The 54,918-nt window shown below is 54.4% G+C and carries 62 protein-coding genes and 1 riboswitch (2 of these 63 only partly in view); of the genes, 44 read left to right on the plus strand and 18 right to left on the minus strand.

The window, feature by feature from the left end; all coding sequences use genetic code 11:
* The 5 genes in view from cyoA to cyoE are tightly spaced (at most 3 nt apart) and all read left to right on the plus strand, a layout consistent with a single transcriptional unit that may run on beyond the window.
* Positions 1–314, plus strand: partial view of a ubiquinol oxidase subunit II gene (gene cyoA, locus JI62_RS15125; RefSeq protein WP_088700933.1) — the 3' portion only. Its footprint begins 712 nt before the window's first position; only the last 314 of its 1,026 coding nucleotides appear in the window; the start codon falls outside the window, past its left edge; its stop codon occupies positions 312–314.
* Positions 315–317: 3 nt separating this feature from the next.
* Positions 318–2,312, plus strand: coding sequence for a cytochrome o ubiquinol oxidase subunit I (cyoB, locus tag JI62_RS15130; RefSeq protein ID WP_088700934.1), 1,995 nt, complete (start codon positions 318–320; stop codon positions 2,310–2,312).
* A complete protein-coding gene (gene cyoC / locus JI62_RS15135) occupies positions 2,312–2,932 on the plus strand; it encodes a cytochrome o ubiquinol oxidase subunit III (RefSeq protein WP_088700935.1) in 621 nt (206 codons plus the stop codon). The genes cyoB and cyoC overlap by 1 nt, the downstream gene beginning before the upstream one ends.
* 1 nt (position 2,933) lies before the next feature.
* Entirely contained in the window at positions 2,934–3,254 is a 321-nt protein-coding gene (gene cyoD / locus JI62_RS15140) for a cytochrome o ubiquinol oxidase subunit IV (protein ID WP_022520636.1), read from the plus strand.
* Positions 3,212–4,135: a heme o synthase gene (gene cyoE / locus JI62_RS15145; RefSeq protein ID WP_088700936.1), complete on the plus strand. Its 924-nt coding sequence runs from the start codon at positions 3,212–3,214 to the stop codon at positions 4,133–4,135. The genes cyoD and cyoE overlap by 43 nt, the downstream gene beginning before the upstream one ends.
* Before the next feature lie 89 nt (positions 4,136–4,224).
* On the opposite strand, the gene pta is transcribed toward cyoE, so the two are convergent.
* The gene (gene pta / locus JI62_RS15150; RefSeq protein ID WP_088700937.1) at positions 4,225–6,408 is read right to left on the minus strand and encodes a phosphate acetyltransferase; all 2,184 of its coding nucleotides are present in this window, start codon (positions 6,406–6,408) and stop codon (positions 4,225–4,227) included.
* A complete protein-coding gene (locus JI62_RS15155) occupies positions 6,405–7,589 on the minus strand; it encodes an acetate/propionate family kinase (RefSeq protein ID WP_088700938.1) in 1,185 nt (394 codons plus the stop codon). Before JI62_RS15155 ends, pta begins: the two co-directional genes overlap by 4 nt.
* Before the next feature lie 190 nt (positions 7,590–7,779).
* Between JI62_RS15155 and JI62_RS15160 the strand changes: the two genes are divergently transcribed.
* The 5 genes from JI62_RS15160 (at position 7,780) to JI62_RS15180 (ending at position 11,997) form a co-directional block, all read left to right on the plus strand.
* Positions 7,780–8,700 carry an EamA family transporter gene (locus JI62_RS15160; RefSeq protein ID WP_088700939.1) on the plus strand — a complete coding sequence of 307 codons (921 nt, stop codon included), beginning with the start codon at positions 7,780–7,782 and terminating at the stop codon, positions 8,698–8,700.
* 77 nt (positions 8,701–8,777) lie between these two features.
* Positions 8,778–9,287, plus strand: a complete 510-nt coding sequence (locus tag JI62_RS15165; protein WP_088700940.1) for a porin family protein — start codon at positions 8,778–8,780, stop codon at positions 9,285–9,287.
* Positions 9,288–9,534: 247 nt separating this feature from the next.
* Positions 9,535–10,596 (plus strand): HlyD family secretion protein, encoded by a 1,062-nt coding sequence (locus JI62_RS15170; RefSeq protein WP_088700941.1) that lies wholly within the window; start codon positions 9,535–9,537, stop codon positions 10,594–10,596.
* A gap of 31 nt (positions 10,597–10,627) precedes the next feature.
* Complete coding sequence (locus JI62_RS15175) at positions 10,628–11,674, plus strand: DUF2955 domain-containing protein (protein WP_088700942.1); 1,047 nt, start codon at positions 10,628–10,630, stop codon at positions 11,672–11,674.
* A gap of 137 nt (positions 11,675–11,811) precedes the next feature.
* Positions 11,812–11,997 carry a CsbD family protein gene (locus tag JI62_RS15180; protein WP_088700943.1) on the plus strand — a complete coding sequence of 62 codons (186 nt, stop codon included), beginning with the start codon at positions 11,812–11,814 and terminating at the stop codon, positions 11,995–11,997.
* A 128-nt stretch (positions 11,998–12,125) separates the two neighbouring features.
* Here JI62_RS15180 and JI62_RS15185 read toward each other — a convergent pair whose 3' ends face one another.
* The 3 genes from JI62_RS15185 to tenA form a co-directional block, all read right to left on the minus strand.
* Positions 12,126–13,838 carry a hypothetical protein gene (locus tag JI62_RS15185; RefSeq protein WP_088700944.1) on the minus strand — a complete coding sequence of 571 codons (1,713 nt, stop codon included), beginning with the start codon at positions 13,836–13,838 and terminating at the stop codon, positions 12,126–12,128.
* A 236-nt stretch (positions 13,839–14,074) separates the two neighbouring features.
* On the minus strand, positions 14,075–15,964 hold the full coding sequence (thiC, locus tag JI62_RS15190; protein ID WP_088700945.1) for a phosphomethylpyrimidine synthase ThiC: 1,890 nt from the start codon (positions 15,962–15,964) through the stop codon (positions 14,075–14,077).
* 35 nt (positions 15,965–15,999) lie between these two features.
* Positions 16,000–16,683, minus strand: coding sequence for a thiaminase II (tenA, locus tag JI62_RS15195; protein WP_088700946.1), 684 nt, complete (start codon positions 16,681–16,683; stop codon positions 16,000–16,002).
* Positions 16,684–16,764: 81 nt separating this feature from the next.
* A riboswitch (TPP riboswitch) is annotated at positions 16,765–16,896 on the minus strand.
* Positions 16,897–17,025: 129 nt separating this feature from the next.
* Here tenA and JI62_RS15200 point away from each other — a divergent pair.
* Positions 17,026–17,628, plus strand: a complete 603-nt coding sequence (locus JI62_RS15200) for a class I SAM-dependent methyltransferase (RefSeq protein WP_088700947.1) — start codon at positions 17,026–17,028, stop codon at positions 17,626–17,628.
* On the opposite strand, the gene JI62_RS23230 is transcribed toward JI62_RS15200, so the two are convergent.
* A complete protein-coding gene (locus tag JI62_RS23230) occupies positions 17,603–17,839 on the minus strand; it encodes a phage integrase N-terminal SAM-like domain-containing protein (protein WP_205737535.1) in 237 nt (78 codons plus the stop codon). The genes JI62_RS15200 and JI62_RS23230 overlap by 26 nt on opposite strands.
* Positions 17,840–18,563: 724 nt before the next feature.
* Between JI62_RS23230 and JI62_RS15215 the strand changes: the two genes are divergently transcribed.
* The 3 genes from JI62_RS15215 (at position 18,564) to JI62_RS15225 (ending at position 20,390) form a co-directional block, all read left to right on the plus strand.
* A complete protein-coding gene (locus JI62_RS15215) occupies positions 18,564–19,091 on the plus strand; it encodes a hypothetical protein (RefSeq protein ID WP_088700949.1) in 528 nt (175 codons plus the stop codon).
* A gap of 32 nt (positions 19,092–19,123) precedes the next feature.
* Positions 19,124–19,840: an SDR family NAD(P)-dependent oxidoreductase gene (locus JI62_RS15220; protein WP_088701350.1), complete on the plus strand. Its 717-nt coding sequence runs from the start codon at positions 19,124–19,126 to the stop codon at positions 19,838–19,840.
* Between the two features lie 118 nt (positions 19,841–19,958).
* Entirely contained in the window at positions 19,959–20,390 is a 432-nt protein-coding gene (locus JI62_RS15225) for an acetyltransferase (protein ID WP_088700950.1), read from the plus strand.
* A gap of 87 nt (positions 20,391–20,477) precedes the next feature.
* Here the strand turns inward: JI62_RS15225 and JI62_RS15230 are convergent, their stop codons facing one another.
* Together JI62_RS15230 and JI62_RS15235 are read right to left on the minus strand one after the other, a co-directional pair.
* Positions 20,478–20,774 (minus strand): type II toxin-antitoxin system RelE/ParE family toxin, encoded by a 297-nt coding sequence (locus JI62_RS15230; protein ID WP_088700951.1) that lies wholly within the window; start codon positions 20,772–20,774, stop codon positions 20,478–20,480.
* Positions 20,774–21,013: a type II toxin-antitoxin system ParD family antitoxin gene (locus tag JI62_RS15235; protein ID WP_088700952.1), complete on the minus strand. Its 240-nt coding sequence runs from the start codon at positions 21,011–21,013 to the stop codon at positions 20,774–20,776. Before JI62_RS15235 ends, JI62_RS15230 begins: the two co-directional genes overlap by 1 nt.
* Before the next feature lie 663 nt (positions 21,014–21,676).
* Between JI62_RS15235 and JI62_RS15240 the strand changes: the two genes are divergently transcribed.
* The 9 genes from JI62_RS15240 to JI62_RS15280 all read left to right on the plus strand — a co-directional run bounded on the left by JI62_RS15240 (position 21,677) and on the right by JI62_RS15280 (position 27,316).
* Positions 21,677–22,261 carry a hypothetical protein gene (locus JI62_RS15240; protein ID WP_088700953.1) on the plus strand — a complete coding sequence of 195 codons (585 nt, stop codon included), beginning with the start codon at positions 21,677–21,679 and terminating at the stop codon, positions 22,259–22,261.
* Positions 22,262–22,450: 189 nt separating this feature from the next.
* Positions 22,451–23,098, plus strand: coding sequence for an alanyl-tRNA editing protein (locus JI62_RS15245; RefSeq protein WP_088700954.1), 648 nt, complete (start codon positions 22,451–22,453; stop codon positions 23,096–23,098).
* 250 nt (positions 23,099–23,348) lie between these two features.
* Complete coding sequence (locus JI62_RS15250; protein ID WP_088700955.1) at positions 23,349–24,080, plus strand: helix-turn-helix domain-containing protein; 732 nt, start codon at positions 23,349–23,351, stop codon at positions 24,078–24,080.
* Positions 24,081–24,168: 88 nt separating this feature from the next.
* A complete protein-coding gene (gene yddG, locus JI62_RS15255; protein WP_088700956.1) occupies positions 24,169–25,056 on the plus strand; it encodes an aromatic amino acid exporter YddG in 888 nt (295 codons plus the stop codon).
* Positions 25,053–25,547 (plus strand): GNAT family N-acetyltransferase, encoded by a 495-nt coding sequence (locus JI62_RS15260; protein WP_088700957.1) that lies wholly within the window; start codon positions 25,053–25,055, stop codon positions 25,545–25,547. Before yddG ends, JI62_RS15260 begins: the two co-directional genes overlap by 4 nt.
* Positions 25,548–25,585: 38 nt before the next feature.
* A complete protein-coding gene (locus JI62_RS15265) occupies positions 25,586–26,014 on the plus strand; it encodes a GNAT family N-acetyltransferase (RefSeq protein WP_088700958.1) in 429 nt (142 codons plus the stop codon).
* 2 nt (positions 26,015–26,016) lie between these two features.
* The gene (locus JI62_RS15270; protein ID WP_088700959.1) at positions 26,017–26,544 is read left to right on the plus strand and encodes a GNAT family N-acetyltransferase; all 528 of its coding nucleotides are present in this window, start codon (positions 26,017–26,019) and stop codon (positions 26,542–26,544) included.
* A gap of 227 nt (positions 26,545–26,771) precedes the next feature.
* Entirely contained in the window at positions 26,772–27,017 is a 246-nt protein-coding gene (locus tag JI62_RS15275; protein ID WP_088700960.1) for a type II toxin-antitoxin system CcdA family antitoxin, read from the plus strand.
* The gene (locus JI62_RS15280) at positions 27,017–27,316 is read left to right on the plus strand and encodes a CcdB family protein (protein WP_088700961.1); all 300 of its coding nucleotides are present in this window, start codon (positions 27,017–27,019) and stop codon (positions 27,314–27,316) included. Before JI62_RS15275 ends, JI62_RS15280 begins: the two co-directional genes overlap by 1 nt.
* Positions 27,317–27,577: 261 nt before the next feature.
* Here the strand turns inward: JI62_RS15280 and JI62_RS15285 are convergent, their stop codons facing one another.
* Positions 27,578–28,459, minus strand: a complete 882-nt coding sequence (locus tag JI62_RS15285) for a helix-turn-helix domain-containing protein (RefSeq protein WP_088700962.1) — start codon at positions 28,457–28,459, stop codon at positions 27,578–27,580.
* A gap of 168 nt (positions 28,460–28,627) precedes the next feature.
* On the opposite strand from JI62_RS15285, the gene JI62_RS15290 reads away from it, so the two are divergent.
* Positions 28,628–29,524 (plus strand): DMT family transporter, encoded by an 897-nt coding sequence (locus JI62_RS15290; protein ID WP_088700963.1) that lies wholly within the window; start codon positions 28,628–28,630, stop codon positions 29,522–29,524.
* A 169-nt stretch (positions 29,525–29,693) separates the two neighbouring features.
* Here JI62_RS15290 and JI62_RS15295 read toward each other — a convergent pair whose 3' ends face one another.
* The 4 genes from JI62_RS15295 to JI62_RS15310 are packed head-to-tail and all read right to left on the minus strand — an operon-like array spanning position 29,694 to position 32,581.
* Entirely contained in the window at positions 29,694–30,371 is a 678-nt protein-coding gene (locus JI62_RS15295; protein WP_088700964.1) for a DUF6064 family protein, read from the minus strand.
* Positions 30,368–31,315: an aldo/keto reductase gene (locus JI62_RS15300; RefSeq protein WP_088700965.1), complete on the minus strand. Its 948-nt coding sequence runs from the start codon at positions 31,313–31,315 to the stop codon at positions 30,368–30,370. Before JI62_RS15300 ends, JI62_RS15295 begins: the two co-directional genes overlap by 4 nt.
* Positions 31,312–31,722: a hypothetical protein gene (locus tag JI62_RS15305; RefSeq protein ID WP_088700966.1), complete on the minus strand. Its 411-nt coding sequence runs from the start codon at positions 31,720–31,722 to the stop codon at positions 31,312–31,314. Before JI62_RS15305 ends, JI62_RS15300 begins: the two co-directional genes overlap by 4 nt.
* Before the next feature lie 37 nt (positions 31,723–31,759).
* The gene (locus tag JI62_RS15310) at positions 31,760–32,581 is read right to left on the minus strand and encodes an aldo/keto reductase (RefSeq protein WP_088700967.1); all 822 of its coding nucleotides are present in this window, start codon (positions 32,579–32,581) and stop codon (positions 31,760–31,762) included.
* Between the two features lie 646 nt (positions 32,582–33,227).
* Here JI62_RS15310 and JI62_RS15320 point away from each other — a divergent pair.
* The 6 genes from JI62_RS15320 to JI62_RS15345 all read left to right on the plus strand — a co-directional run bounded on the left by JI62_RS15320 (position 33,228) and on the right by JI62_RS15345 (position 39,466).
* The gene (locus JI62_RS15320) at positions 33,228–34,223 is read left to right on the plus strand and encodes a 3-oxoacyl-[acyl-carrier-protein] synthase III C-terminal domain-containing protein (RefSeq protein ID WP_088700969.1); all 996 of its coding nucleotides are present in this window, start codon (positions 33,228–33,230) and stop codon (positions 34,221–34,223) included.
* On the plus strand, positions 34,220–35,230 hold the full coding sequence (locus tag JI62_RS15325; RefSeq protein ID WP_088700970.1) for an NAD-dependent epimerase/dehydratase family protein: 1,011 nt from the start codon (positions 34,220–34,222) through the stop codon (positions 35,228–35,230). The genes JI62_RS15320 and JI62_RS15325 overlap by 4 nt, the downstream gene beginning before the upstream one ends.
* Positions 35,227–36,075, plus strand: a complete 849-nt coding sequence (locus tag JI62_RS15330; protein WP_088700971.1) for an MBL fold metallo-hydrolase — start codon at positions 35,227–35,229, stop codon at positions 36,073–36,075. The genes JI62_RS15325 and JI62_RS15330 overlap by 4 nt, the downstream gene beginning before the upstream one ends.
* Positions 36,076–36,154: 79 nt before the next feature.
* A complete protein-coding gene (locus JI62_RS15335) occupies positions 36,155–37,300 on the plus strand; it encodes a hypothetical protein (RefSeq protein ID WP_088700972.1) in 1,146 nt (381 codons plus the stop codon).
* Complete coding sequence (locus JI62_RS15340) at positions 37,293–38,453, plus strand: ATP-grasp domain-containing protein (protein ID WP_088700973.1); 1,161 nt, start codon at positions 37,293–37,295, stop codon at positions 38,451–38,453. Before JI62_RS15335 ends, JI62_RS15340 begins: the two co-directional genes overlap by 8 nt.
* Positions 38,453–39,466 carry an aromatic ring-hydroxylating oxygenase subunit alpha gene (locus JI62_RS15345; protein ID WP_088700974.1) on the plus strand — a complete coding sequence of 338 codons (1,014 nt, stop codon included), beginning with the start codon at positions 38,453–38,455 and terminating at the stop codon, positions 39,464–39,466. Before JI62_RS15340 ends, JI62_RS15345 begins: the two co-directional genes overlap by 1 nt.
* A gap of 1 nt (position 39,467) precedes the next feature.
* Here JI62_RS15345 and JI62_RS15350 read toward each other — a convergent pair whose 3' ends face one another.
* Entirely contained in the window at positions 39,468–41,279 is a 1,812-nt protein-coding gene (locus JI62_RS15350) for a DUF4153 domain-containing protein (protein ID WP_088700975.1), read from the minus strand.
* Between the two features lie 226 nt (positions 41,280–41,505).
* Between JI62_RS15350 and JI62_RS15355 the strand changes: the two genes are divergently transcribed.
* The 8 genes from JI62_RS15355 to JI62_RS15390 all read left to right on the plus strand — a co-directional run bounded on the left by JI62_RS15355 (position 41,506) and on the right by JI62_RS15390 (position 46,491).
* Positions 41,506–41,844, plus strand: coding sequence for a low molecular weight protein tyrosine phosphatase family protein (locus tag JI62_RS15355; RefSeq protein ID WP_088701351.1), 339 nt, complete (start codon positions 41,506–41,508; stop codon positions 41,842–41,844).
* A 161-nt stretch (positions 41,845–42,005) separates the two neighbouring features.
* Complete coding sequence (locus tag JI62_RS15360) at positions 42,006–42,599, plus strand: hypothetical protein (protein ID WP_088700976.1); 594 nt, start codon at positions 42,006–42,008, stop codon at positions 42,597–42,599.
* 273 nt (positions 42,600–42,872) lie between these two features.
* Positions 42,873–43,256 carry a DUF6559 family protein gene (locus JI62_RS15365; protein ID WP_088700977.1) on the plus strand — a complete coding sequence of 128 codons (384 nt, stop codon included), beginning with the start codon at positions 42,873–42,875 and terminating at the stop codon, positions 43,254–43,256.
* A gap of 451 nt (positions 43,257–43,707) precedes the next feature.
* A complete protein-coding gene (locus JI62_RS15375; protein ID WP_088700979.1) occupies positions 43,708–44,625 on the plus strand; it encodes a LysR family transcriptional regulator in 918 nt (305 codons plus the stop codon).
* A 127-nt stretch (positions 44,626–44,752) separates the two neighbouring features.
* The gene (locus tag JI62_RS15380) at positions 44,753–45,157 is read left to right on the plus strand and encodes a VOC family protein (RefSeq protein WP_088700980.1); all 405 of its coding nucleotides are present in this window, start codon (positions 44,753–44,755) and stop codon (positions 45,155–45,157) included.
* A 111-nt stretch (positions 45,158–45,268) separates the two neighbouring features.
* A complete protein-coding gene (locus JI62_RS23140) occupies positions 45,269–45,409 on the plus strand; it encodes an aminoglycoside adenylyltransferase domain-containing protein (protein ID WP_205737537.1) in 141 nt (46 codons plus the stop codon).
* Positions 45,410–45,516: 107 nt separating this feature from the next.
* Positions 45,517–45,786, plus strand: a complete 270-nt coding sequence (locus JI62_RS23235) for a glutathione S-transferase family protein (RefSeq protein ID WP_170938568.1) — start codon at positions 45,517–45,519, stop codon at positions 45,784–45,786.
* 21 nt (positions 45,787–45,807) lie between these two features.
* A complete protein-coding gene (locus tag JI62_RS15390) occupies positions 45,808–46,491 on the plus strand; it encodes a DUF899 domain-containing protein (RefSeq protein ID WP_088700982.1) in 684 nt (227 codons plus the stop codon).
* 125 nt (positions 46,492–46,616) lie between these two features.
* Here JI62_RS15390 and JI62_RS22935 read toward each other — a convergent pair whose 3' ends face one another.
* On the minus strand, positions 46,617–46,748 hold the full coding sequence (locus tag JI62_RS22935) for a putative transporter small subunit (RefSeq protein ID WP_211593317.1): 132 nt from the start codon (positions 46,746–46,748) through the stop codon (positions 46,617–46,619).
* Positions 46,749–46,833: 85 nt separating this feature from the next.
* Positions 46,834–48,486 carry a sodium:solute symporter family protein gene (locus tag JI62_RS15395; RefSeq protein ID WP_088700983.1) on the minus strand — a complete coding sequence of 551 codons (1,653 nt, stop codon included), beginning with the start codon at positions 48,484–48,486 and terminating at the stop codon, positions 46,834–46,836.
* A 472-nt stretch (positions 48,487–48,958) separates the two neighbouring features.
* Here JI62_RS15395 and JI62_RS15400 point away from each other — a divergent pair, with 472 nt between their 5' ends.
* Complete coding sequence (locus JI62_RS15400; RefSeq protein ID WP_088700984.1) at positions 48,959–49,723, plus strand: SDR family oxidoreductase; 765 nt, start codon at positions 48,959–48,961, stop codon at positions 49,721–49,723.
* 113 nt (positions 49,724–49,836) lie between these two features.
* Here the strand turns inward: JI62_RS15400 and JI62_RS15405 are convergent, their stop codons facing one another.
* A complete protein-coding gene (locus tag JI62_RS15405; protein WP_088700985.1) occupies positions 49,837–50,505 on the minus strand; it encodes an FMN-dependent NADH-azoreductase in 669 nt (222 codons plus the stop codon).
* A gap of 146 nt (positions 50,506–50,651) precedes the next feature.
* Here JI62_RS15405 and JI62_RS15410 point away from each other — a divergent pair, with 146 nt between their 5' ends.
* The 4 genes from JI62_RS15410 to JI62_RS15420 are packed head-to-tail and all read left to right on the plus strand — an operon-like array spanning position 50,652 to position 52,746.
* The gene (locus tag JI62_RS15410) at positions 50,652–51,500 is read left to right on the plus strand and encodes a LysR family transcriptional regulator (protein ID WP_170938569.1); all 849 of its coding nucleotides are present in this window, start codon (positions 50,652–50,654) and stop codon (positions 51,498–51,500) included.
* 48 nt (positions 51,501–51,548) lie between these two features.
* A complete protein-coding gene (locus JI62_RS15415; RefSeq protein WP_240513261.1) occupies positions 51,549–51,965 on the plus strand; it encodes an SIS domain-containing protein in 417 nt (138 codons plus the stop codon).
* Positions 51,929–52,147 (plus strand): hypothetical protein, encoded by a 219-nt coding sequence (locus JI62_RS22940; RefSeq protein WP_240513262.1) that lies wholly within the window; start codon positions 51,929–51,931, stop codon positions 52,145–52,147. The genes JI62_RS15415 and JI62_RS22940 overlap by 37 nt, the downstream gene beginning before the upstream one ends.
* 32 nt (positions 52,148–52,179) lie before the next feature.
* Positions 52,180–52,746, plus strand: coding sequence for a GNAT family N-acetyltransferase (locus JI62_RS15420; protein ID WP_088700987.1), 567 nt, complete (start codon positions 52,180–52,182; stop codon positions 52,744–52,746).
* A gap of 278 nt (positions 52,747–53,024) precedes the next feature.
* Here JI62_RS15420 and JI62_RS15425 read toward each other — a convergent pair whose 3' ends face one another.
* Positions 53,025–54,242, minus strand: coding sequence for an MFS transporter (locus JI62_RS15425; RefSeq protein ID WP_088700988.1), 1,218 nt, complete (start codon positions 54,240–54,242; stop codon positions 53,025–53,027).
* Between the two features lie 112 nt (positions 54,243–54,354).
* On the opposite strand from JI62_RS15425, the gene JI62_RS15430 reads away from it, so the two are divergent.
* A protein-coding gene (locus tag JI62_RS15430; RefSeq protein WP_088700989.1) for an AraC family transcriptional regulator crosses the window boundary here: on the plus strand, positions 54,355–54,918 show its 5' portion. 372 nt of this gene lie beyond the right edge of the window; the window shows 564 of its 936 coding nt (coding positions 1–564); it begins with the start codon at positions 54,355–54,357; its stop codon lies beyond the right edge, outside the window.

The following is a 54,918-nucleotide window of genomic DNA, read 5'->3' on the forward strand; positions in this document are numbered from 1 at the left end:
GCGGCGCCCCGCAAACGCTGACTTACCCCGAAGGTTATGAGGCGTTGGCTGAGCCCAGCGAATCGAATCCGGTGGAGTACTTCTCAGCGATTTCGCCTTCGCTGTATGAAAGCATCTTGAAAAGTTTCCATACCGGCAGCGAGCACGATATGGGCGGCGGCCACCAGATGGGCAGCGACCATGCTAAGCCACACGATGGCGAAAGCGCTCACGCTACTGATCATGCGGCCGAATCAGGCCATGAAACCAATAACCATGCTAGTCAGGATAATGCCATGCGCAGCCATCCTTCTAGCTTAGAAGCGGGAGGTTAAGTCGTGTTTGGAAAACTCACGTTAGAGTCAATTCCCTACCACGAGCCGATCATCATGGTCGTCGCGGCCTTTATGGCCATTGGTGGGATCGCACTGTTTGGTTTAATCACCTATTACCGTAAGTGGGGCTGGCTGTGGAACGAGTGGTTTACCTCCGTTGACCATAAAAAGCTCGGCATTATGTATTTCATCGTCGCTCTGGTGATGCTGCTGCGTGGCTTCTCGGATGCGATAATGATGCGCACCCAGCTGGCGATGGCCGCCGGGGATGCAGCGGGCTATTTGCCGCCTCACCACTACGATCAGATCTTTACTGCCCACGGCGTGATCATGATCTTCTTTGTCGCCATGCCCATGGTCATCGGCCTGATGAACCTGGTGGTGCCGCTGCAAATTGGTGCCCGCGACGTTGCCTTCCCTTTCCTGAATAACTTAAGTTTTTGGCTGTTTGCGGTCTCCGCAATACTGGTCAATATTTCGCTGGTAGTGGGCGAATTCGCAGCTACCGGCTGGCTCGCTTACGCGCCGTTATCGGGGATCGAGTTCAGTCCCGGGGTGGGGGTCGATTACTGGATATGGGCGTTGCAGATATCCGGGATAGGTACGACGCTCACCGGTATCAACTTCTTCGTCACCATTATCAAAATGCGCACCAAAGGCATGACGATGTTCCGCATGCCGATCTTCACCTGGACCTCGCTGTGCGCCAACGTGCTCATCATTGCTTCCTTCCCAATTTTGACCGCGACCATCGCACTGCTAACGCTGGATCGCTATTTGGGTATGCACTTCTTCACCAATGATTTTGGCGGCAACATGATGATGTACGTCAACCTCATCTGGGCCTGGGGCCACCCGGAAGTTTATATCCTGATTCTGCCTGCCTTCGGCGTGTTCTCTGAAGTAATTGCGACCTTTGCCCGTAAGCGGCTGTTTGGCTACGCCACTATGGTATGGGCGACCATTTCAATCACCTTGCTCTCGTTTGTGGTTTGGTTGCACCACTTTTTCACCATGGGGGCGGGCGCCAACGTCAACGCCTTCTTCGGCATTATGACGATGATCATCGCCATCCCCACCGGGGTGAAAGTGTTCAACTGGCTGTTCACGATGTACCGCGGCAGCCTGGAGTTGACGTCGCCGGTGCTGTGGACGCTGGGCTTTATTATCACCTTTACCCTAGGCGGTATGACCGGCGTTATGCTTGCGGTGCCCGCGGCCAACTTTGTGCTGCATAACAGCCTGTTCGTTATTGCGCACTTCCACAACGTCATTATCGGCGGCGTGGTGTTCGGCATGATGGCGGGGCTTACCTACTGGTTCCCCAAAGCGTTCGGCTTTACGCTCAGCGAAAAGTGGGGCAAGCGTTCGTTCTGGTGCTGGTTTATCGGTTTCTACGTTGCCTTTATGCCGCTTTACGTGCTGGCCTTCTTTGGTGCCGTACGCCGCATGCAGTCTTATCCCAACACTGAGTGGCAGCCGTGGATGATTCTGGCCTGGGTTGGCGCGGTGATCATCATGTTGGGCATTGTCTGCACCATTATTCAGTTCTGGGTCAGCATCCGCGACCGCAAGCAAAATGCGGATGTCACTGGTGACCCCTGGGATGGCCGCACCCTGGAGTGGTCAACCTCTTCACCTGCACCGTTCTACAACTTTGCGCGCCTGCCGGAAGTGGGTGATATCGATAGCTTCTGGTCGCAAAAACAGCGTAGCAACGAGCAGTTGGAAGAAGCCCCCTACACCGATATCCATATGCCGCGTAATACCGTGGCCGGGCCGGTTATCAGCTTCTTTGCACTGGTCATTGGTTTTGCCCTGGTATGGCATATCTGGTGGTTAGCCGGCGTCGGCGCTGTGGGTGTGTTCGTCAGCTTTATGGCGCGCGTGTTTAATGACGATATCGACTACTACGTTCCTGCTGCTGAAGTTGAGCGCATCGAACGTGAGCATCAACTCAAATGTGAACAAAAACTAGGCGTGGAGGCGCAAGCGTAATGTCGACTGATACGCTAAATCATAGCTCGCACCACCCGGTAGAGCACGAAGAAGAGCATCACGATGCCTCGGGCACAAAGCTGTTTGGTTTCTGGGTCTACCTAATGAGCGATTTGGTGATCTTCGGATCACTGTTCGCCACTTACGCCGTGCTGATGAGAGGCACGGCGGGTGGGCCAACCGGCGCTGATATCTTTGAATTACCGTTGATTCTTTTCGGTACCTTTGCGCTGCTGATCAGTAGTTTTACCTTCGGCATGGGCGTTTTGGCAATGCATGCCAATCGTGTAGGCCAAGTAAAAGTGTGGCTGATCATTACCTTCCTGCTGGGCTTGTGCTTCCTGGGGATGGAAATCTATGAATTCCAGCACCTGATCCATGAAGGGTACGGTCCGGATCGTAGCGGCTTTTTGTCGGCCTTCTTTACTCTGGTAGGCACCCACGGGTTGCACGTTACGTTCGGCATGATCTGGATTCTGGTGATGCTGGTACAGCTGTCGACCAAAGGGTTGAACGATATGACCCGGCCGAGGATTTTGTGCCTAAGCCTGTTCTGGCACTTCCTCGATATTGTCTGGATCTGTGTCTTCTCATTCGTCTATCTGATGGGAGTGTTGTGAGATGAGTGCAAGTTCAACCAATGCCCATGGCAGCGTTAAGTCGTATGTGACAGGACTGGTATTGTCGCTGATACTGACCATTATCCCCTTTGCGGTGGTGATGAGTGGCGCTTTTAGCGTACTGGCTACCGTGATTGTGATAGCCGTGACCGCGGTGTTGCAGATCCTGGTGCAACTGGTCATGTTTATGCATATGAGTACCAAAGCCGACGAGGGCTGGAACCTGATGTCCTTCGTCTTCACACTGACGATTCTCGTCCTAGTGGTAGGAGGCTCGCTGTGGATCATGCAGCATCTGCATCTCAACATGATGATCGGCTGATTTCAGCACCTAGCCGCTGGCGGGATCTGCTCGAGCTGACCAAACCGGGCATTATCGGGGGCAACCTGATTGCTACGCTAGGCGGCTACTTTCTGGCCGCCCAGGGACAGTTCGAGTGGCTCAGCTTTGTGGCGGTCATGGTGGGGATTGCATTAATCATTGCGTCGGGCTGTGCGTGTAACAACGTCATTGACCGCGATATTGATGCATTGATGGCGCGTACGCGCCATCGCCCCCTGGTCAGGGGCAGCATTTCCATCACTCAAGCGCTGGGCGTTTCGGCGCTGCTGGGTGTGTCGGGGGTGGTGTGTCTGGCGCTGGGCACCAACGGGCTAACCGTTGCCTTGGCAGTCATTGGCTGGGGCGTGTATGTGGGGCTGTATAGCCTCTATATGAAACGCCGCTCAGAGTACGGCACTTTGGTAGGCAGCCTCTCCGGCGCGATGCCGCCGGTGGTGGGCTACTGCGCCGTGACGGGGCAGTTCGACAGCGGTGCCATTATGCTGCTGGTTATTTTCTGCCTGTGGCAGATGCCGCACTCCTATGCCATTGCGATTTTCCGCTACGCCGATTATCGCCGCGCCTCGATTCCGGTGCTGCCGGTGGTGCGCGGGGTCAAAATGGCCAAACACCATATTCTTGGCTATATCGTGGCGTTTATTCCCGCTTCGCTGGCTCTAGGGCTGGCGAGCCAGGCGGGTGCTGGGTATCTGTGTGTGGCGCTGACCATGGGTGGCTACTGGCTCTACTTGGCGCTACGCGGCTACCGTTTAGACGACGATGTGCGCTGGGCCAAGCAGGTGTTTGGCGTTTCCATTTTGACCATCACCGCGATGAGCTTAGTTATGGTGCTGGAATCGATGGTGCCGATGTGGGTTTAGCTCGCACCTACTGTTAAGTAGTCAAGCCAAACGCCCCAAGCAGATAACTGCTCGGGGCGTTTTTTTTGAGTAGGAGAAAGTTATGTAACTTAACTTTCCCGCTGGCTGGCCTGGATGGCGGTCAGCGCAATGGTATAAACGATATCGTCGACTAGCGCGCCGCGGGAGAGGTCGTTCACTGGCTTGTTTAAGCCTTGCAGCATGGGGCCAACGCTCACTACACGGGCACTACGCTGCACCGCTTTGTAGGTGGTATTGCCGGTGTTGAGGTCGGGGAATACAAATACGGTGGCTTTACCCGCCACCGGCGAGTCGGGGGCTTTCTGCTTGCCCACGCTTTCGATGGCGGCGGCGTCGTACTGTAGCGGGCCGTCGATGGCCAGGTGCGGTGCGCGCTGTTTAGCGATACGGGTGGCTTCGCGCACTTTATCCACATCGGCGCCGGTGCCGGAGTCGCCGGTGGAGTAGCTGATCATGGCCACTCTGGGTTCTATGCCAAAGGCTTCAGCGGAGCGGGCGCTTTGCAGGGCGATCTCCGCCAGGGTTTCAGCGTCCGGGTCGGGATTCACCGCGCAGTCGCCGTAGACCACCACCTGTTCCGGCAGCAGCATAAAGAAGATCGACGAGACTTGATTATACTCCGGTGCGGTTTTAATCAACTGGAAGGCGGGACGTACGGTGTTGGCGGTGGTGTGCACCGCGCCGGAAACCAGCCCGTCGACTTCATCCAACTGCAGCATCATGGTGCCGAGTACCACGTTGTCTTGCAGCTGCGCTTCGGCGGTTAGCTCGTTGAGTTTGCCACGCCGACGCTCGACCATGGGGCCAATATAGCGCGCACGGCTGCTCTCCGGGTCGATAATCGTCAGCGCTTTGGGCAGCGTCAGCCCGCGGTTACGCGCCACATTTTCGATATCGTCGCGCTTACCCAGCAGTACGCAGTCGGCAATGCCGCGGCGCTGGCAGATAATCGCCGCTTCGACGGTGCGCGGCTCATCGCCTTCTGGCAGCACCACGCGCTTTTTAGCCAACTGGGCGAGTTTAACCAACTGGTGGCGAAACGCTGAAGGTGAAAGGCGGCGGGTATAACCGCTGCTCAGGTGGGCTTTCAACCACTCAAGATCCATATGGGCTGCGACGTAACGGGCCACCTGTTCGGCGCGCTCGAAATCGTCCATGGGGATTTCGCTGCTTAGCTGGCTCAAGTTCTGGGCTGTGGTCAGGCTGTCGGTCTCTACTGCCAATACCGGTAGGCCCGTTTTCAGCGCGGGGCGACACATTTCAATCATGCTGTCGTTAGGCATAAAGCCGTTGGTCAGCAGTACGCCCGCTAGCTGAACACCGTTCATGGTCGCCAGTGCCGAGGCGAGCACTACATCGTCGCGGTCGCCGGAGGCCACGATTAGGCTGCCAGGAGTGAAAATATGCAGCGCGTTAGCAGCGCTGCGGGCGCAGAGGCTGGTGGAGAGTACCCGGCGGCTGGCCGCCTCGCCTTCGTTCAGCAGCTTGGCGTTAAGCGCTCGGGCCACATCCAGGGTGCGCAGGGCGCTAAGGGTTTTGCTGTAAGGCACCACGCCGATCAAGTGGAATTTATCGGTCGCCAGGGCGGGAGAGTACTGGCGTAGCTCAGTCAGCACCGACTCTTCCAGCTGTGGTTTGAAGGTGCCCGGCGCGGCAGAAAGGTCATCTTCCTGAGCATAGGGTAGGTGCTTCATGCGCATCAAAATGCCGCCTAGGGTGCGGCTGGAGCTAACCCCACCAAAGCTACGGGCGTGCATATCCAACTGTTCGGCCAGGGCCTGGGGCTCGTTTAAGTCTCCGGTGCCCACCAGGATAATCCGCGCATTCAATGCATTGGCAAGCTGGGCGTTGGTTTGGGTGGCGTAGGTGGTGTGCTGGGTAGGCACTACGCCCTCTACCACGACGAGGTCTAGGGTGCTGCCATCGCGGTGGGCCTGCTGGACAACCTGCTCATAGAGCTCGACGGCATTCTCCATCAGCTCATCGGTTTGGTCGTCGCGCAGTAGTCGCTCCAGGCGTGCCTGAGAGATCGGCGAAGGCGGGCGCTGGTTAAGCGCCCGGGAGACAAGCGCGGTGGAGCGATCCAACCCCGGGCCGTTCAGCTCGTTCTGCATAAACGGCTTTAGAAAGCCGGCTTTCAGGCCGATGGTATCCAGCGCTTGAATTAACCCCAGGCAGGCGGAGGTAAGTCCAACGCCCTCACTGGTGGGCACTAACAGAATCGCTTGTGGCTGGTCGGGGTGGGAAGTCATACACGTGTCTCTAGGCAGTGGCGGGTTTCCATGGCAATGCGGCCCTCTTCATCGGTAGGAATCACCCATACCTGCGGCCCATCATGACCAGCGCTATCCAGCTTGCCCTCTTTGCCGCGGATAGTCGCTTCGTTAGCGTCGTTATCCAACACAAAACCGAAGTGGGGCATCAGCGACAGCACATGACGGCGCACTATAGGTGAGTTTTCGCCGATGCCACCGGTAAAGATGACCCCGTCTAACTGGGGGAGTGCACAGGAGAGCGCCGCTAACGATTTGGCAATACGGTAACAGAACACCTCCATGGCTAACTGTGCGGTGGCGTGCCCTTGTTCAGCGGCCTCCTCAATTTCGCGCATGTCGTTGGTTAAGCCTGAAAGGCCCAGTAGGCCGCTCTCTTTATTGAGCACGTTGTCGATTTTGTCTAACGACCAGCCCAGTTGACGGTGCAGATGGGCGTGCAGGCCAGGGTCAACGTCGCCACTACGGGTGCCCATTACCAAGCCTTCCAGCGGGGTAAGACCCATGCTGGTATCCTGGCTTTGATTGTTCCAAACCGCGCTGGTGGAGCAGCCATTGCCCAAGTGGGCGGCCAGCCAGCCGCCTGTGCCACGGCTACTCAGCTCCCCCGCCCGTTGACTAACATAAGCGTGGCTGGTGCCGTGAAAGCCATAGCGGCGAATGCCATGCTCAGCGTAAAGGTTTTCAGGCAGCGCGTAACGGTATGCGCGGGGCGGCATGGTTTGGTGGAAAGCGGTATCAAACACGGCCACTTGGGGCAGCTCAGGAAAGACGTTTTGGGTCGCCGCAATGCCCGCTAGATTGGCTGGATTATGCAGTGGCGCTAGCGCCGCGGTAGTTTGAATAGCCGCCATAACACTATCATCGATAAGCGCGGCCTGGGTGAAGTGCTCGCCGCCATGCACGATGCGATGGCCTACCGCCGCCGGTAATCGGCCCTCCATACGCTCAAGGATGGTGCTAAGCGCCTGGGTATGGTCGGCTCCAGGAAGTGGCTGAGTAAAACGTTCACCGGCACTGTTTTTGCCCTTTAAGCGCGCCTCTTCGCTACCCAAACGTTCAGCTATGCCTTCGAGTCGCGGTGCCTGAGGGTCTGAGTCAATCAACGCGTATTTAATCGAGGAGGAACCGCAGTTAATTACCAGCACCGGTGCGTTCATAAAAACCTTTTCGCTAGGAGGTTAGTGAGCAAAGAGATAGACTTTAGTTTAACATGCTGCGCTGCGGAAAAGCAGCGCCTGAATTTCGTTAGCCTTCTATGTAAAAGAGAGGCATGCTGGGCTATTGATGGCTACACGCCTGGTATTCACCTTACACCTTCTTACTCCCTTAATGAGCCGTTCTGTTCTTATGTCAGCGTCCCCTTTGCCGAAACTACTACCGCGCCACTTGGCCATTCTGTTAATGATGACGGTGGCTACCATGTTTGCCGCCAATCATGTCTCGGCGCGGCTGGCGTTTGATAATGGCACTGGATTGTTACTGGCAGTATTGACCCGCTCAGGGGTGGCCTGCCTGATTTTGGTGGCACTCGTGATCGTGCAGAAAAAGCGGCTCTGGCTGCCTGCGGGGAGTTGGCCTTGGCAGCTTGCGGTGGGGCTGTTAATCGCGATTCAGAGCGTTAGCCTCTACTCGGCCGTGGCCAGGCTGCCGGTGGTGATTGCGCTGCTACTGGTCAATACCTTTCCGATTCAGCTGGCACTGCTTAGTTGGGCGCTGGGCGGCCCGCGGCCGACGCTGCGCAGTTGCCTGATTATGGGCACCATTCTAATCGGCTTACTGGTGGTGCTGGATATCCCTTCATGGATCGCCAGCGCCGATGGCATGGGGCCAGGGTGGATCGCGGGCATTGGGTTTGGATTGATGGCGGCCTTCGTCTTTGCCTGCGCGCTGTGGGTCACCGAACACCGCCTGGCGGGTGTGGGCAGCACGCTGCGCAGCCTATTGACCATGCAAACGGTGTTTATCGTCATGATCATTGGCGGCATCGCCGGAGTGGTACCTGGGGGAATGAGCCTGCCGGATAACAGCACTGGCTGGCTGGGGCTCACGCTGCTCGGGCTGCTCTATGGTTCGGCGTTCTCAACGCTGTTTATTTTTGTGCCACGACTCGATATGGCACGCAACGCACCAGTGATGAATATCGAACCGGTGGCCTCCTTGGTGCTGGGGTACTTCGTGTTGGGGCAAATGCTCAGCCCTGGCCAACTGGTCGGCGGGGCCGTCGTCGTTGGGGGGATTGTCGTGCTGAGTTTATCCAAGGGGCGGTAAATGTTTGCGTTCTCCATAGTTATGAACCACAATACAAACGTGTAAGGAAACACTGTTTTTTAACTGAGGTACAAGCTATGAAGATGTCTCTATTGTCACTTACATCGGCGGTACTCCTGGTGGGTGCAGGCGCATTTGCAACGAGTGCTCAAGCACAACAGTCCTTCGGTTACCCGCAAGCTTACCTGGGTGGCGATGCCATGTTCTGGAGCCTGGATCCAGACAGGGGCCCTTCCCGTGATGACGTGGGCTTACGCCTGCGTGGCGGCGCTCAATTTAATGACTACTTTGCGCTGGAAGGGCATTTAGGCACGGGCGGTTCAGATGGTGGCGCTGATCTGGATCATCTAGCTGGCGCTTATGCAAAAGGGATTTTCCCGGTGGCGCCTGAAGTGCGGTTATACGGTTTAGCGGGCTTCACAGAAGTTGAGGTTAGTAATAACCGGGAGAGTGATTTCTCCTACGGTGGCGGCGCTGAAATGGACGTAGCCCCCAATTTGTCGGTGAATGCAGATTACATGCGCTACTTGGATAAATCTGACTACACCTTTGATGCGGCCAGCGTTGGTCTACGTTATCGGTTCTAAATCGTTGGCTTGAACGTGTAGCGAATCACTAAGCACTCAGTACTCAGCCCTGTGGCCTTTATGCCATGGGGTTTTTTGTTTTTATAAGCTTGTTATAGCGCGTTGGTGCAGTGAATAAGTACATATATATTGTTAGCAAGCTAATTAATTGTTAGACTAAAGTCCCCTATGCTATTTCCTACACGATACGCGCCCGTAAAGAGGCGCTGGCCAGGCAGTTGCCTGGTGGCTAACAAGTGAGTCCTGCATGACCCCTGATCAAACATTTGCCCGCTGGGTGAAAATAGCCCTTGCTGCCTTTGTATTGCTTTTTATCTATTTTCTGGTGGCCGATAGCTTTATGCCCATGACCCCCGAAGCGCGGGTGATGCGGCCGGTAACGCGTATAGCGCCCGAACTGAGTGGCCCAGTGAGCGAAGTGTTGGTGCGTGATCACCAACATGTGGCTAAAGGTGATGTACTGTTTCAGATCGACCCGACGCCGTTTCGTTTAGCCGTTGAGCAGGCGCAACTTAATCGCGAACAGGCCGAGCGGGAGAATGCCCAGCTGGAAGCGGAGCTTACCTCTGCCCAAGCGGAGTTGGCATCCGCTGAGGCGACGGCTGCCGAGCGTCGGGGTGAGCTACATCGTGCCGAAACCCTGGTGGCGCAGCAGAGCGTATCGCGCCAACAATATGAGCAGCAGGTGGCTGCTGAGCGTACCGCACAGGCCAGTGTGGCGGCAGCCAGGGCTAAAATAGTCAGCCTGGAAGTGCAATTGGGCGATGCCGGCGAAACGAACCTGCGTTTGCGCCAAGCGGAAAACACGCTCTCCCAAGCGCAGCTGGATCTTGCCCATACTCAGGTGCGCGCCGCGCAAGCCGGGAGTGTTTCCAACCTGCAGCTAGAGGTCGGTGACTATGTTCAGGCGGGACAGCCCGCGGTAGCGGTAGTGGCGGATGCGGTCGATATCATTGCCGATTTTCGTGAAAAGAGTTTGCGCCATGTGGCGCCTGGTGATGCAGCGCGGATAGTATTTGATGCCTGGCCGGGGCAGGTATTTAATGCCCAAGTGCTCGCCATGGATGCCGGTGTCCGCGAAGGGCAGTTGGCTGCCGATGGGCAACTGGCCGATATTCCCACCACTGATCGTTGGGTGCGCGATGCCCAGCGTATGCGCGTACACTTGGCGCTCACTCAGCCCATCGCGAACTTATTACCCAGCGGCGCCCGTGCCACGGTACAGCTTCAGCCCGGTGATGCTGTGCTGGCCAAGCCTTTTGTATGGTTACAGGCACATCTCATTAGCTGGCTGCACTATGTGTATTAAAAAAAGATTGGCCAGATCGCGACCCCCTAGCATGGCGGCCACCAAGCGCAAGCCCGAACTCTCAAAGAATGGCTTGCGTCAGTGCCTTAGAGTGGCCGGGGGCGGTACGCTTGGGTTTATAGTTAGCCAACTGATGGGCTGGAACTACGGTGTGTTTTTTACCGTTTTCCCGATGTTTTTACTGGGCATGGTGCCGGTACTCAATGGGCATATCATTCGGCAGTTTTTAGCCAATGTATCGATCAACGTGCTCGAAGTCAGCCTGGTGGTGGGGCTACTCAAACATATGCCGGTAGTGATGACCCTGGTGGTGCTGGGCATCTTTCTATTTCGCTTTAACCTGATGGCGAAAGGGCCGCTGTTTCTGTTTGGCGCCAATGGCGTGCTGACACTCAGCATTCTGCTGCACTTCGCCAGTTACCCTAATGTGGACTTGAGCGACCTACTGGCCAGTAACCTCGTTGCCAGTGGTTTAGCAGTGTTTATTGCCATGTTGATGCATACGCTGTTTCCCGATGTAGAAGCTCGTCAGCCGCCACCGAGAGCCTCTAAAACTTCCTCGCAAATTCGCCACGAAACCCTCATTGGAGGATTAACCGCCACGCTCTCGTTTGTGGTGTTTCAGGTGTTCGACTTGCAAGGGTCGCTTTCTGCGCAGATGGCCACCATCCTGGTGCTGTTTACGCTGGGGTACTCTGGAGCGAAAGTATCCGCCGCCAAACGAGCCGTAGGAACGCTGCTGGGGTGCAATTTGGCGCTACTCATGCAGTTGCTGCTATATACCCAGAGCCACCATTTTTTGCTGGTGGTGTTGCTCTACTGGCTGGGGTTAATGCTTTTCGCTCGGGAACATATTCATGAAGGGGGAGGTTCGGGGATCGGCTTTGGTGGGCTGACCACCTTGGGGATTCTGTTTGGCCAGTCGCTAGGCCCGCAGCAGGATTTGGTGTACAGCGCGCTCTATCGGTTCTCGTCAATGAGTGTTGCACTGACCCTCACGCTGCTGACCATGGCTTGTTTACACGTTGTGTTAAACCGCTGGACGCCAACGCGGTTACCCGTAAGCAACCGGCCATAAAAATCCTGACATCAATAAATCAGCGCAACTTTTTTAATACAGGCTACTCTGATGAGTGTGCCGACATGTGATTAGCCGTGCTATTGGCACCTTTCACATACGGTACTTTCCCTACTAACGGATTAGAGGTGTTCGTCATGGCAACTGGTAAAGAAGATAAAGCGAAAGGAACGGCCAATAAAGCAGCAGGTAAAGTGAAAGAAGCCGCGGGCAAGGCAACGGGTAGCACCAAAACAGAAGTCAAAGGTAAGGCCCAGCAGGCGAAAGGCGAACTGCAAAAAGGCAAAGGCGATGCCAAGGAGAGCCAGAAAAAACAGCGCTAGTTATGTAATACTGATACCAACAGGGGGCTTCGGCCCCCTGTTGGCGTTTATGCGGCTTTCAAGCCCCCGCTAATATTGATCAATCGTTTATATCAGCGGGTTCTTCGTAGGGAATGAACTGTCAGGTATCAATTCAATTCCAGCGAGAAACTCATTTCAACGCCAGCGTCATCCACTCTGAACCAGTACTCTGTGTTCTGGTAAGCGTCACCATATTGCTTGAGCACTTCAATATCAGATGCCGTTATTTCTTCGGACGCTGTCTGCTCCATAACATTGGCCAGGGCCTGATAAAACTCGCCTGTCATATGACCATGAAATAGCAGATCACGCTCCGAAGTAGGGGCTTGTAGCTCTGACTGCAGTGCCGCTGAATCGCTAACACCCACGCCTAACGCAACCGCTGTGTCAGACATGGCGGCGTAGAGCGGGGGTGAGTCAGGTGGCAGCATCATGCTCTCGACCTGCCTGGCTTTTCCGCCGGGTTCAAGCCCAAGGGCCCCTAGCTCCGGCATGAAAGCGCTCACTGTAGACAGTAGCCCCAGCGGGTTTTGTGAGGCGAGAGTGAGGATGCCAATACCGTTGGGTGCACCGTTTTTCATCGTTAGACTGTCAATGCGAGCATTGAAGCCAGACAACGACGGGCCAATCATCATGGTGATCGGGTTGTTGATCGCCATGTTAATTTCATTCCAAGTGCCGTTTAGCTCCTGCAGTTCATCACAGCTGAACGGGTTTTGACGCACTTCCTGCGCATATTTTTGAACGGTTTGAAGCAGTACAGGCAGATCCAGGCCCAATCCAAAGCTGGCCATTCCATCTGTGCTGCCAAGGCCCGGAACCTGTGTGGTCAGGGCGCGTAGATCGCCGACAATCTGCTCATCGGTTTCCAGGATGAGGTTCATCTCCATACGGTCGAGGTTGTACTCACGCATGCCCATGACAAGACCAGGGAAGCGGCTGGTGATACGGTCAATATCTGCCTGGCAGGTGGAGAGATCCAGAGGTTCCCCATCGACGGCATTCATCAACGCTTGAGTACCCGAATGCGTAGGGCTGCTTAGCTCATCAAATAGCCGAGAGGAGTCAATCTGCCCAGCACCGTAAGGTGTGAAGTCATGGCGCTGTTCAAGCTCTGCCAGTGCATCGGTATCACCGATACTGCTGTCAGGCAGCGTTTTACCCAGCACCTGCGCTAGCAGCTCTTCGCTGGCATCCTGAGGCACCACCGATACCAGTAGCTGCTGGTCTTCAATGACTAGAATGGCCTGGAGAGGGCCCTCAGGTGTTAATACCCAGTAGTCTGTACCGTTAGTACTGCCCGTACGTGGGGTGATGTCTGCTTTGGTCAGGATGCGCTGCAGTGTTTCACGAAAAGCCTCTTCATCCTGCAGCTGCATACGCATAACAGGTAAGATACCCAGCCCATAGAAAGCCGCCTGAGGGCTCATCTTGAGGCCCAGCGCATGCACATCTTCCAGTGATTCAACCCCGACTAGCTCTTCACCCATGGCGATTAACAGCGTCATCATCGAATGCAGTACTTCGTCGTCTTCTATCTCGGGCAGCGTGTTGCGCAGTTCATCCAGATCCGACTCAAGGGTCGTCATGGGCTGCATACGCTGATAAAGATCAAAGGCATCTTGCTCAGGCAAGGCTTCGCGCGTTGCCAGGAAGTAGGGTGAGTTAGCCGGAACGTATTTCAGCATTGGTGCAGCGTTATTTTTCGGCGCTTCCTCTTGCGTTGCCGCTTCGGTTGGCTCGTTATCATCGCTGCAGCCGCTGAGCAGGCCAGCGCTGAATAGGGCAAGGGTAACCGCTATGGAAAGTTTGGTTTTCATCTGGAATCAGTTCTTTGAAAGGTATTGGTTTTAAATGGGCCGTGTCTGACAGAGCACTCGTAAATGGGAATCATACACGAGCAATGTATAATTAACCTCTACTTAAGCGAAAATTTATTATTACTTCAGAGCTGATTGAGCAAGGGGAAGGTCAGAAAATTATGCAGAATAAGGGTGGCCCTTGAGTTTTGCTAAGGCTCAAGAGCCACACTCCACAGCGATCCTGTTAAGTAGACCTACACTTCCTGATACAGCTCGCTGCCTTTCTGGCGAAACTTCTCTGCCTGCTCTTCCATGCCTTTCATCACCGCTTCCTGGTCGCCGTTTAGCCCGTGCTCATTGGCGTAGTCGCGAACTTCCTGGCTGATCTTCATGGAGCAGAACTTCGGCCCGCACATGGAGCAGAAGTGGGCCACCTTGGCGGAGTCTTTGGGCAGTGTTTCGTCGTGGTATTCACGGGCGGTGTCTGGGTCTAGGCCCAAGTTGAACTGGTCTTCCCAGCGGAACTCGAAGCGCGCCTTGGAGAGGGCGTTATCGCGCCGCTGAGCCGCCGGGTGACCCTTGGCCAAGTCTGCTGCGTGGGCGGCAATTTTGTAGGTGATAATGCCGGTTTTGACGTCGTCTTTATTGGGCAGGCCCAGGTGCTCCTTGGGCGTCACGTAGCAGAGCATTGCGCACCCAAACCAGCCGATCATCGCCGCCCCAATACCCGAGGTAATGTGGTCGTAGCCGGGGGCGATATCGGTGACCAGTGGGCCGAGGGTATAGAAGGGTGCTTCGTCGCAGTACTCCAACTGCTTATCCATATTCTCTTTTACCAGATGCATGGGGACATGGCCGGGGCCTTCGATCATCACCTGCACATCGTGTTTCCAGGCGATATGGGTCAGCTCGCCCAAGGTTTTTAGCTCCGCCATTTGCGCTTCATCGTTGGCATCCGCCACCGAGCCGGGGCGCAGGCCGTCGCCGAGGGAGAACGCCACATCGTACTGCTTGCAGATCTCGCAGATCTCCTCGAAGTGGGTGTACAGGAAGCTCTCCTGGTGATGGTACAAACACCACTTGGCCATGATCGAGCCGCCACGGCTGACAATGCCAGTGACGCGCTTGGCGGTGAGCGGCACATAGCGCAGCAGCACGCCCGCGTGAATGGTGAAGTAGTCCACACCCTGTTCGGCCTGCTCGATCAGCGTATCGCGAAACACTTCCCAGGTGAGGTCTTCGGCCACGCCTTTAACCTTCTCCAGCGCCTGATAAATAGGCACCGTGCCAATCGGCACCGGTGAGTTACGCAGAATCCACTCGCGGGTTTCGTGGATGTTCTGCCCAGTGGAGAGATCCATGATGGTGTCCGCGCCCCAGCGGATGCCCCAGGTCATCTTATCCACCTCTTCTTCGATAGAAGAGGTCACCGCGGAGTTGCCCAGGTTGCCGTTGATCTTAACTAGGAAGTTGCGGCCAATAATCATCGGCTCGCTTTCCGGGTGGTTGATGTTATTGGGAATAATCGCCCGCCCACGGGCTACTTCATCGCGCACAAACTCGGGTGTGATCTCTTCCGGTAGGCTGGCGCCAAAGCTCTGGCCTTTATGCTGGTGGCCCAGAATACGCTCCACTTCTGCGCTACCTAGCGCTTGGCGGCGCTGGTTTTCGCGGATGGCAATAAACTCCATTTCCGGAGTGATAATCCCCTGGCGCGCGTAGTAAAGCTGAGTGACATTCTTGCCCGGTTTAGCCCGCCGTGGTGTGCGGGTTAAATCAAAGCGCAGCTGAGCAAGGGTAGGATCGTTGGCGCGACGGTTGCCGTAATCAGACGTGGGGCCGGTCAGGAACTCGGTGTCGTCGCGCTCTTCAATCCAGGCACGGCGCAGGGCGGGTAGGCCTTTGCGTAAATCGTTGATAGCGTCAGGGTCGGTGTAGGGGCCAGAGGTGTCGTACACCAGCAGCGGCGGATTCTCTTCATCAATGCCGGTGGTTTTGGTGGGCGATAGCGAAATTTCCCGGAACGGCACGCGAATATCCGGCCGCGAGCCCTCAATGTAAACCTTACGTGAGCCGGGCAGTGGTGCAATGGCAGCGGCATCGACCTGGGCAGTTTCGGCTAAAAAGTGGCTGGTTTTGCTCATTACGGTCTCCATAGATTGATTGTTGTGGTACTGCATTAAGCCGTCAGGTCTTGGTCTATCAGCGCTAGGCCCATCTGCCAGAAGTCGATTTCCAGGCGGGTAGCATCACGGAAGATTTTGGCAAGCTCAGCAAAGCGGGCAGGGGTAACGTCAGCCAATCGGGTATTGAGCCACTCAAGTTCTGATTGCATGGCGGCTTGAAACTCTTCGCCTTCGTACATGGCAATCCAGGCATCAAAGGGGTTTTGCGTGCCGCGCAGGGTAGAAGGTTGAGCGTTTAGCCAATTGGCGATTTCGCCATAGCCCACCAGGCAGGGGGCCAACGCCACGTGCAAATCGAGCAGGTCACCGCGGTTGCCGGTATCCAATACATAGCGGGTGTAGGCCAGCGTCGCCCTGGCTTCAGGAAGCGCTTCCAACTCCTGTTCGGAAATCCCCCACGCCTGGCAGAAGCCCACGTGCAGGCCCAACTCCACATCTACAATGGCTTTCAAGCCTTCATGGGCTTGGCGAAGATCGGCAAGGGTGGGGCTTTTATAGGCAGCCAGCGCGTAGGCGCGGGCGAAGTGAATCAAAAACAGGTAGTCCTGCTTCAAGTAGTGGCGAAACGATGCTTCAGGCAGCGTGGCACTGCCCAACTGACGTACAAAATCGTGCTCAATATAGGCGCGCCAATCGTTATGGCAGGCGGTGGTGAGATCAGTAAAACAGTAGCCCATGATGCCTCCGGTGGTACAACGAACCGGCGCACGGGCGAAGGGAGAGTGAGTTGGGGCAAGCTATCAGGTGAAAACGGTGCACCCCAACCACCGCTTGATTCCTACGCCGGTACTAGCCGGATCAGGTTCAACGGGCCCCGCCGTGACGACTTGCTGTAGCAGCCAGTCGTATAGCGATCTCAGCCGGTTCCACCGGCACCCCGTCAAGCAGTATTCAGGGCAGTGTAGGAGGCGGGTGGGGGAGATGCAAGGGGGTAGTTGCCGAAGCTGTGTGTTAGTTTTAATTCGATAGTGCCATCAAGACACATCCTCACGGCGTGATGTGATACGGGAATACCGACATTGAAAAACAGACACGGGGCGGGCTGGGAAGCCTTCTACCAAGCCCATCAAACACGCGCCGCTTCCCCGCTGTTAAGGCGCGCTCTAGGTGATGAATGCTTACCCATCGGTAACGGCCACGCCGTCGATTTAGGCTGTGGCAGCGGTATCGAAACGGCCATGCTGTTGCGGGCGGGCTGGAGTGTTCTGGCAATCGACAAGGAACCCCAAGCCATTGCACGCGTCGAGGCATTGAAAGCCGAGCAGCTTTCTGCTGACCTGACGGTCATGCACTCGCCGTTCGAGGAGTTGAAAAGCCTAGCACCTTCAGCACTCATCCATGCTGGGCTAAGTCTACCGTTCTGTGAGCCAACGCACTTTACCGCGCTGTGGGACAAGATCCTATCAGCGCTGGAACAGGGAGGTGTCTTCGTTGGCCACCTCTTTGGCGACAGACACGACTGGGCTACACATTCAGCAATGAGCTTTCATTCACAGCAAGCAGTGGAGGAGCTGTGTGACGGCTTGAATATCGAGCTTTTACGTGAAAGCGAGGGCGAGGGTGGGCTGGTCCCGCACCACTGGCATCGGTTTGATCTTATCTTGAGAAAGCTGGTCGTTTGATTGAATACCAAGTGTTGGGTGGCGGCTGCCACTGCCTTTCGATGGTCAGATACTCCAAAAACTGCCGTACTTCATGACCTGCTAGGGTGGCAGGGTGCCGCAAGTTATTGAACCGAATGTAGAAGCGAATCCAGTAGCAATAGGTTTTCTCGGTACTAAGGCTGTAGCGCTTGGCCCTCATGGTGGCCTTGACACGTTCCATTAGTTTCATGGGGGAATGCCTCAATAACGCTGTTCATAAAAACAGTATTATTGAGGCGAGCAAAACGCGCAAGCCCGCGAGTTTTGGCTACATTGCCGAAATTCTCTTTGCACGCTGTAGAATCAATGAGGTAGATTCAATTTGGTGGCTATGAAACCTCAGTCATTGTGATGTCACGTTCATTGAGGTTTCATGGCAGGGCGTATAATCACTGTTAACTGAATCATGAATCCGAACGAATGGAAGCAAAATGGAAGCGTGTCGATTTGGAGCTACGAAGGAAATCCTCGTAACTATCCTGGATGGCATTTGAATTGTGATGAGGCCGGCGTGGCGTCGTTACGGAGTCTTGTTGCGTCCCTTGCTAATTCTCAGGAGCTGGCAAGAAGAACTGTTTCAGTTACAAGGCCGGCACAGGAGCAGCTTGCTGTTCCAAATTGTTCGGCTAAGCCCAGGTCTCCCGAGAAGCTAATCTTAGAGGTATCGTCTAAGTGGTTCATAAGCGAGGCCGAAGATAAGGTTGTGCTAGGTTTCTCCTTAGAAATGGCCATAGAGCTAGAAAGTGGGCTTCAGTCACTCTCGCAGGGTGATGGAGATTACTATATTGGCGAAAAAGGGAGTGAGCTGTGGTTCTGGTGGTAGCAGTTAACAAGTGGCGCCAGGCAGACCAAATTTGCGCTTCAGCGTCGCTCAATTTGCCTGCTGCGCCGGGCGTTAGCCTAAAGGGGATTTCGTGGAATCAGTCGAGACGCCGTTAGGATGCATCAAGTTTGAAGCAAAGGTGAGTGGCAGTACGAAGATCAAGATACTGGATCTGCCTTGCACGCTTTCAAACGGGATGACCTTAGATCGAGTAGTGACGTGTGTTCTGTTTGTAGAGCCAGGTGTCGATGGTGCTGCTCTTACTTTCGCAGCTCACCTTGATAATGAAAGTCTCTCTGGATCGCCTGAGTCTGGCGAGTGTCTGGATTGTGTTACCTGGGAGTCTTCGAATTGGGCGTTGTCGCTAGGAACTGAAGATGGTGACGCTCTTTCTCAAAGACTAAAGATTTTGGATTCCGAATCGGACGAATACCCAATATCTTACTCTGGCTCAGGTCTTGAACTCCGACTCGCGGGGCTGGAACGGGGTAAAGCATTGTCATTTCACTTCATTGTCGCATACAAGAGGCTTCCTGATAGTCGGGAGTGCTCCACATGGTTCGCGGTCGATGTGCCGCATGAATTGGCTAACAAGGCCATGCACGCGACAAGCGCGTGATGGCAGCGTTAGGCAAAAAAGAGAGTTGGTTCATGAAGTTAATGGTCGTTGGGGCGAGTAAAGGCCTAGGTCGAGCTTTTGTAGAAGGGTTATGCACGGCTGGTGATAATGTTGTTGGTATTTCACGCCTGCGTCCGAAAGAGCTTAAGCTGCCTGATTTCGTTAGTCTTGATTGGATCGAAGCGGACCTAGGAACCCCTCTGGAGGCAGCCTTAGAGATTGAGCGGCAAGCTCCCCCGGAGCTGGATGTGCTGATATACAATCTGGGAGTTTGGGAAGAGACGGCTTTTACGGATGAGTACAAGTTTCTTGATGATTCTGATGAGAGCATTGTTGGGATGGTGAATATCAACATCACTGGAACCATACTGCTGCTAAAAAGGCTTATTCCCAAGCTTCTCAATTCCACTAATCCTCGATTGATTCTTACTGGTTCAACATCCGGGCTTCGCCAGAGTGGACGTCCGGAAGTTACGTTTGGCGCGTCAAAGTTTGCCCTGACAGGTATTGGTGACGCATTGAGAGAGGGTTTCCGAAAGGACGGTTTAGCGGTTACTTGTTTGCAGCTTGGCTACCTCAACACAGACGATGCTCTTTCTGTGCCATTGGATGAAGCCGCTCTCCGAGGTGACGGACAACTTGTACCCGTTCACGACGTAGTCAATGTTGTAAATACCCTCATTAACATGTCTAGCGCATCTTACGTCCGTGAACTTGTGCTGCCTGCTATATATGATGAACGGTTTTGACGTCTATTCAGCAGAAGCCTAACAATCGCAGTCACAGCGACGGCTTTTCCGCTGCGGCTTTGCCTTCACTACAAAGCCGCGCGTGCTGCGGGCGTTAAATTTTCAATCGGGTTTAGTGATGAATATTGAGATCGTAGAAAAAGCAGATCACCTTCAACTGATAGAAGTTTGGGAAGCGTCGGTCATGGCAACGCATGATTTTCTGGCTGAAGATGATCTACAGGAGTTAAAGCCGTTAATTCTGGAACAGTATTTTGACGCAGTTGATTTAAGGTGCGCTAAAAACGGCAACGGCGAAATTCAGGGATTCTGCGGAGTACATGACGGTAATATTGAGATGTTGTTCATCTTACCTGAGGCGCGCGGAAAGGACATTGGGGCCATGTTAGCGGCCCATGCTATCAAAGAGCAGGGAGCTTCAAAGGTCGATGTAAACGAGCAGAATGAACAGGCGCTAGGTTTTTACCAGCATATTGGCTTTAAAGTAACAGGTCGGTCACCAGTCGATGGTCAGGGTAAGCCTTATCCGCTGTTGCATATGGCGCTATAAAAATTTAACAAGGCCAGGCACGGCGATGTCTTTTTCGTTGCGGCTTCGCCTTCACTACAAAGCCACGCGTGCTGGCGGCGCTATGCCTTAAAGTAGGTGCCCTTCTGGTAACATCCGTTTGTGCAGGATGCGGATAACTTCAACAACATCATCGGTGGCTACTCGATAAAAGATGATATGGCTTCCTTGGGGGTACTGGCGGTAGCCCGGGCTAATCTTCTCGCAAGATTGCCCCAGGTTCGGATTTTCACCCAGTCGGTGGAAGCACTGGTCGAACTGAAAAATGTAGTGGTTTCGCTGATCCCGGCCCCATTCACGCTCCGTATACAGTGCGATAGATTTAAGGTCGGCTTTGGCCTTCCTGGAAAGCTTGAAATTCAGCATTAGCGCTTTTCGTTGTCTAGTTCGCGAATGAAAGAGCCATATGAGTAGTCTTCAAAACCACTGTCCTCGCCTTCTTTAAGCAGTTTGCGGAGCGTAGTCAGGCGGGTTTCGGACTCCTCAAGCAGGCGCAATCCTGCACGAACAACTTCGCTTGTTGAACTGTATCGGCCATTTTTGAGTTGTTCAGCAATGAAGGCATCAAAATGTTGGCCTAAAGTGATGCTGGTGTTCTTTTGCATGATGTCATCTCGCTAGTACCAATAATTGGTATATTTTGGTTCAGGTGGTAGAACAATGCAATCTACGCGACAAGCGGGTGATGGCGGGCGTAAGACGGATCCCCGTCGATTTATGCCACGCGACGAATTACACGTTAGGGCATGAACAACCCCTCTGCTGACACACGAACTCAAGAGCTGTACTCCAGAATTTATAGAATAACCGCAGCCCTTTGGATGACACTGTAGAAGTAGGAGGGTAAGCGCCAGTTTTAAAAAGCTGGGTATTGCGGAGAATATCTACCCAAAAGGCATTGTCGTGACCTCCGATACTGGCTTCGCCAATGACCAATTTATCGGGAATAAATTTGAACAGCCGCAGGTTGGCCTGGAGGGTGAGTCGCATGGATGAGACGAGTAAACCCATAAGGACGGGGCTCAACTGAAGCAGGAACTGAGGAGTCGGGATTTTCCTCAACCGTAATCGATACCGGCGTGCCGATGGAAAATCCGGCTTGTGCCAGCAAGAGGCTTTTCAGAAACATGAACGCTGCTACGCGCTTCCCGCTACAGGGCGTGCGTTTCGGGGTTAGAGTCCCAGTGCCCTTTACAGACTTTCAAGGAGCGATTATTCATAGTTGTACGCGTTACTCTAAAGTAGGTTTTATTTTTCCAGGAGGCACCATGCCCTTTACCAAACGCGGTGCAAATCTCGCCGTCACTCTGTTAGCAAGTCTGCTGGCCATCACCTTGATCGCCGGCTGCTCGAACCCGTCCTCGGACGCAGAGGAAGAGGCGGCGCAATCGTCGTCGACCTCGCCGTCAGCCGAGGCGTCCAATGATTCCGACAAACAGGAAGGCGCTGCTCCTTCGGGTCAGACGCAGGGCGGTGATGGTTCCGAGATTGCGCTGAACGCTCTCACGGAGGAGGACATGAATGAGGCCAGCCTTCCTGGGGAGCTGGGTTGCCAGTTCACCACGGATGACGGGGAGGTTTTACTGATAGCCATGGGCAATGTGGGGTCGTCCGATGCGGCGCAAGGGGTGGTCAAGGTCGCCGGTTATGTGGAGCGCGTGTCGGCACCTGGTGGCTTTAATGGCATAACGGAGTCTCCAACCTTCAGTGGTAAGGGCAAGACCGTCCACATTGAGGTCACCGGTGAGCCTACTGAAGGCGGGGAGTCGCCGCCAAGGCCGGCGACGTTGACGTATGACCGGGCCGACGGCGCTCAGCGTGATTGGCAGGGCGAGTGGCGTTGCGGGCCTTAAGGCGCTGGATGTCCCAAGATTTAAGCATCGCAAGGCGTATATTAGAGCTCAGACGATCATATCTGAGCAGCTAGCGGTCACTTATCATCAGCCAGGCACGCCGATGCCTTGTTCGTTGCGGCTTTCGCCTCCACTAACAAGGCGCGCATGCTGCAGCGTTAGATGCGGGGCTTTCAACTGAGGTGTGTCATGACACAAAAAGTATTTTGGCAAAACCCATACCAAACTGACCACGATACATTCGTTGCTTCAGTTGATGGAACTCAGATTACTTTGGAATCAACCATCTTTTTTGCCTTTTCAGGGGGGCAGGAGAGCGATTACGGAACTATTGGGGGTTATCCGGTTATTTCAGCAGTGAAAAAAGGTTCCGAGATCATCTACACCTTACCTGACGATCATCAGCTTGGGCTTGGCCAATCTGTCCACATAGAAATTGACTGGGAGAGGCGCTACCGGCTTATGCGTCTCCATTTTGCTGCCGAACTTGTTCTGGAGCTGTTTTATAAAGCGGTGCCAGGGATAAAAAAAAAAGTGGGTGCCCATATCGCCCAAAATAAAGCGCGGATAGATTTTGAGTGGCCTGAAAGCATATCTCCCATGCTGCAAGGATTTGCCGATGAGGCAAACCGAATTATTGAATCAGGGTTAACGATACAGACTGGCTTTGATGACAGTAAAAACGAACGCAGATATTGGGAGATTGAGGGGTTCTCAAAAGTACCTTGCGGGGGAACCCATGTCAGAACGACCAGTGAGATCGGGCCCATCAGGTTGAAAAGAAATAACATCGGTCGAGGTAAAGAGCGAGTCGAGATTTTATTAGAGACTCAATAGTCAAGTTTTCATTTTATGAAAGCTTCTGAGACTTGCGTGATGTCACACGCGTACTCTCACCATGCGGTCACCCAGACTTTCCTAAAATGGGTACACTCGTTGAAAGGGCACCGGTGCTTCTCTCATCATGCACAGAGCCTGGAAGCCCTCCATTTTCGTCCATCCAGCGGGCGTTACCCAAAGGCCCACGGCACAGGCCCGTTGAATCAGGTCAAGGAAGTGAATATGCCCACGATTGCCGAGTAAGGTTATGAAACATCCCAATATGGGGCTGCACATACGCACTTATGACGATGAAGTGAAACGTCATTCCCACGATCATCATCAACTGGTACTGCCCTTGGTCGGTACGCTGTTTCTGTCGATAGATGCCATGGCGGGGGAGGTGGCACAGCACCGTGCGGCGATCATTCCTTCAGGAAGCGTCCATGGGTTTGCTGCAACAGAAGATAACCGTTTTTTGGTGGTCGATTTGCCGGAAGGGCTGGCGCCTGCGCTAGATAAGCTGCCTTGTTTCGCCGAGCTTGATTTGGCACTGCGCCATTACATCCAGTTCCTACATGCTCAGGCCATGAGTGGGGCGGTGGCGGATGCTACCCAGCATCACATGCTGCTATTGCTGATCCAACTGCTGCAGGAGCGCCATGGAAGTCAATTGCAGCTGGATCGCAGGATTCACGCAGCGCAACAGTTTCTGGATGATCACTTTCAGCGACCGATTTCCATGGCCGAGGTAGCCAGTGTGGCCCATCTGAGCATTCGTCAGTTGAACGAGCTTTTTCGCCATCAGGTAGGTGTGACGCCTCATCAATATCTCACAGATGTACGGATGAAAGAGGCGTGGCGGCTTCTGGAGCAGTCAGGCCTCAGCGTTCAGCGGGTGGCTGATGCGGTGGGCTACTCGTCGTTATCTGCCTTCAGCGACCGCTTTAGACGCCACTTTGGTAAACCGCCTACCCACTTCCGCCGTCTCTCGACATAATTCCGCCAGGATTCAAAAGATCCTCATCGATGCTATGGATACGCTCTCCCGTTAACGCTAACGCACGACAATTTCGGGGGAGAGAGACATGGCAACCGTGAACGCCGCTACCTGGATCGGATCCATTTCCGTGCTGCTTTGGGGCACGTTGGCTTTGCTGACCAAGCTATCCGGCGGAGAGATTCCAGAGTTCCAGCTGATGGCCATGACTTTCGGCATCGCGTTTCTGTTGATGGGTGGGCGTTGGGTCTTGGCTGGCCATACGGGCGTTCGCTATATACGCCAGCCGCCGTTTGCCTGGTGTATCGGTATCGTCGGGTTATTCGGTTATCACTTTGCCTATTTCAAGGCGATGACGCTAGCACCGGCGGTGGAGGTCAGCCTGTTGGCTTACCTCTGGCCACTACTGATCGTTCTGCTTTCTGCCCTGTTGCCGGACGAGAGGCTGCGAGCTCAGTCTATCGTTGGCGCCTTGGTGGCACTGGTAGGTTGTTGGTTGTTGATCAGCCGAAATGCTGGAGGATTTGCTTGGGAGAACCTACCCGGTTATCTGGTAGCGCTGGCGTGTGCATTGATTTGGTCTTCTTACTCTGTGCTCAGCAGGTTGGTGCGTACAGTGCCAACGGATGCCGTCGGTTGGTTTTGTGGCGTGACGGCACTGTTGGCTTTAGGGTGCCATATGCTGTGGGAAGAGACGGTGTGGCCGGATGGCTTGATGCAGTGGGTTGGCGTGGTTGGGCTGGGCCTGGGGCCGGTTGGCATCGCATTTTTTACCTGGGACTATGGCGTCAAACACGGGAACATCCAGCTACTGGGCACCCTAGCCTACAGCGCGCCACTCATTTCGGTGGTGCTACTGATCCTGGCGGGATACGGCGAGGCCACGGCGGCCGTATTGAGTGCCAGCGTGCTCATCGTCATTGGTTCTTTGATCGCAGGTCGTGCGAAGCAGCGGGGCTCGCAGCGCCAGGAATGACGGCAACTGAGGTCGCTGGTGCTGCAACAGGCGACTTGCTGGCGTTATCTCCAGCTCCGTTAAGACCGAAGTGGCCACCGAGATTCAGTGTTCAAGATAGAGGGCAAGTTACTTATTCGTTAGCAATAATAGAAAACGCTTTGTTTGGCGCTAACACGACAACTAAAGCTCTGATTTGCAACTTCAATAACGAGCCTATTGGTTTTGCCGTTTATTTTTTCAACTTTTCAACATGGCTCGGCAAGCATGGGTTATATCTTGAAGATTTATATGTTTCTCCTGAGTATCGAGGCGTTGGTGCTGGCAAGGCGCTTTTGAAGTACCTTGCTAACATTGCTGTGTCGAAAGAGTGTGGTCGTTTCGAGTGGAGCGTGCTTGACTGGAATGAGCCCGCGATTCAGTTCTATGAGTCAATAGGTGCAAAGCCACAACATGAGTGGGTGGGCTACCGTTTGGCAGGAGAAGCGCTTGAAGCGTTTGCAGGTAGCTAACAACCCATTGTGACTTTGCGAAGCGCAATAGAGTAAACATGCATACAATTTATAGAAAATACACTCACCAAGACACTCAAACGCTGATGCCGTTAATGTTTCAGCTTGGCTATGATCTTTCTGAGGAGGTGCTCTCAAGCAGTGTTAGCGCTTTGCGGAAGCAGGGTGGGGAGGTGTTTGTCGCGGAGGTGTCTGGCAACGTTCTTGGCTGCGTGTCTGCCATTGTTGATGTGCGTTTGGCCGAGGGCGTCAAGGGAGAGATCGTAAGCTTAGTGGTAAGCGAAAACGCAAGAGGACAAGGGCTTGGTAAAGGCTTGGTTCTCGAAGCGGAAAAGTGGCTGTCAGGAAAAGTGGGTGTTATCCGAGTGCGCGCTAATGTGCTTAGGGGGCAGTCCCACCTCTTCTATGAGTCTCTGGGGTACAGGAAGGATAAGGCCCAGGTTGTTCTTCTGAAGAAGAGCCCCTAGATATGATCACTGCTTCAGAACGGCTAGGATTGCGCTACTACAGGCCCGGGGATACCCCGTCGATCTTTAAGACCTATACTGGTGACCTGGGCTCAGCGAAGTACTTGGCTCGGCAGCCACACAACGATGTTGCGCAAACTGAGAGCATGCTCAAGAAGCTCTCTAATCCTAGTAGCCTGGCATCTAATGGCACGTGCGTTTGGGTGATAGAGGCAATTAGATACGTTGCTGCTGCAGGGCTGATAACCGTTGCCAAGGATGATGCGTCGATGGCTGTTCACTTCGGCATCGGCATCCCATACAGAGGTCGCGGGTTTGCAGCAGAGGCTTTGGCGCTAACCTCCCAACACTTGCTCGCAACCGGTCAGGCGGCAGGCGTTAGCTCTTTCACAGACGTAGACAACGCTGCTGCTCAAAGCGCTTTAGTTAAAGCGGGGTTCGTGCTTACTGGAAGAGCCCCGAGTTTTTATCAAGCTCCACTGCTGGGTGGAGAATACAGAGATGTTTACCGTTACCAGTACAGTATTTAATTAAAATTAGCCTCTCTCCCGAGTCGTTTTGCTCCAGCTTCGGTGCATCAAGGAGATGGGTACCTTACACAGCGAGATCAAGTCGATGTGCATCTCGCACCAGCTTCGTCAGCCGCCGTGCCTATGAGATTAAAGCGCTGTTCGAACAAAACCTGCCGCTTTGCAAACTTGATGCGCATATAATGCGCGCATATTATAAGTTTATAGTTCCGCTCGAGGATTGAACCATGCACGCTACTGAAGTGACTAAATCCACCCGAAAACCAACGAACCTATCGCTAGATAGTGCGCTTCTTAAAGAGGCAAAAAGCTTGGGAATCAATGTCTCACGATCCGCAGAGGCAGGGATTGCGGAAGCTGTGAAGCGGCATAAGCAGGAGAAGTGGCTGGAAGACAATGCCAGCGCCCTGGCAAGCTCGAACGCATACGTGGAAGCTAACGGTTTGCCTCTCGCACGGCACCGTCAGTTCTGATGGCTCGTTTCGACGTTTTTGAAAATGAGGGTGGAATTGGCTATTTGCTGGACGTTCAGTCAGACCTTCTCAGCGGCTTGAACACCCGCGTTGTCGTACCGCTGTTGCCCAAATCTACCGCGCCGGCCCCTGCCCAACGGTTGAATCCTGTATTTAGCATTGAGGGTCAGGAGCTAGTAATGGCCACTCAGTATATGGCGGCTGTACCCGAAGGCGAATTGCGCTCTGGCGTTGGTAGCCTTGCTGAGAAGCAGGATGAAATCTCTGTGGCGTTGGACATGTTGTTTTTGGGCTTTTGATGCAAGAGGCCATAATTTTCAGTAACGTGCTGCATGTGCTAGCTCTGCTCGTTAATAGTCGCAAAACAGTGTGCAACATCCAGGTCTTTGAATAACACTCCAGCCATAGAATCAATAAATACGCTTAGCTTGGGTGCCAGCTCCTTTTCGCCCGCACTGCTGGTACTGCTTACGGCAACACTGCTGGTGGTATTGGGTGCACGGCGGCATGGTTTCTCCGTTTTATAATAAGTAAACAGGACGACACTCTTCGTAAGAATCCTAGCTGCGTTGTTGCGTCCGATACGCTGTAGGGCTGACCCCTATCTCTGCACGGAAGCGGTTGCTGAAATGGCTACTGGAGCCAAAACCGCACTGCAGCGCGATCTCAGTCATATTTAGCGAAGTTTCCGCCAACAAGTGTCGCGCCCGGGTAAGGCGACGGTGCAACACATAACGATGGGGCGGGTAGCCAGTGGTCTGTTTGAACATACGGGCGAAGTGGTAGTCGCTTAGGCCAGTGATGCCCGCCATGTCTTTCAGTGTGAGCGGTTGGTTCAGGTGATGCTCGATAAACTCCACCACTCGTTTTAATTGCCAAGTAGGCAGTCCACCCGTCGGGCGTAGAGTCGGCAGACGGCGCTGGCTGTAGTGGCGTAGGGTGTGTATCAATGCCGTTTGGGTGGCGGAATCCAGCGCTAATTGATCCAGCGGGTCTTGCCAGTTGCTCTGCCCAAGGGTGGTGCAAAACAGCTGAGTGAGCAGGGCGTCCTCGGCAAAGTCGATTTCGTCCAGTTGTACACGTTGGCCATCTTTATCCCATACCTGTTCGATCAACTGGCTCAGGTGAGTGTCGCTGAAATAGAAATGCAGATGTGAGATAGGCCCGCGTACTTCCCAATTGGTGTCCAGGTTGGCGGGCATTAAACACACGCTGTTGCTGGTCGCGCTGGCAATGGTTTGTGAACCCTGCCAGCGCAGGGAGTTCTCTGCACCGTTAAGATAAACGCTCAGAGTGTGGTGGTTTGAGTGAATGTTCTCAATACGGTCTTTTAAGTTACTCCAACGTGCCAGCGCCATGCCATTTTTTAGCTGGGTGCTACTCACAAGACGCGCCTGCGTCTGCTTCATCCTGGGATAGTGGTTCAAAGTGTCGGTGAACATGGGCAGCTCCTGGAACTGCGTTAACAGTACTCAGGCTCAGTACGAAACTCAATCCAACGAACCACTCAACCGCAAGAATAGACAAACTGGCGCAATCGCGGGCAAGCCAGCCAGTCGGGGGTGAGCCGACACTATGGCTGACACTAACGACTCTGGGAATGGCGAGCCATGAATAGCTTTTTGTATATCTCAACGGTTCTGATCTGGGGCTCGACCTGGCTGGCTATTGCCTGGCAAGTGGGCGACGTGGCAGTGCCGGTCTCGGTATTCTATCGTTTTCTCATCGCCGCGCTGCTGTTGTTAGCCGGGCTTACGTTGCTTCGCCGGCGCCAGGCTCTGCAGGCCAGGGATCATCTTTTCTGCCTAGTGCAGGGTGGCTGTGTGTTTGGCCTGAATTTCTACTGCTTCTATACCGCTGCGGGTTATCTCCCCAGCGGCCTGATTGCTATCCTGTTTTCGATGTCGATACTGTTTAACGCGGCCAATGGCTACCTATTCTTTCGTACACCGGTTCCGCGGGTATTTTACCTGGCGTTGGCCCTTGGTCTGCCGGGCATGGCACTGATTTTCTGGCAGGATCTGGTCACCGTTGAAGCTACATGGGGACTACTGGGCGCCATTGGCTTGGCGTTGCTGGGTACTTACGGGTTTTCGCTGGGTAACATGGTGTCAGTCAGACACCAGCGCCGCGGTCTGCAAATCAACACCACCAACGCCTTTGCCATGCTGTATGGGGGGATGTTGATGGGGTTGATTGCCTGGGTTCAGGGGGCCAGTTTCAGCCTGCCAGCGGAACCGATATATCTAGGTGCCCTGGTTTATTTAGCCGTAATAGGATCGGTGGGAGGCTTTGGCGCCTACTTTATGCTGGTTGGCCGTATTGGGGCCGGTAAAGCGGCCTACGCTACGGTACTGTTTCCTTTGGTCGCGCTGGCACTGTCAACGGTATTCGAGGGTTACCAGTGGCATGCGGATGCACTTATAGGGTTAGCAATGATTGTGAGTGGCAACCTGCTGATGTTTAACGCCCATCGTTGGGTCTGGCGGTGGCGGCAGCCTGTTTAGTGACGAATAAAGAGGTCTCTGCATTTAAGTTACTGTGGTGGGAGGCTACGAAACTGTGCTCCAGGTATGCCTTAAAGCCGGATCCAAGGAGGAACTTTGATCCTTCTATTTATATGCAGCTAAAACAGGCCACGTAGCCCGACCCGTTAACGGCACCGGAGCTGCATTTTTATCCCTTGCCCTTGGATCTTATGTTTTTCCAAACCAACCCAACCAGCGCAATCACCAACACGGCGAACAGCGTTGTTGCGCCCGCCGAACCCAATACCTGCAGGGTCAGGCCTGACACGACCAGCCAGAGCGTGGGAATGATGGCGGCGACCCAGAGGGCGAACCCCCGTAGCAGAATAAGCACCAGGCCAAGCGTGGTCACCGCCGTGGGGTCGGCGTGGATGCCGAAGACTTCTGCCTGAAACCAGGAACCGCCGTTCAGCGGCGCCATCAGCGGCATGATGATCAGACCGAAGAGGGTGATGGCGATGCCTATAGCAACCGGTGGGTTTGTTGCGCGTGCTGCGTTATCCATTCCCCATCCCGTCAGCGCCATCACTACCAGCAGCCCGGCCTGGGTGATGAAAGCGTAGCCAACATAGCCCCCGGCCCAGTTGAGCTCTGTATAGCGCTGAAAGAAAAACGCCACGGCGACAAAGGCCCAGAGCGGGGCGGGTAGCAGGCAGGAGAGTCGCGTGCGGTGTGTCAGCGCCAGCACAAGGGGGGCGGCGCCCAGGGCGAGGGTCAGTAATTGCAGCGGCCAGAAGGTTTCGCCCATGCGTTCCATCAGGCGAAAGTACACCTCCGCCGTGAAGGGAATAAAGTCCTGTAGCCGGTAACTTGTCCAGGCGTTCATAGCGACTCGATATAGTCAGCCATCCGCTGCCGGGCATCGGCCGAGGGTATAGGGGAGTGGCCGGCGCGCATGTTTTCGTGCATGTGCTCGACCTGGGTGGTGGCGGGTATCGCGCAGGTGATCGCCGGGTGGCTGACGATGAATTTCAGCAGGAAGTCCGCCCAGGTTGTGCAGCCGCATTCCTCGTTGGCCCACTCGGGCAATGCCGCGTCACGCTGCTTGAGATGCTTGATCAGGCTGCCGCCATCGTAAGGCCGGTTGGCGATCACGCCGATGCCTCGTTCTTCCGCCAGGGGCAGCAGCCGGTTTTCGGCCTCGCGGTGGGTGATGTTGTAGGTGAGCTGAACAAAGTCGATATCCTCAGACGACATGATCTGCTCGATTTCGCTGTGGCGGCGACCGTGGGAGGTGGTAATGCCGACATGGCCGATAACGCCTTCGGCCTTCATTTCCTGCAGCGCGGCCAGGTGCTCGCGCCAGTCCGTCAGGTTGTGCACCTGCACCAGGTCGAAGTGATCCACCGTCCAGCGGTCTTTCAGCTCCGCCACCTGCTCTCGGGCGGTGCCACCGGCGGGGCTCCAGACCTTCTCGGCGGAAAACAGGCTGTCGGGCGTGCCGAGTTGTTGCAGGGCATAGCCCATCACATCTGGCGCCGAGCCATACATAGGCGAAGAGTCGATTAGGCCGCCGCCATGCTCGAAAAAGGCCTTCACTACCTTGGTGCGCGCGTCGAGCAACTTCGGATCACTGCCAACGTTGAAGGTGCGCCAGGTGCCCATGCCGATCACGGGCAGTGTTTTATCAGTACTTGCAAAAGCCTTCTGACGCATCCCACCCGTGTTGGCAAGCAGCGGCACGCTTGGCAACATCGTGGCGGCCAGCGTGGCGCCGATGAGCGTAAGGCTTTCTCGGCGCGTGATGCGATGCTTGATGAGATAGCTCATAGCGGCCGCTCCTTCCATTTTTTGGGGATCGGCACCGTGGCCGCCAACACCAGCACAAAGCAGGTCAATACAAACACCTTATTTACAAACCAGTTGGTACGCCAGATCGACCACTCGGGGTCATTGAGAAAGCGCACGAACAGGGTGCCGATAATAAGGATTTCAATGACGGACATTCCCACCGCCAATGCACGGGTATAGCTGGGCTGTTTGAGCAGCACCCAGCCTAGCCAGACGTGCGCCAGTGGCCATAGATCCCAATAGATATACCGCGCCCAGGGCTCGCCGTATGCCAGCGCATAGCCAACGGGGAAGAGGTATTTGATGAACAGCGTCCACGCCGCGAGGATAAACAGCAGGTGGGCGAGAAAGCGGATCCAGGCATTGGGTGGGGCGGGCAGTGACATGGCATCGCTCCAGTGCTGGGCCGTTGACGGCCTGGCCTTACACCATCTGTAAGGACTGCTTGCGTGTTGGCGGAGGAAAGGCGGTGTCGATCTGAGCCAGGTCATCGTCGTCGAGTCTGACGGTATCTGCCTTGGCGTTCTGTTTGAGGTGATCCAGGTTAACGGCTTTGGGAATAGCGACCACCCCGGGGTGGCGCAGAGCCCAGGCGAGGGCGACTTGCGCAGTCGTGGCGCTGTGCTTGTCGGCGATGCGTTGCAGGGTGGCGTCACGCAGTAGCGTGCCGCCTTGGCCGATCGGGCAATAGGCCATGAGCGGCATATTGTGTTGTGCTTGCCAGTGCAGCAGGTCGTATTCAATGCCGCGCGCTTCGGGGTTGTAGAGCACTTGATTGGTGGCGCAAGCGGGCGCGTCGAGCTCTGCCAAGTCGCCAATGTCGAAGTTCGACACGCCCCAGCGCAGGATCTTGCCCTGCTCGCGTAGCCGCTCAAAAGCTTCCACTGTCTCATTCAGCGGGTACTGGCCGCGCCAGTGCAGCAGGTAGAGATCGATAGTGTCGGTGCCCAATCGGCGCAGGCTGCGCTCACAGGCGGCTTGAACACCCTGGGTGCTGGCGTTGTGGGGGTAGACCTTGCTGACCAGATACACCTCATCGCGCCGGCCACGAATCGCTTGGCCAACGACCTCTTCAGCGCCGCCCTCGGCATACATCTCGGCGGTATCGATCAGCGTCATGCCCAGATTCAGGCCTTCACGCAGCGCCCTGACCTCAGCCTGCCGCTGCCCGGTATCCTCACCCATATGCCAGGTGCCCTGGCCGATACGGGGTACGCTTACGCCGCCTAGCTCAATCGTCTGCATATTGCTATCTCCTGCTATGATGCAGCTCTGACAGCCCACATCCATCGCAGTTCATAGACTTAAAAACTGCACCTTGCGCAAACCTGCTTTCTGCGTCGTACAGCTTGAGGAAGTGCGTTTTGTCATCCAGCTTATCGGTAACTTAATCACCAAAGATAAGCGGCGTTAAATACCTTTAGGAGTTCTATGATTAGGCTCGAAGTCGCGGCATTAGCTACTGGTTTAGCAAGTGTTGTAGTTGCTTTGTTCATCCCTCTTATCTGGAGTGTGTTCCCCGAAATAATGCGCACCTATTTCCTCGGTGGCGAGCCAGGGGCAGTGGTCGTTGGATTCGGTGTTTTAGTTGGGATAGTAGGAAGTATGCTGTTCGTTATAAACCTATTTCGCAGGCAGTTTACTCTGTGGTGGGTTAGGTTGTTAACGGTGTTGGCCCTCTACTTGGGTTTAGCCACCGCGGGTGCAACCGGAATTTAACAAATGTAAGCATCAGGCAGCTATCCGCCCATCACGAACCACTTTAAGGGTGTGATTAGTTCTCCTTTACGCACCCTGCCAGGTTAACCATAAATTGCGCACCGTCTAATTTCTAATTGATTGATATTAATCTTTATTAGAGTATGAGAGCGAATCGGTTTGAAATGGACATATGATTAGCAACTTCACGATTGCCGGGTGGGGCAGTTATCGCCCTCGTATCCAGCAAACTTCGCGCTCCCTGGACGAACGCCAAGGGCACCCTCCTGGCTGGACTGAACGCCAGTTCGGCATCGCCACGCGTCATGTTGCGAGTGAGGATGAGACCACCTCAATGATGGCGACCGAGGCCGCCCGCGAGGCGCTGAACCGCGCAGGCTGGGGCAACTCGCCGCCCGACGTCATCATCGGCGGTTGCGGCGTTATGGAGCAACCGATTCCGTCTACAGCCGCTTTAGTCCAGAACCGTCTCGGCTTTGGCCAGTCCGGCGTGCCTAGCTTTGACGTTAACCAGACCTGTTTATCCTTTATGGTGGCGCTGGATATCGCCGCCATGGGCATTGCTTGTGGACGCTGGCGGCGCGCGCTGGTGTTCTCTAGCGACATCGCGTCGGCAGGGCTTAACCCTGAGGAGCCGAAAACGCGCTCCATCTTTGGCGATGGTGCGGCGGCACTGGCGATTGAGGCGACGTCAGACCCAACCTGCGGAATGCGTTCAAGCGTTTCGGTCACCCATGGTGCTCACCACGCGCTAGCGCAGCTTCGCGCGGGCGGCACAAAGTTGCGCATCGCTGAAGGTTACCAGGCGCTGGTCGCCGGATCCTATTTCGAGATGGACGCCTTTGGCATCTTCAAGGCTGCTGCCAAAGCGTTGCCTGGCGTCATCGAACGTGCGCTCCAACAGGCGGAAATAAGCAAGGATGATCTCGCCTGTGTGATTTGCCACCAGGCGAGTGCGCCAGGGGTCGAGCATATCAAGCGGCTTTTCGCGCCCAATAGTGACCGAGTGGTTAATATCTTCCCGAATACCGGTAACCAGATCGCCGCCTCAATCCCGAGCGTGCTCGCCCACGCACTTACGACGGGTGTCGCCAAGCCGGGTGACTATATCCTGCTGTTGGGCACTGCCGCGGGGATCAGTGCCAGTGCCATGGTGCTCAAGCTATGAGTCAACGGCGTATCCTTATCACCGGGGCGACCGGCGGACTGGGTATAGCGCTGGTGCGCGAGGCGCTAAAGCGCGGGCATGCTGTGCGAGCCACAGGGCGTTCGCAGGCGGCGGTCGAGGCGCTTACGTCACTTGGCGCGCAGTTCGTTAGGGCGGATCTTACTCACCCAGAAGCTGATTTTCACGGGCTCTTAAAGGGTGCCGATAGCGTGATTCATGCCGCCGCCTTATCGGCCAGTTGGGGCCCACGACGAGCATTTGAGATTCACAATATTCGTATGACCGAACAACTGCTTGAAGCGGCCAGCCGCTCGGGCGTTGAGCGTTTCGTATTTGTTTCTTCGCCGTCAATTTTTGCTGCGTATCGTGACCGGATAGCCATCGGCGAGCATGACGGCCCCGCGCTCCAGCCACTTAACCACTACGCACGTACCAAGCTCGCGGCGGAACGCAGCGTGCTTGCACAGCGGGAAGACGCCCTGGCCTGCTGCGCCATTCGCCCGCGCGCACTGGTGGGGCCGGGCGATCGGGTGATCTTGCCCAAGCTGGCCGAACTGGCGGGGCGTGAGCGGATGCCGCTTCCGCGTGGCGGCAGGGGGTTGATTGAGTTGACCGATCTGCGCGACGCCGCATGGGCCATCTGCGCCGCTGAAGAGCGGGCGGTTGGGCTTGCCGGAAAGGCAATCAATATATCGGGAGGTAGCCCCATTAGGGTACGCGAAGTGGCTGGTAAGCTCGCCGATGCGTTAGGCAAAACACCGCAGCTTGTCTCACTGCCGGTTGGCTTGGCGCGTGCTATTGCTGTGCTCAGTGAAAACGCTGCGTTGCTGATGCGCTCCGCCCGCGAGCCGATGTTGACACGTTACAAGCTGGCGACGCTGGCCTACTCTCAGACCTTTGATCTCGAACCTGCTCAACGGTTACTCGGCTACCGACCCCATCATGATGCACTGGCGACCCTGCTGGCCGAAGCGCGGCAGCTTGCCACGCAGGAAAAGCAGCCATGATCCGCGTCGGATTCCGTTGGCTTGAACGCGGTTTATGCCGCCATCCAGAGATCGCCACTCTCTCAGGTGGAAGCCTATGTGCGGTTGATTTTCCCGCCATGGTGGGTGTGATTGATCACCCGACGCGGGGTATTTTGTTGTTCGATACCGGCTATGATCCTGCTTTTATTGATGCAACCGAGACGTTTCCCGAGCGGTTCTATCGCTGGATAACGCCGGTCAACATTGATGCGCAGCAGGCGTGGAGCGCCTGGCTCGCTACCCATGGGATTGAAGACAGCGCGATTGTTGGCACCATTATCTCGCATTTTCATGGCGACCACGTCGCGGGAATGACCCACCTTGCCCAGCGGCCGGTCTACTGCGCCCGTGCGGGCCTATCCGAATTGCGTCGGCCGGGTCGCTTTGGCCGCGTGCGCCAGGGCCTGCTGCCTGCGTTGGTTCCCCAGGCGGCCGATGCTAACGCTCGCTTTTTCGAAGATGCGCCATCAATGGCGCTACCCAGCGGGTTCGCGCCCTTTAGCGAAGGTCGTGACATCCTGGGTGACGGTAGTCTGATCGCCGTCGAACTGCCCGGTCATTGCGTCGGCCACTGGGGGCTGGCACTGCGCACCACCGACGATCGCCAGGTCTTGCTGGCTGCCGATGCGGTGTGGCTTGGCAAGTCAATCACGCAGCGCCGACCGCCGCCGCGGCTGACCACCGCACTTCTCGGCGATACCCGGCGTTATCGCGCTACGCTAAACCTGTTGAGCGAGGCGGCGTGCTGCAATGGCGACTTGGTCATCCTACCTTCGCATTGCGCTGCCAGTGCCAAGCGCTTTAGCGGCCATGATGCGAACTGACCGGGTCTTAGCCGCGTGGATACGAACGCGGCGTGCGCTGAGCATGTCGCCGACGCAACTGGCTGCGCGGCGAACAAGCATGTGGCGCAAGCTGCAGCCTGTCATCGCTCGTACGCCCGCACTGGCACACTATGCTGGGCGCGATCTGGCTGAGTTTCCGGTCACTGACATCGCGGATCTTCGTGCTGATTACGGTGCCTGGAACAGCCTAGGTATGAGCGATGGGGAGCTGCGCGGGTTGGCCGCCGCCGCAGAGCAAGGCACAGCCGTTGGCGAACTGTCGGCAGGCTGGTCGACCGGAACGGGAGGCGGTGCGCGAGGGCTGTTCCTCGCCAGCCCCGCAGAGCGTGCCGACTACATCGGCCAGAGCCTGGCTCGGCTGCTACCGGCGCGTGCCTTGTTCAAGCGCCAGCGGCTCGCTCTGCATTTGCGCGCCAGTAATGCGCTCTACAGCGATGTGGGGCGAGGGCGGTTTACGTTTGCCCATTTCCCCCTCGAAGCGTCGATTGAACAGAGCGTTGCAGAATTGGCGCAGTTCGAGTCGACGATCCTGATCGCACCGCCCCATCGGCTGGCAGCCTTTGCCCAAGCAGGGGCGCATTTCTCCTCGCTGCAATACCTGTTTTGCGGCAGCGAACCGGCCGGTGACGCGGAGCGCCACTTCTTTACTGAGCGGCTGGGGGTAAAGCCACGCCAAATATACCAAGCGACCGAAGGGTTTTTGGCCGCTGAGTGTGCGAACGGCCGGCTGCATCTTAATGATCATGCGATGGCTATCGAGCTTGAGCCGGTTCCCGGCACGCCCGGCTATCGACCGATCATTACCGACCTTCGCCGCACCAGCCAACCGATTGTCCGCATTCGCGGTGACGATTATCTGGAGCTCGACGCTTGTCCCTGCCCGTGCGGTTTTGCGGGTCGCGTCATCCATGCGCCGCAAGGCCGGGTGAACGACATCTGGCGTTTTGAGGGTCGCACCGTTACGCCACCTCAAGTGGTAGCCGCGCTTGAGACGGTGCTGGGGGGCGACAAGATCTGGCAGGCCGAAGCAGGGCCTGAACGCGTCGTACTGAATTTGTCACCGCTTTGCCCAGCCGCGATTTCAAACACGGCTGCACGGGCGCTGAGCCAAGCATGCGATTTACCGGTGCCGGTTGAGGTCTTTCATGATCTAAGCGCGTGGAGCGGCCCCAAGCGCCGTAAGGTAGTGTGGCGCGATGGCTAGACGCGTGCTTATTACCGGCGCCCGGGCAGTTGCCGCGCTGGATCTTGCCCGGGATTTCGCCGCGGCCGGATGGGAGCCGCATCTGGCTGACAGTGTACCGGTGCGTATGGTGGGCTGGTCGAAAGCCCCTGCGCAGGTTCACCGCTATCCCGCGCCCCGGCAGCAGGGCGCAGCCTTCCGCGCGCGTATTGTCGAGCTAGTCGATACCTTCGGTTTCGAGCGGGTGGTGCCGACCTGTGAAGAGGTTTTCCATCTTGCGGCGCCCGCCCTTCAACGCCGATTGGGTGAGCGCCTGTTTATGCCTAACCTTGCGACGTTGCGCCAACTGCACGACAAGTTCGCCTTTGCACGCCACTGCGGAGAATGGGGCCTACCTGTGCCGGAAAGCCATCCGATAGATTGCATAGAAGAGCTGGAACGCTTCGCTAGCAGAAGTCGCAAGTGGGTATTCAAACCGCGCTTCAGCCGATTTGGTGATAGAGCACTGGTCGCCCCTGACCGGCGTGCGTTGGCCGCTATTACACCCAGCCCCGACGCACCCTGGATGGCACAGGCGCGTATCCACGGCGAAGAAGTCTGCTTTCATGGCGTGGCGCATCGGGGAGAGTTGGTTGCCTTTGCAGCCTACCGTTCCAGCTGGCGCCTGGGCGGGGGAGCTGGCTATGCTTTTGATCCTGTCGCTGATCACCATCGCGAAGCGCTGCGCACAATGGCTGCTCGCCTGGCGCAGTGCGCCAATATTCACGGGCAGTTCGCCTGCGATGCAATGTTCGATGAAGCTGGCGCTGCCTACTTGCTTGAATGCAATCCGCGCGCGACCAGCGGTGTGCATCTGCTCACTGGTGCCGGTCATCTGGCCCATGCAATCGGTGACGGGATCGCCGCACCTGAAGCCGCGCCACGCACTCTTTATCTTGGCCCAGCGATGGTTGCATTTGGCCTGCCGCAGGCGTTGCGTGGTGCGCGTATGCGCGATTGGTGGCGCTGCGTTGCTACCGGGCGCGACGTGGTGTCTCGGCCTGGCGATCGCTGGCCTTTGCTTGGTGCGCTTTGCGATGCCGCCTCTTTCGCCCTGACGGGGTTCAAACACACTATCTCGACAAATGCCGCCACCACTTACGATCTCGAGTGGAATGGTGAGGAGTTGCCTTAATGACATTCCCCCAGTCAGTCCGCGATGCCTGGCACCTGGTTGCCTTATCGAAAGACCTGAAACGCGGCAAAGCGCAAAAAGTTATGTGTTGCGATACACCGGTTGCACTCTTTCACAGCGAAGAGGGGATTGGCGCCTTGGTCGATCGCTGCCCGCACCGCAATTACCCACTTTCTGAAGGGCGTGTGCACAAGGGGGCACTCGAGTGCCCTTACCACGGCTGGCGCTTCGCAAGCGATGGAACCTGTATCGAAGTGCCCGGTTGTCTGGTCGATACTACCCATGAACAACGGCTGAAGGCTGAGGCACTGCGCGTGGTTGAGCGGCACGGAGGGATCTTTGTGGCGCTTTCTGACGCGGCACCGCCCGAGCCTGTATTACCGCCTGATTTTGGCAACCCTGAACTCGATCATTTCTGGTGGCAACAAGGTACCTGGGTTGGGCGTGCCTACGATGCGGTTGAAAACGTGATGGATCCGTTCCACACCAATCACCTCCATCATGGTTTTATTCGCCGACGGGATCGACGCTTGCCAGTGGAGCTGATTGTTACCAGTCACGGCGATGGGATCGATATGGCCATCGAGCAAACCCAGCCCGATTATGGCCTGATGTCGCGCTTTTTGGAGCGCGACCGCTCGCGCAGCGTCTCGCGCTACTATCCGCCCACCACGGTGCAAGCACGGTGGGAAGGCGAGACCAAGCTAACCCTATGTGTCACCGCCATTTTTACGCCAGCGACGGGAAACAGTTTCACGCCTTTCGCGCGCTTTTCGACGCCCAAGGGGTTGGCACCAAGCTGGCTCAAACAGGCGGCCATTCGGTTGTTCCTGGCCCCAGTGGTCTCGCAGGATCGTCGCGCACTAGAGCGCCAGCACGAAGTAATGTCTCACTTCGGACAACCTAAATTCATCTCTGGGCCTGGCGATATTCTCAAAACTCGATTGCATCGCCTCTGGAACGGTGAGCAGTTAGAGCCTGGCACTGATCCAGCCGTTGAGGTAAGGCTTTAGCTTAATTAATCCGGGCACCGCTTGCCTCTGCGCGGGCTTGTATTTGTTGCCTGACGCTTTCGAGGGTGGGCCGCAGGCTGTATAGGCAGTTGCCACTCTGGTAGGCATTTAACGACCCTGGTATGGGCTGTAAATCGGTTGACGGTTTGGTATATCGACAGTCGTCAGAATTTTCATCCTGCGCTGCGCCTAGCTCTGTCAGCGTGCCTAGATGCTGCCAGCCTGCATTGTGCTCGGTATAGACCTGTCCATGCGAGCTGTAGGGCGCGTAGATAAGCCATTGGAATCCTTGTTCATTGCTTACCTGCAACGCTTGGCAGGGTTCAACTTGGCTAAGGCAGACTGAGCCCTGCTCAATTAACAAGGTGAGCAGTGGCTCGGGTAGCGTGGCGTCTTCAGGGTTCACGCTAAACTGCTGGGCGACATCATTCAGGTTGTGGGTATCCACTAGAGGATCCTGGTTCCAACGGTTGGTTTGCTTTAGCGACAGCTCAATACGCCGTGTCAGCCCAGGTCGCGATTGGGCAAACTCGCTGTCAGCGAGTGCTTGTAATGCCAAACTGCCCGGCTGGCCGAGGTGAAAGCGTAGATAGCGGTAGTCAAAAGCATCCACAGTGGTGCGTCCGTCTATCAACCGCTTGACCTGATGCTGGGCCACCCAGTGGCGCATATCCGCCAGTGGCGTATTAACTACGATCAGCGCCCCGGCCACCAGCAGGGCTAGGCCAATATTGGCGCGCTGCATACTGGGGAGCGCCGCCTGTCTCCGCCAGAGTAGAAGCAGGCTGTAGCTGAAGGTAAACGCTGCCGTCAGTGCCTGCAGCAGTGCCGCCCAGAGCCTATCCAAGCTGAGTCCATATTGGTCGATTCGTAGCCAGAGCGCCCAGGCGGCCAGCAGGCTACCTATCGGCAGCAATACGACGGCGAGCATAACGGCACTGCGTAGCCAAATAGGGTAGGGCAGCTTGTTATCGATTTGATAGAAAACGGCGTTGAAGAACAGCAGCAGGGTCAGCATCAGCGCCATAAGTATTTGCGCGGCTCTGCCGGTATCCCATATCGGCTGTAGCCCGGTCCAGGGCAGCACGGCAAAGAACATCAATACGATTAGGGCGACCAGCGGCAGTAGCGCCTTGATAAGCGCTTCGCACATCAGTCTTACGCTCGCGATAAAGCGAAAGCGATTGCGGATCATCACCAGCCCCATGCCAATCACCAGCCAGGTGACTGGATAGAAAAAAGCGGGTGTTTGGAACAATGTTTTGAAAAAGTCTAAGCCAATGGCTGAAAAGAGCGCTGCCCACAAAGATAGCAAGCTCCAAAAAACGCCAATGAACAGGCCTAGCTGGGCGATTGTCAGGGCGTGCTCCCATGAGTAATCCAGCATGGGCTGATAGGTTTTTGGCCAAGTCCTACTGGCGGCGCTGCTACGAAAGAACAGCGCAAGAATAAACAAGGCAACTCCTACGGCCATGCAAAAGGCAAAGGTAAACGGGTGACCTCCCCACTGCTGCGGCTCGGGCACCTGCTCAACCCAGCCAAGGTGCCAGCCCAGCAAAAACAGTAGGGGAGCCAGCAGCAGCGGTAGGAGGTTGATACGATCACGCAGTCGCACGATGCTGATCAGATAGAAAGCTGGCAAGGTGACTGCGACGGTGTAGAGCGCCTTAAGCCAGCGCTGGTCGGCGACCAGCCAGTACTCATGGTCGATAGCCAAATGCAGCGCATAGAGCGCACAGCCCTGTACAAAGGCGAGAAAAATCAAGCCCAGACTGGTGGCCCGGTCCAGGGTATTTAGGCGATTATCGTCCATGACAGCTCTTCTACGGTTGAGTGGCGGCGTGGGGGCCGTAATTCTTCTAAGCAGCTAACGGGCTCTAAGTAATTAGCTGGCCCTAAGTAATTAACTAGCCCTAAGCAACTATAATAACGTGAGAAAGTTACAAAGGTTGCAAAGTGCAAAGATAGATGGCTCGAAATACTGCTAATTAATTATGCTGTGCTTTAGGCACGTCGTAAAGCCGGGCCAGGGAGGAGCTTTGAATCTTCTGTTTATATGCAGCGCAAATAGACTCCGCAGTCCGACGGCTGAACGTGTCTTTTCAGCTTACCCCGGTATTCAAGCAATCGGAGCTGGGACAAGTTCGAGTGCTAAAACGCCCGTTTCTTGTCGCTTAATTGAGTGGGCTGACATCGTCCTGGTGATGGAAAAGAGCCACCGGGATGAAGTCGCCAAGACGTACGGGGAGTTACTCAAGGGGAAGAGATTCGTCTGCCTGGATATTCCCGACCACTACGAGTTAATGCAGCCTGAACTCATCACCTTGCTCAAGGAAAGGGTTCCGGAGTATGTGCGGTTGTCGGCAGTTGAAACATAGCGATGAGCTGGTGCGCCGTAGGATTGATCATAGCGATGAAGAGTCGTTCTCCTCCCATTTCAGGTTTATATGAAATTATACTTATAAAAAACCTGGTTTTTTAAAGCTCTGGTCAGGTAAAGTTTACTTCGACTGCCATGAGCCATAACCAGGAGGGAAGCATGTATCGAGTAGTGATCGTTCTATGTATTTTTTTAGCGGGCTGCACCACAAAACTATGGGAGCCTAAGCCAGAGAGATTGATGGCCGTTAACGGCTTCTACGTTAATAAAGAAACGAACGATTTAGTGGTCACCACGCGGAGTGAAGCTTTTTTGTTTCCCTCTCAGCAGCAACTTGGCCAGGCGCTGATGCTTAGCCGAGAAATTGAGTTTCTTCCCGAATTTAGCGGCTTCTCGCTCTCTAGCTCCAATGTGGTGAGTGGCAGCATTAAGCTCACACTGCATGAACAGAACCCTTCAGCCGAGCTTGTCAGTCAATTAACCGCATTGGGCTTTACGAAAAATCCTGTCACGAATGACTTCCTGTTGATACGCGAGATTAGGGGTGAGCGATATACCATTGAGGGAAGTTTGCCGCTTGAAAAGCTAGAAAACGAGTATCAAGTCAGTATGAGCATGCCCAGGGGCCCCATCGATACAGCCGGGCGTGTTATCGCAACGCCTGTTGCCATTACATTTGATGCGGCCGCAACGGTCGTGGCAATTCCTCTCTTCGCACTCTTTGTGGTGTCACAGGGTTTGCTTGGGCCATGAGTAAACATAGCGTCTTAACGAGCTCACAGGGGAAGTTTAAAAACAGCTGCCTATAGAGTCAGACTAATGCCTAGGCTTTTTTTGAACAGTCGGCGTGCGCAGGCCACGCAAGGCCACAATCTACAAAAAAGAATCGGATTCGCGTGCGAATTTACGGGTTGTAAATGAGTACTCTGATTGGACTCGTGCACGAGCTGATTCTTAATAGAGTATGGCCAAGCGTAATAGTTAACCAGAGGTTTCCTGGTATTTATTAAAGAACGGAGGTTAAGGGTGGGACTACTCGATAACTTTAAGAAGAAGCGTGCTATTAAAAGCTACATAGAGAAATTGCCTAACGTTTTGGTCAACGATTATGGCCGCCAGGAATATTACACACAGCTTCAGGTAAGGCGGAGTATTGAGCGCGCTGGGCTTAATAGCCAGCATCAGCACTACGCGCTGGCGATGTATGCTAATCGTCCAGAGTTTGTCGCTTATCAGAGCGAGATACATGAAAATTTCAGCTATGAAGAGCTGCGTGAAGAGGTCGGCGGTGCTTACTTTTCGGGTAGCACTGAGTTCAACTGTTCAAGCGTAATAGCAGCGTCAGCGAGTTTTGGAGGTGATACGTCTAGTATGGATTGCTCGGGTGGCGGGGGAGATGGCTCACCATAACGCTGTCGACAAGTTCGACCCAGTGGCTGACGAACTTGCCCATGCAGTGTCTGGTCAGCGAGACCATAACTGTTGGATACGTCGTATCATCGACTGAATGAACCGTCGCTTAGCCTCGTGCTGATCCAGCCTCACCCGCTCAAGATCAACGCCTCCCCGCCCATCGCGGTATCTGGAAGGGATGCTTTCCTTGAGCGAGTCGTCGGCACTTCCTTTTGGCATGTCATCGTTATCGCTGTGGGGTAACAAGTCGCGGAGTTGAAAGTTCTGCTCTTTTCTTGAGTTCAACATGTTCCTGGCCTCTATTGCGTCGTCACTGGTGACGGGATGATTGCGTGCTCTCATAGGTTCAGGTTCATGCTAGTCTTGTTCTAAACTGCAAGGTATTCCATAAAAGTGAGCATTAACTTTGCAAAAACGAACAGGCAAGAGTCTCGGGCAGCCTTCTGCCATGACACAGAAAACAAGAAGTCACTTGGCGTGGAATGACTTTGAGGTCGTCCTAGCAATCGCGAACGCAGGGTCGCTGTCGGGTGCTTCACGCGCTCTGGGTGTCAGTCACGCCACGGTTTTTCGACGGCTGGGTGATATCGAACAGCGTCTGGGAGTGTCTCTTTTTGAAAGAAGCCGAACCGGCTATCGGCCAACGCTTGCTGGAGAAGAGCTTGCCGGCACCGCCAGAATAATGGATGAAGCCGCCTTGGACGCCGAACGTAAAGTCGCCGGGCGCGACTTGGCGCCGAGTGGGGAAATTTGGGCTACCACAACGGACTCTTTGTTGATGGGACTGCTCTCACCTCTGTTCACGCAGTTTCAGCATAAATATCCAGGCATCGTGTTGGATGTCGCCGTATCCAACCAGCTGTTCAATCTGACACGCCGAGAAGCTGACGTCGCCATCCGTCCATCCAACGCTCCCCCTGAAAATCTGATTGGGCGACCGCTGACCGCTATTGGGCAAGCTGTCTACGCACACCGGAGCCTCAATGTGACACCAGGGGCTTCCATCAAGGCTCTTGCTAGCCAACCCTGGATTGGTTCCGGATCACGATTGCAGGACTCAGCACTGGATCAGTGGATGGCTAAGCACGCGCTGAAAAAGGCCTGTGTCTACCGTGTGGATACCCTGGTCAATATACTCAGCGCTGTTCGTTCTGGTATGGGATTGGCCGTTCTGCCCTGTTATCTTGCCGACGAAGACCCCAACATTATCCAGCTCACTGATCCCGTCCCCGAGCTGGAATACGGCTTGTGGTTTCTGATGCACCCGGATCTACGTGGTGTAGTGAGGATTCATGCTTTTATGGACTTTCTAACAGAAGCTGTTCGTGCACAGAAACAACGCTTGGCCGGGCCATTATTAGGCTAGCTTGGTTCGCTAATATGTGGGCGCTATTGACTTGACGTTGCGGGGTACCTACGGGTTTTCGCTGGGTAACATGGTGTTGATGGACGTTGGTGAACTCAAGAATCGTACAGATAGTTGAGGGGAGAGTATGCAATTCATCGTAAACATCGATGTAGAGGATATGGGGAAAGCAATTACCTTCTACGAGTACGGGCTCGGTTTGCAGCTCATTCGGCGGCTATTTGACGGTACGGTTGCAGAAATGGGGGGAGGGCCTGCCTCCATTTACCTGATTGAGCAGCCTAATGCGAGCGTTGCGGCCCCTGATACCTCTCTCCAACGTGATTACAGACGGCACTGGACGCCAGTACATCTGGATTTCATTGTTGAAGATATTGACGCAGCAGTCGAACAGGCAGTTTCGGTGGGTGCTGTCCAGGAAGGAGGAATCAAATCTTTTGATTGGGGGAGGCTTGCGACAATGAGCGATCCATTTGGCAATGGGTTCTGCCTACTAGTGTTTGCTGAAGGCGGTTACGATCATGCTGAATAATCCCCTGTCAATGGCTACAACGCGTTGCGCGTTTCATTGGGCGTTACGAGGTCGGCTGAAACCTACCTAGCGATTGTTATGAAAAGATGGTCGTTAAGAGCCTGCTGTTGTATGGGTCTAACGGCAGCAACGGGTGATATTGCTTCAAAAGATGTCGCGGTGGAGTGGGCAAAAGGCCAACTAGCAAAGGAACACGCAGCTTTATTGGACTACGCTAAGCAAGGTTACCTAGGGAATATAGAGGATCGATGAGACGAGAAGCAGGGGGAGGTCAAGGCGCCCACTTGGTGTCTGCGAAAATCTATTGAGGCGTGTCTTGGTATCTGGCAGCGAGAAGGTTCTGACGATCAGAATGAATATTGCTGAAAGCAGTTCACTTATCACAGCGTTATTATTTTCGAATTAGGCGCCATCGTTATTTACTTGGCGACCAGTTCAACTATGCAGACATTCTCATGGTTGCTGCATTAAGTCAGGTACCGCATACAAACCTTCTAGATATGTTCCCGAATGTGATTTCCGGCTTAACGCGCTGCCACGACCGACCAGCGTGGCATAAATGCCTCGATGTGTACAATCGCCGCTTGGCGAAGTTTGTCAGTGCTGGCGCAACTCAAAGTCACCCATGAAATACATAGGAGGGTGGGGCAATGGCAACCACTAAACAGCCGCTACCAAGTATCGTATCTTCAGAAGAGTGGAAATTAGCGCTGGATCAGCTTCTTATAAAAGAGAAAGCGCTGACCCGAGCACGCGATGCCTTGAGCGCTGAGCGTAGAAAGCTACCCATGGTGAAAGTAGACAAAAACTACGAATTCCATGGCGACGAAGGCCCCATATCCTTACTCGAATTGTTCGGTGGGCGTCGGCAACTCATTGTTTATCATTTTATGTACGCGCCTGATTGGAAAGCGGGGTGTGACGGGTGCTCGTGGGTTGCCGATGCCATGACTCACCCGGCCCATTTACATGCTCGTGATACTTCGTTGGTAATGGTTTCACGGGCTCCACTAGAGAAAATCAACCAGTACAAAACACGTATGGGGTGGACGATTCCCTGGTACTCCTCTTTTGAAAGCGACTTTAACTATGATTTTGGGGTGACGACAGCGGATGGAGAAAGGCATGGAGCCAGTGTGTTTCTCCGCAACGGAAACGACATATATCACACCTATTTTACCGGGGCGCGTGGGATCGAATATTTAGGTAGCTTCTGGACGTACCTGGATTTAACACCTTATGGTCGCCAGGAAACGTGGGAGGATTCTCCAGAAGGCTGGCCTCAGACGAAGCCATATGAATGGAACCGCCGCCATGACGAGTATGATGTTTAAGAATACTGGCGCCCGCCAAGAGGGCAGGGGACGGTTAGACCATCCTCGTTAAACCACGGCAATCCTTTGCCGCGTCCAGACTTCTTACAATTGGCACCGTTACTATCTGTCTATTAACAGCTGTTTCAAACCAACTCACGCTTCTCGCGCTTAGCCACGCGAATATCTTTGACGGTGGCAATGCCAATCACCGCGAAGATGACAAGTGAGATCAGCGGCCAGATCAGTACATATAACGCCAATATAAAGGTTTGCATATGCTCTCCTATTGTCTCGCTGGTGCGTGGTGGCGCACCCGTTGATGAAGTGATTTCGGCTTATTTCAAAGAGCTTTCACAGGGCTTAGGCCTGGGTAGCAGGTTTGGCCGGGTCGTAGTTGATTACTTTCTGATCGATCTGCGAGAAGTCGAACTTGCTTGAACTCATCAGGCTGATTGCGATGCAAACGATGGTGCTGACGCCGTAGGCCATCAGTGAGGCCAGCAGCACTGTGTAGTCGCGCAGGAAGCCAATGCTGAAGTAGGCCAGCACGATGGCGCTGAGTGCGCCGAAGATCACACCGACTCTACGCCCACAGAATCCGAAGGACATCAAGCCGAGCACCACACCACCACCTACGGCGGCGAGTAATTCGAATAGCCCGCCGACCATACCGATCAAGGGCAGGAGCTCAAATCGTGCGACGCAGAACATCACCAAGCCCGCGATCACCGCCGAGGTGAAGGCCGTATTAGTAACGCGATCCCAGAAACAGCTGGCGATGACCGGGAACACAATGGCGCCCCAAAGTGCGCCAACAAAGACCAGCATGATCAGAATATCCATGGAGAAGCTGGCAAGAATCACCCCGATCAGCGTCGCGACGACCATGGTCAGCCTGCCGATAAACAGCATCTTGGTGGGATTAGGTTTGTTTTTAGCGATGTTCTTGCCGTACACATCGGCCATCACAATCGCTGACATGGCGGAGAGATCCGAGTCGGCGGTAGAAGAGAGCGAACCGATGACCAGAATAAAGAACAGCCCGATAAACACCGGCGAGAGGTACATGGAAACCATCTGCGGAATCAGGTTATTCATGTCGCCACCGATGGGCTCCATGCCAGTCATCAACGCCATCAAACCAATCATGCCCAGGCCGATTACGATCGCACCGTAACCAATGGTGGCGGTGATAAAGGTCGGCTTGATGTGGTCTTCACGCACGGCGAATAGCCGCTGGGAAATAGTCTGGTTGCCAATGGCGTAGGCCAGCACCGCCACAAAGAAGGGCGCACCTTGGTTGAGGATAGCGTCCATTGAGAACAGATTCGCCTGTTCGGGCGTCAGTAGACTCATGCCGTCGGACAGCGTTTGCGGGCCGCCGAGGGCAAACATAACCGCCGGAATAATCAGGATAGCCACGGCCATCATTGCCATTAGCTGGGCAAAATCCGTCAGCACCGAAGCGCGGAAACCCGACCACAGCGTGTAGCCGAGTACCCCAACCCCAGCGATGATCACCCCGGCCTGGAAGGAGAGTGGCGAGAGTACCGAAACCAGCGCGCCGGAAGCCGTGAAGTTGACCATCAGACTAATGATGCTGCCCAGGATGTTGGAGGAGGCAAGAATCAGCTGGCTGGAAGAGCCATGGCGGGCATGGATAAGCTCACCCAAGGTGTGCGCGTTGGGCGCCAGTTTGCGAAAGCGGCGGCCAAAGGGGTAGATGAATAGAATCATCAGCGCGCCCCACAGCCCGTAATGCAAAGGGCCGGAAATGCCGTAGGTATAACCCGAGGTGGCGGCGCCGTAGAACGAGGCTGCCCAGATCCAGGTGGCGGTCATGCTGGCAGCGCCAAGACCAAAGCCGATCTGGTGATTAGACACCATAAAGGCGTCGGTATTTTCCTTTTTCTTCTTAATCAGCAGGGTCAGCAGGTAAGTGCCGCCGTAAAAAAACGCCAACAAGGCGAGCACAGTCACGGTCGAGAATTGATAGAAATTTTCTTCGTTCATTGAATACCCATAGGCTTTGCAGCCCTAGCATCCTAAATAGCAACCACAGTTCCCTTAAAGGAGTGGCCGCGACAGGACGTAAGCAAAAAACAGAACATCTTTCTAGGTATGTCTGTAGCGAGATGAGATCGCGGTTGGCGATCAGGTCATGCAAGTGTCAGGCGTTGGAAGCGCCTTAAATAGGGAGGCAGATGGACTTCCACAGTGAATCGCAACAAAGCGCTCGGGGAGTCGATCCGGAGGGCTACCCTACTCCCTTAAGCGCGAACAGTACAGGTTGAAGCCCGGCACGCTGGGAATCAGCAGGCGGGGCAGCTACGCCGTGCCCTGAAAAGGCCATAGGTATGCTTAGCCTTAGCGCACCAGCGAAATGTAGCAAGTTTCGGGTCGGTGCCAGGTAAAAGGCTCCTTATGATCTTCGCTGTTGGCGGGGGAATTTCCCTTTTTCTGAACAGTGATGGAGGTCATAAAGATGAATGCACTCGAAAATAAAGTCGCCATTGTTACTGGTGCCAGCGCAGGTATTGGCAGAGCGACTGCCCGGATTTTCGCTAAGGAGGGGGCTACTGTCGTGGTAGCGGCCAGAAGAGAGTCAGAGCTGGAGGTGTTGGTCAGCGCTATAAAAGAAGAGGGTGGCCAAGCGCTAGCGGTTGCTGGCGACGTAGGTGATGAGTATTTCGCCAAAAAGCTTGTTGACGAGACACTCGCGCGGTTTGGTCAGTTGGACGTGGCGTTTAACAACGCAGGTATTTTAGGCGCGATGGGGCCGGTACCCGAAATGTCATTGGCTGATTGGAATCAGGTAATCACGACTAATTTAACAAGCGCTTTTCTGGCTGCTAAGTATCAACTGCCTGCTATGCGGTCGGCTGGCGGTGGCTCATTAATTTTCACTTCAACATTTGTTGGTTATAGCGCAGGAATGCCCGGCATGGCGGCTTATGCGGCCAGTAAAGCGGGACTAATAGGGCTGACGCAGGTTCTCGCCTGCGAGTATGGCCCTGACAACATTCGGGTGAATGCGTTACTGCCGGGGGGAACGGATACCGCTGCCGCCAAGGAGTTTGCCAATACCCCCGAAGCGTTAGCGTTCGTAGCCAACCTGCATGCAATGAAGCGAACGGCAAAGCCTGAAGAGATTGCTCAATCTGCACTCTACCTAGCTTCTGATGCCTCCAGCTTTACAACAGGGTCTGCGTTGTTAGTAGATGGCGGGGTGTCAATAAATCGTGTCTGAAGATAGAGCTCCAATCTGACTATAATCAGGTTTAGCTAAGCATCAGCACATGGCGACAGTCAGCCCACTCACTAGGGCAGTCATGTTGGACTGCCCAGCAACTGCTTAAAAATTTATTCTTTGCTAGCCAAGTCAGTTGCTAGCAATCCGGCATTTTTAAGCGCATTGGCCACTGATTTCTGATGTCTTTCGTCTCCAAATTCTTGGTACTCTGAAGCTATTTCATGAAATGACTCTACACCCAAGTATCTGCCCAATGTCTTAACATGCGGCCCGAGATGATTCATATGCTCACGCTCGCCTCCTGGCCCAAACCCAAACTCTCCGCATGAGGTCACTAAAATAAGTGTTTTTCCAGACAAAAGTGGCTCTATAGGATGGTCACCACGAGACAAGTCAAAGCTAAATGTTTTATTTATGCGCATTACTTGATCGAACCACGCTTTAAGAGGGGCGGGCATGCCGTAGTTGTACATAGGTGACGATATTAAGATGACATCCGCTTGAGATAGCTCACTAAATAGCTGGTCTGATAAAGCCAGTTTTTCACGTTGCTCGGGGCTCTTTTGGTCGTCCGGTGTAAAAACAGCGCCTATCCAGTCTTGGTCAATAAAAGCAGGTGGGTTTATACCAATATCACGATAAATGTAATTATCTGTACTTTTAGCAGATCTCCATTTATCAACAAATTGCATAGCAATGCGCTTTGATATTGAGTTGTGATCGGGATTCGGGTTTGTCGCCTTGCGTACGCTAGCGTCTATATGAAGTAATGTGCGCATGATGGCCTCAACGGTTAGCGGTGTGGAGTGGAGTGGCTATGCTGCCTTTTTGCCAATACTGCGACAAATGAATAAACTGGATCGATAGATGCGTAAAACTTACCTATTGAAAAGCTGGTTGAGGCCAAAACGGGGGGGGGCTGGCGGTGAATGCTTCATTGCAGGCGATTAAGGTGTTTGAAGCAGCAGCTCGACTGGGGAGTTTTAAAGATGCCGCTGAGGAGCTGTCGATAACGCCAGCGGGTGTGTCGCACCACATCAGCAACCTTGAGAATAGGTTGGGAGTGCGGCTGTTTAACCGAAAAAATCGCAGAGTGACCTTAACTTCAGAGGGGGATCAGCTCTCTGAGGCAACAACAGCAGGCTTGCAGAAAATTCAGACTGCGCTAGACAATATAAAGTCAGATGCATCACGACTGCATGTTGATACTACTTCATCATTTGCCGCCCTGGTGTTAATTCCGTTGTTACATGACTTCAATAAAACCAATCAAAATGTTGATGTTGAAATATCAACAGGTGAAGTAGTGGCATCTAAAGTTAATGCCCTCTCTATCCGCTTGGGTGACGCAGGCGAGGTCGATGAGTCAAACTTGTTGAAAAAAGAACGTTTTAACGTATATGGGAGCTCTCCTTTTATCCGCTCCATCAATTCGGATAAGCCACCTATTGTCTACCTTACTAAGTGGAAGAATAGTAAATTACCGGATTCACCTTGGATAAGCTGGTTAATGGAAAATGGGGAGTCTCTTCAAAATTTTGAGATAAGATATTTCGATCAGGAACTCTACGGTGTGTATGAAGCTATCGCTGGAAAGGGTTTGGTGTTTTGTTCAGAAACCCTGGCTTCTGGCTTTGTGAAAGCTAAAACATTGCAGCCGGTTTCGCATCAAGGCGTTGATTCAAAACTGTGTTACTACATTCCTAGTCAGAGCTGGCAACACAGCACCAAAATGCAGATATTTGTCGATTGGCTGAAGTCTGTAATTAATTAAAATTCGCATTGTATTTGCTAAATCTACCCTTATAAGAGTGAGGAAGCCATGGCAATCCAATACATACAAGCGAGCCTGCATGAAGCTCATGCAGCCCTTGAAAGCCTTTTGTTAAATAAAGATGCGCTTTCCACCATTGAGCGAGCAGCTGATTTTTTAATTGATACTTTTGAGCGGAAAGGGCGTGTTTACTCTTGTGGAAACGGTGGGTCAATGTGCGACGCAATGCACTTTGCCGAAGAACTTACTGGGCGTTACCGTCAAGACCGTGCTGCACTCGCTGCTGCAGCAATAAGTGACCCAGGGCATATGAGCTGTGTTGGTAACGATCTTGGCTATGAGTATGTTTTTTCGCGTTTCATTGAGGCACATGGCCGTGAAGGGATTGTTTGTTGGCGCTTAGTACTAGTGGAACGAGCAAGAATATTTTGGCTGCTGCTAATGCCGCGAAGTCACAGGGCTTAAACGTTATAATCTTGTCGGGTAGACCAAGCTCAGAGCTTGAAGCCTTGAGTGATGTTTATATCTGTACACCAGCGGGCAGCTTTGCGGATCGTGTTCAAGAGCTGCATATCAAAGTACTACATATTCTCATTGAATTAGTTGAACGACATTTTTTTACGGCCAACTATCAATCGGGTGATTAATTTGCAGCATTGATTTTTAAAGGAGCGCGCCAATGTCTGAGGAGTTATTTTATCCGGTTATTGAAACCAAGCGATTAAAACTACGCCCGTTACTGCTTAGTGATTCGAAAAGCCTGCTAGAGATATTCTCCGATCCGGCGGTGATGAAGTACTGGAACACAGCACCCTGGATGGGAATGCAAGATGCCCTGGATTTCGTTAATAGCAGCAATGACTCAATGCGACGTCAAGAATCACTGGTACTGGGGGTATGCCTGAAATCGACAGGTGAGTTGGCCGGGAAGTGCATGCTGTTCAGCTATGACAGGAACTCCAGACGCGCTGAGATTGGTTTTGGCTTAGGCAGCTCGTTTTGGGGAAAGGGCTATATCAATGAGGCTGGAGAGGCGTTGATTCAATACGGCTTTAATACGTTAGGGCTTCGCCGTATAGAGGCTGAGATTGACCCAGATAATCACTCCTCTGCGCAAGCACTGAAAAAGCTTGGCTTTTCACAAGAGGGCTTGCTGAGGCAGCGCTGGGAAATCGATGGTGTTGTCTCAGATTCCGCGCTATATGGAAGACTTGTAAGTGATGAGCCGCCGCCAAAATCGGCCTAATCAATGCCCCTCCTTAGAGCATTGTCGAGGCTCCAAACGTTCATTCCGATAATCTAAAAAGCAGTCAACGTAGGCCCCTACAACACACTGTTGGGCTCAGCCTGGTAGGCTTTATAAGGACTAGTTCAAGATCCGTCGGCGGTTTTGGCAACCGTCATAGAACAGGCGGTCAACCGGTAATTTCAAGAGGCGTGTAACGCTTGAATCATCGCGTTCCCGCTAGGTGGTCTAGGCAACTGAAGAGCCGGGAAACTGCACTGTCCCCGGCTCTCCTGCTATCAGGCCGTGCTTTTTGAGCGTGGCCCAAATGACAGCACAAGCAGTGTTCCCAGGCTGGTAGTGATCAGGGCTAATAGCGGCCCACCCAAAGCGCCGAGGTAATCCACCAGTATGCCGCCGCCTATAGCACCACTGGCGATAGCAACCTGGAAGGCGGCAACTATCAAGCCCCCCGCAGCTTCAACCTGATCAGGTGCGGCGCGAACAATCCAGGCTTGAAATCCGATGGGAAATGCGCCGAAAGCAAACCCCCACAATGCGATAGATACAGCAGTAACGCTGGCCAGACTACCCGCGAACAGTAGCGTAATGGTGATCGCAATAATGAGTGCCCCGCCAAAGATAATGGCGTTGCGCTCGCTACGTTCAGCGATAAATGCACCGGCGAAATTGCCAAAAAAACCACCAATGCCAAAGCCGAGTAGTACAGCAGAGATTGCACTGACGGATAGCTGCGCCACCTCTTCAAGAAGCGGCCGTATGTAGGTAAATCCGGCAAAATGGCCAGAAATCATCAGCACTACGGCTAGTAGCACAACGCGAACCTGCGTGCGTTTAAGCAGTTGGAAGAGAATACGCAGGCTTGGGTTGTCTTTTGGCGGCATGGCGGGAATGGCAAAAAGCTGAGTCACGAGCGTCACTAGACTAAGACAACTAGCGGCAATAAACGCACTGCGCCACCCCCAGAGACCACCAATATAGGCGCCCAGAGGCGCGGCACAAACAGTAGCGACAGATACGCCCGTCAGAACAATAGACATGGCGCGTGCAAATAGATTGTCGGGCACCATACGCATTGCCATCGCGGCGGCCATCGACCAGAACCCTCCCAAGGCAATTCCCAGCAATACTCGAGCAATAATTAATACAAAAAAGCTATTCGCCGTTGCCGCCAGGGAGTTGGAAACGACGAGCAGCAGCGATAAACCAAGCAGCACAAACCTGCGATCAAAATTGCGGGTCAGGAGGGGGAGTGTAAGCGCGGCAAGCGCAGCGACCGCAGCGGTAGCCGTAACCGCCTGACCCGCGGCGCCAACGGAAATATTGAGGTCTGCTGCCATGGCCGTCAGCAGGCTGGCCGGTAAAAATTCGGCAGTCACTAAACCAAAAACCCCCAGCGCGAGGCTGACAATGCCCATCCAATTGGCTGGGGTGGGTTCAGCGGTGGGCGATGCTGTTAGTAACGACTGGCTGGCGGAGCAAGTGGTGTTGTTCATTGCATGCCTACTAAAGTGTTAGTTGAAGCTGCAGTGTAAAATTAAGGGTTTGGCTTTTCTATGATGTAAAATCCATAAAGCATGACTATTTGTCCAAATCGAGTCCATTAACATGCGCGACACCTTAACTGAAATTCTGCTCGGCTTGCGCCTTGAGGGTGTGGAGTATGGGCGTTGCCTGCTGCGTGCCCCTTGGGCCGTCGCAACCTCTGCCCAGCCAGCAGCACATTTTCATTTTGTGGCGCAAGGCGGGTGCTGGTTGCGTACCGAGACAACCGACTGGACATACCTGAACGCTGGCGATGCGGTGCTCTTTCCACGTGGAGCTTCCCACGTTATGGCCAGCTCGCAGGACGTTCCAGCAGTGGATAAGGCTACGTTGGCTCGTAGGCCGGTCTCTGAGAATATTTATCTGGTGAACAGTGAGTCCAAAGAGGGTGATATTGAGCCGGATGTGCTTTTCTGTGGTGCCATGCACTTCAACCTCGACCCGCTACATCCACTGATCGCAATGATGCCTGACATGATGCGCGCAAGCGATCTGGCGAAACGTGACCCATCGGTACCTGCCTTACTGGAGGCAATGGAGCGAGAGATTAGCCTGGATCGGATCGGTGCCTGCGGCATACTTGCCCGTTTGGCCGATGTGCTGGCCGCCAGTATTATTCGCGCTTGG

It is taken from the genome of Halomonas campaniensis (assembly GCF_002211105.1).
In the GTDB taxonomy this organism is placed as follows: Bacteria; Pseudomonadota; Gammaproteobacteria; order Pseudomonadales; family Halomonadaceae; genus Vreelandella; species Vreelandella campaniensis_A.

Excerpts from the sequence above, each read along its gene's own strand:
- JI62_RS15425 (WP_088700988.1), bottom strand. The coding sequence starts at position 54,242 with ATGAACAACACCACTTGCTCCGCCAGCCAGTCGTTACTAACAGCATCG.
- JI62_RS15270 (WP_088700959.1), top strand. The coding sequence starts at position 26,017 with ATGATCACTGCTTCAGAACGGCTAGGATTGCGCTACTACAGGCCCGGG.
- JI62_RS15275 (WP_088700960.1), top strand. The coding sequence starts at position 26,772 with ATGCACGCTACTGAAGTGACTAAATCCACCCGAAAACCAACGAACCTA.
- JI62_RS15390 (WP_088700982.1), top strand. The coding sequence starts at position 45,808 with ATGGCAACCACTAAACAGCCGCTACCAAGTATCGTATCTTCAGAAGAG.
- yddG (WP_088700956.1), top strand. The coding sequence starts at position 24,169 with ATGGCAACCGTGAACGCCGCTACCTGGATCGGATCCATTTCCGTGCTG.
- JI62_RS15375 (WP_088700979.1), top strand. The coding sequence starts at position 43,708 with ATGACACAGAAAACAAGAAGTCACTTGGCGTGGAATGACTTTGAGGTC.
- JI62_RS15240 (WP_088700953.1), top strand. The coding sequence starts at position 21,677 with ATGCCCTTTACCAAACGCGGTGCAAATCTCGCCGTCACTCTGTTAGCA.
- JI62_RS15220 (WP_088701350.1), top strand. The coding sequence starts at position 19,124 with ATGAAGTTAATGGTCGTTGGGGCGAGTAAAGGCCTAGGTCGAGCTTTT.
- JI62_RS15360 (WP_088700976.1), top strand. The coding sequence starts at position 42,006 with ATGTATCGAGTAGTGATCGTTCTATGTATTTTTTTAGCGGGCTGCACC.
- JI62_RS22935 (WP_211593317.1), bottom strand. The coding sequence starts at position 46,748 with ATGCAAACCTTTATATTGGCGTTATATGTACTGATCTGGCCGCTGATC.
- JI62_RS15330 (WP_088700971.1), top strand. The coding sequence starts at position 35,227 with ATGATCCGCGTCGGATTCCGTTGGCTTGAACGCGGTTTATGCCGCCAT.
- JI62_RS15380 (WP_088700980.1), top strand. The coding sequence starts at position 44,753 with ATGCAATTCATCGTAAACATCGATGTAGAGGATATGGGGAAAGCAATT.
- JI62_RS15320 (WP_088700969.1), top strand. The coding sequence starts at position 33,228 with ATGATTAGCAACTTCACGATTGCCGGGTGGGGCAGTTATCGCCCTCGT.
- JI62_RS15165 (WP_088700940.1), top strand. The coding sequence starts at position 8,778 with ATGAAGATGTCTCTATTGTCACTTACATCGGCGGTACTCCTGGTGGGT.
- JI62_RS15265 (WP_088700958.1), top strand. The coding sequence starts at position 25,586 with ATGCATACAATTTATAGAAAATACACTCACCAAGACACTCAAACGCTG.
- pta (WP_088700937.1), bottom strand. The coding sequence starts at position 6,408 with ATGACTTCCCACCCCGACCAGCCACAAGCGATTCTGTTAGTGCCCACC.
- JI62_RS15415 (WP_240513261.1), top strand. The coding sequence starts at position 51,549 with ATGGCAATCCAATACATACAAGCGAGCCTGCATGAAGCTCATGCAGCC.
- JI62_RS23140 (WP_205737537.1), top strand. The coding sequence starts at position 45,269 with ATGGGTCTAACGGCAGCAACGGGTGATATTGCTTCAAAAGATGTCGCG.
- JI62_RS15350 (WP_088700975.1), bottom strand. The coding sequence starts at position 41,279 with ATGGACGATAATCGCCTAAATACCCTGGACCGGGCCACCAGTCTGGGC.
- JI62_RS15170 (WP_088700941.1), top strand. The coding sequence starts at position 9,535 with ATGACCCCTGATCAAACATTTGCCCGCTGGGTGAAAATAGCCCTTGCT.
- JI62_RS15290 (WP_088700963.1), top strand. The coding sequence starts at position 28,628 with ATGAATAGCTTTTTGTATATCTCAACGGTTCTGATCTGGGGCTCGACC.
- tenA (WP_088700946.1), bottom strand. The coding sequence starts at position 16,683 with ATGGGCTACTGTTTTACTGATCTCACCACCGCCTGCCATAACGATTGG.
- thiC (WP_088700945.1), bottom strand. The coding sequence starts at position 15,964 with ATGAGCAAAACCAGCCACTTTTTAGCCGAAACTGCCCAGGTCGATGCC.
- JI62_RS15280 (WP_088700961.1), top strand. The coding sequence starts at position 27,017 with ATGGCTCGTTTCGACGTTTTTGAAAATGAGGGTGGAATTGGCTATTTG.
- JI62_RS15250 (WP_088700955.1), top strand. The coding sequence starts at position 23,349 with ATGAAACATCCCAATATGGGGCTGCACATACGCACTTATGACGATGAA.
- JI62_RS15260 (WP_088700957.1), top strand. The coding sequence starts at position 25,053 with ATGACGGCAACTGAGGTCGCTGGTGCTGCAACAGGCGACTTGCTGGCG.
- JI62_RS15225 (WP_088700950.1), top strand. The coding sequence starts at position 19,959 with ATGAATATTGAGATCGTAGAAAAAGCAGATCACCTTCAACTGATAGAA.
- JI62_RS15235 (WP_088700952.1), bottom strand. The coding sequence starts at position 21,013 with ATGCAAAAGAACACCAGCATCACTTTAGGCCAACATTTTGATGCCTTC.
- cyoC (WP_088700935.1), top strand. The coding sequence starts at position 2,312 with ATGTCGACTGATACGCTAAATCATAGCTCGCACCACCCGGTAGAGCAC.
- JI62_RS15310 (WP_088700967.1), bottom strand. The coding sequence starts at position 32,581 with ATGCAGACGATTGAGCTAGGCGGCGTAAGCGTACCCCGTATCGGCCAG.
- JI62_RS15175 (WP_088700942.1), top strand. The coding sequence starts at position 10,628 with ATGGCGGCCACCAAGCGCAAGCCCGAACTCTCAAAGAATGGCTTGCGT.
- JI62_RS15395 (WP_088700983.1), bottom strand. The coding sequence starts at position 48,486 with ATGAACGAAGAAAATTTCTATCAATTCTCGACCGTGACTGTGCTCGCC.
- JI62_RS15160 (WP_088700939.1), top strand. The coding sequence starts at position 7,780 with ATGTCAGCGTCCCCTTTGCCGAAACTACTACCGCGCCACTTGGCCATT.
- JI62_RS15155 (WP_088700938.1), bottom strand. The coding sequence starts at position 7,589 with ATGAACGCACCGGTGCTGGTAATTAACTGCGGTTCCTCCTCGATTAAA.
- JI62_RS15400 (WP_088700984.1), top strand. The coding sequence starts at position 48,959 with ATGAATGCACTCGAAAATAAAGTCGCCATTGTTACTGGTGCCAGCGCA.
- JI62_RS15185 (WP_088700944.1), bottom strand. The coding sequence starts at position 13,838 with ATGAAAACCAAACTTTCCATAGCGGTTACCCTTGCCCTATTCAGCGCT.
- cyoD (WP_022520636.1), top strand. The coding sequence starts at position 2,934 with ATGAGTGCAAGTTCAACCAATGCCCATGGCAGCGTTAAGTCGTATGTG.
- JI62_RS15230 (WP_088700951.1), bottom strand. The coding sequence starts at position 20,774 with ATGCTGAATTTCAAGCTTTCCAGGAAGGCCAAAGCCGACCTTAAATCT.
- JI62_RS15245 (WP_088700954.1), top strand. The coding sequence starts at position 22,451 with ATGACACAAAAAGTATTTTGGCAAAACCCATACCAAACTGACCACGAT.
- JI62_RS15305 (WP_088700966.1), bottom strand. The coding sequence starts at position 31,722 with ATGTCACTGCCCGCCCCACCCAATGCCTGGATCCGCTTTCTCGCCCAC.
- JI62_RS15325 (WP_088700970.1), top strand. The coding sequence starts at position 34,220 with ATGAGTCAACGGCGTATCCTTATCACCGGGGCGACCGGCGGACTGGGT.
- JI62_RS15340 (WP_088700973.1), top strand. The coding sequence starts at position 37,293 with ATGGCTAGACGCGTGCTTATTACCGGCGCCCGGGCAGTTGCCGCGCTG.
- JI62_RS15285 (WP_088700962.1), bottom strand. The coding sequence starts at position 28,459 with ATGTTCACCGACACTTTGAACCACTATCCCAGGATGAAGCAGACGCAG.
- JI62_RS15335 (WP_088700972.1), top strand. The coding sequence starts at position 36,155 with ATGTGGCGCAAGCTGCAGCCTGTCATCGCTCGTACGCCCGCACTGGCA.
- JI62_RS15300 (WP_088700965.1), bottom strand. The coding sequence starts at position 31,315 with ATGAGCTATCTCATCAAGCATCGCATCACGCGCCGAGAAAGCCTTACG.
- JI62_RS15180 (WP_088700943.1), top strand. The coding sequence starts at position 11,812 with ATGGCAACTGGTAAAGAAGATAAAGCGAAAGGAACGGCCAATAAAGCA.
- JI62_RS15420 (WP_088700987.1), top strand. The coding sequence starts at position 52,180 with ATGTCTGAGGAGTTATTTTATCCGGTTATTGAAACCAAGCGATTAAAA.
- JI62_RS15295 (WP_088700964.1), bottom strand. The coding sequence starts at position 30,371 with ATGAACGCCTGGACAAGTTACCGGCTACAGGACTTTATTCCCTTCACG.
- JI62_RS23230 (WP_205737535.1), bottom strand. The coding sequence starts at position 17,839 with ATGAAACTAATGGAACGTGTCAAGGCCACCATGAGGGCCAAGCGCTAC.
- JI62_RS15345 (WP_088700974.1), top strand. The coding sequence starts at position 38,453 with ATGACATTCCCCCAGTCAGTCCGCGATGCCTGGCACCTGGTTGCCTTA.
- JI62_RS15405 (WP_088700985.1), bottom strand. The coding sequence starts at position 50,505 with ATGCGCACATTACTTCATATAGACGCTAGCGTACGCAAGGCGACAAAC.